This is a genomic window from Vibrio frigidus, from assembly GCF_042465995.1.
In the GTDB taxonomy this organism is placed as follows: domain Bacteria; phylum Pseudomonadota; class Gammaproteobacteria; order Enterobacterales; family Vibrionaceae; genus Vibrio.
In genome coordinates, this window is sequence record NZ_JBCDMC010000003.1 from 173,014 (window position 1) to 230,684 (window position 57,671).

Annotated in this window: 46 protein-coding genes, 6 tRNA genes and 1 other RNA gene (2 of these 53 only partly in view); 12 read left to right on the forward strand and 41 right to left on the reverse strand. The window is 42.0% G+C overall.

What is annotated here, in order from left to right; translation table 11 throughout:
* Positions 1-75, forward strand: the end of a protein-coding gene (locus tag AACW90_RS06460) for a cytochrome C assembly family protein (RefSeq protein WP_390232422.1). The gene continues 723 nt to the left of window position 1, outside the view; 75 of the gene's 798 nt are visible here — the last part of the coding sequence; the start codon falls outside the window, past its left edge; it ends in the stop codon at positions 73-75.
* 105 nt (positions 76-180) lie between these two features.
* A complete protein-coding gene (locus AACW90_RS06465; protein WP_390232425.1) occupies positions 181-1,446 on the forward strand; it encodes an HlyC/CorC family transporter in 1,266 nt (421 codons plus the stop codon).
* A gap of 94 nt (positions 1,447-1,540) precedes the next feature.
* Here the strand turns inward: AACW90_RS06465 and luxS are convergent, their stop codons facing one another.
* The 17 genes from luxS to alaS all read right to left on the reverse strand — a co-directional run bounded on the left by luxS (position 1,541) and on the right by alaS (position 17,164).
* Positions 1,541-2,056 (reverse strand): S-ribosylhomocysteine lyase, encoded by a 516-nt coding sequence (gene luxS, locus AACW90_RS06470; protein ID WP_390232428.1) that lies wholly within the window; start codon positions 2,054-2,056, stop codon positions 1,541-1,543.
* Positions 2,057-2,099: 43 nt separating this feature from the next.
* Complete coding sequence (gene gshA, locus AACW90_RS06475) at positions 2,100-3,665, reverse strand: glutamate--cysteine ligase (RefSeq protein WP_390232431.1); 1,566 nt, start codon at positions 3,663-3,665, stop codon at positions 2,100-2,102.
* A gap of 126 nt (positions 3,666-3,791) precedes the next feature.
* The gene (locus AACW90_RS06480; RefSeq protein WP_390232434.1) at positions 3,792-6,644 is read right to left on the reverse strand and encodes a M16 family metallopeptidase; all 2,853 of its coding nucleotides are present in this window, start codon (positions 6,642-6,644) and stop codon (positions 3,792-3,794) included.
* Positions 6,645-6,654: 10 nt separating this feature from the next.
* The gene (locus AACW90_RS06485; RefSeq protein ID WP_390232438.1) at positions 6,655-7,095 is read right to left on the reverse strand and encodes a YqaA family protein; all 441 of its coding nucleotides are present in this window, start codon (positions 7,093-7,095) and stop codon (positions 6,655-6,657) included.
* Positions 7,089-8,084 (reverse strand): NADP-dependent oxidoreductase, encoded by a 996-nt coding sequence (locus AACW90_RS06490; protein WP_390232440.1) that lies wholly within the window; start codon positions 8,082-8,084, stop codon positions 7,089-7,091. Before AACW90_RS06490 ends, AACW90_RS06485 begins: the two co-directional genes overlap by 7 nt.
* Before the next feature lie 64 nt (positions 8,085-8,148).
* A complete protein-coding gene (locus tag AACW90_RS06495; protein WP_195704280.1) occupies positions 8,149-9,279 on the reverse strand; it encodes a sodium ion-translocating decarboxylase subunit beta in 1,131 nt (376 codons plus the stop codon).
* Between the two features lie 9 nt (positions 9,280-9,288).
* Positions 9,289-11,061, reverse strand: coding sequence for a sodium-extruding oxaloacetate decarboxylase subunit alpha (oadA, locus tag AACW90_RS06500; protein WP_390232443.1), 1,773 nt, complete (start codon positions 11,059-11,061; stop codon positions 9,289-9,291).
* A gap of 33 nt (positions 11,062-11,094) precedes the next feature.
* Positions 11,095-11,352, reverse strand: a complete 258-nt coding sequence (locus AACW90_RS06505) for an oxaloacetate decarboxylase subunit gamma (protein ID WP_195704282.1) — start codon at positions 11,350-11,352, stop codon at positions 11,095-11,097.
* Between the two features lie 430 nt (positions 11,353-11,782).
* A tRNA-Arg gene (locus AACW90_RS06510) sits at positions 11,783-11,859 on the reverse strand.
* An 86-nt stretch (positions 11,860-11,945) separates the two neighbouring features.
* Positions 11,946-12,022: transfer RNA gene (locus tag AACW90_RS06515), tRNA-Arg, on the reverse strand.
* Between the two features lie 87 nt (positions 12,023-12,109).
* Positions 12,110-12,186 (reverse strand) — tRNA-Arg (locus AACW90_RS06520).
* A 104-nt stretch (positions 12,187-12,290) separates the two neighbouring features.
* A tRNA-Ser gene (locus tag AACW90_RS06525) sits at positions 12,291-12,383 on the reverse strand.
* Positions 12,384-12,395: 12 nt separating this feature from the next.
* Positions 12,396-12,472: transfer RNA gene (locus AACW90_RS06530), tRNA-Arg, on the reverse strand.
* A 23-nt stretch (positions 12,473-12,495) separates the two neighbouring features.
* Positions 12,496-12,588, reverse strand: a tRNA-Ser gene (locus tag AACW90_RS06535).
* Between the two features lie 202 nt (positions 12,589-12,790).
* On the reverse strand, positions 12,791-13,027 hold the full coding sequence (gene csrA / locus AACW90_RS06540) for a carbon storage regulator CsrA (protein ID WP_195704283.1): 237 nt from the start codon (positions 13,025-13,027) through the stop codon (positions 12,791-12,793).
* An 86-nt stretch (positions 13,028-13,113) separates the two neighbouring features.
* Complete coding sequence (locus AACW90_RS06545; RefSeq protein ID WP_390232446.1) at positions 13,114-14,298, reverse strand: aspartate kinase; 1,185 nt, start codon at positions 14,296-14,298, stop codon at positions 13,114-13,116.
* Positions 14,299-14,581: 283 nt separating this feature from the next.
* Entirely contained in the window at positions 14,582-17,164 is a 2,583-nt protein-coding gene (gene alaS / locus AACW90_RS06550) for an alanine--tRNA ligase (RefSeq protein WP_390232448.1), read from the reverse strand.
* A 425-nt stretch (positions 17,165-17,589) separates the two neighbouring features.
* On the opposite strand from alaS, the gene AACW90_RS06555 reads away from it, so the two are divergent.
* Positions 17,590-18,237 (forward strand): cell wall hydrolase, encoded by a 648-nt coding sequence (locus tag AACW90_RS06555; RefSeq protein ID WP_390232451.1) that lies wholly within the window; start codon positions 17,590-17,592, stop codon positions 18,235-18,237.
* A 150-nt stretch (positions 18,238-18,387) separates the two neighbouring features.
* Here the strand turns inward: AACW90_RS06555 and recA are convergent, their stop codons facing one another.
* Positions 18,388-19,422 (reverse strand): recombinase RecA, encoded by a 1,035-nt coding sequence (gene recA / locus AACW90_RS06560; RefSeq protein WP_390232454.1) that lies wholly within the window; start codon positions 19,420-19,422, stop codon positions 18,388-18,390.
* 166 nt (positions 19,423-19,588) lie between these two features.
* Here recA and AACW90_RS06565 point away from each other — a divergent pair, with 166 nt between their 5' ends.
* Positions 19,589-21,043, forward strand: coding sequence for an ATP-binding cassette domain-containing protein (locus AACW90_RS06565; RefSeq protein WP_390232457.1), 1,455 nt, complete (start codon positions 19,589-19,591; stop codon positions 21,041-21,043).
* Between the two features lie 108 nt (positions 21,044-21,151).
* Here AACW90_RS06565 and carB read toward each other — a convergent pair whose 3' ends face one another.
* The 19 genes from carB to rsmH all read right to left on the reverse strand — a co-directional run bounded on the left by carB (position 21,152) and on the right by rsmH (position 47,264).
* Positions 21,152-24,382, reverse strand: coding sequence for a carbamoyl-phosphate synthase large subunit (gene carB, locus AACW90_RS06570; RefSeq protein ID WP_390232461.1), 3,231 nt, complete (start codon positions 24,380-24,382; stop codon positions 21,152-21,154).
* A gap of 15 nt (positions 24,383-24,397) precedes the next feature.
* Positions 24,398-25,537 carry a glutamine-hydrolyzing carbamoyl-phosphate synthase small subunit gene (gene carA / locus AACW90_RS06575; protein WP_390232465.1) on the reverse strand — a complete coding sequence of 380 codons (1,140 nt, stop codon included), beginning with the start codon at positions 25,535-25,537 and terminating at the stop codon, positions 24,398-24,400.
* Between the two features lie 481 nt (positions 25,538-26,018).
* Positions 26,019-26,828, reverse strand: a complete 810-nt coding sequence (dapB, locus tag AACW90_RS06580) for a 4-hydroxy-tetrahydrodipicolinate reductase (RefSeq protein WP_390232468.1) — start codon at positions 26,826-26,828, stop codon at positions 26,019-26,021.
* A gap of 154 nt (positions 26,829-26,982) precedes the next feature.
* Positions 26,983-27,381, reverse strand: a complete 399-nt coding sequence (gene mutT / locus AACW90_RS06585; RefSeq protein ID WP_390232471.1) for an 8-oxo-dGTP diphosphatase MutT — start codon at positions 27,379-27,381, stop codon at positions 26,983-26,985.
* Between the two features lie 94 nt (positions 27,382-27,475).
* Complete coding sequence (secA, locus tag AACW90_RS06590; RefSeq protein ID WP_390232474.1) at positions 27,476-30,202, reverse strand: preprotein translocase subunit SecA; 2,727 nt, start codon at positions 30,200-30,202, stop codon at positions 27,476-27,478.
* Positions 30,203-30,672: 470 nt separating this feature from the next.
* Positions 30,673-31,590, reverse strand: a complete 918-nt coding sequence (gene lpxC, locus AACW90_RS06595; protein ID WP_275134771.1) for a UDP-3-O-acyl-N-acetylglucosamine deacetylase — start codon at positions 31,588-31,590, stop codon at positions 30,673-30,675.
* A 98-nt stretch (positions 31,591-31,688) separates the two neighbouring features.
* A complete protein-coding gene (ftsZ, locus tag AACW90_RS06600) occupies positions 31,689-32,915 on the reverse strand; it encodes a cell division protein FtsZ (protein ID WP_390232479.1) in 1,227 nt (408 codons plus the stop codon).
* A gap of 29 nt (positions 32,916-32,944) precedes the next feature.
* Positions 32,945-34,210: a cell division protein FtsA gene (gene ftsA, locus AACW90_RS06605; RefSeq protein ID WP_275134773.1), complete on the reverse strand. Its 1,266-nt coding sequence runs from the start codon at positions 34,208-34,210 to the stop codon at positions 32,945-32,947.
* Positions 34,203-35,003, reverse strand: a complete 801-nt coding sequence (locus tag AACW90_RS06610; RefSeq protein WP_390232484.1) for a cell division protein FtsQ/DivIB — start codon at positions 35,001-35,003, stop codon at positions 34,203-34,205. The genes ftsA and AACW90_RS06610 overlap by 8 nt, the downstream gene beginning before the upstream one ends.
* Before the next feature lie 164 nt (positions 35,004-35,167).
* Positions 35,168-36,637 (reverse strand): UDP-N-acetylmuramate--L-alanine ligase, encoded by a 1,470-nt coding sequence (gene murC / locus AACW90_RS06615; RefSeq protein ID WP_390232487.1) that lies wholly within the window; start codon positions 36,635-36,637, stop codon positions 35,168-35,170.
* Positions 36,638-36,650: 13 nt separating this feature from the next.
* Positions 36,651-37,715, reverse strand: coding sequence for an undecaprenyldiphospho-muramoylpentapeptide beta-N-acetylglucosaminyltransferase (gene murG / locus AACW90_RS06620; protein ID WP_390232490.1), 1,065 nt, complete (start codon positions 37,713-37,715; stop codon positions 36,651-36,653).
* Complete coding sequence (gene ftsW / locus AACW90_RS06625) at positions 37,702-38,904, reverse strand: cell division protein FtsW (RefSeq protein ID WP_390232493.1); 1,203 nt, start codon at positions 38,902-38,904, stop codon at positions 37,702-37,704. The genes murG and ftsW overlap by 14 nt, the downstream gene beginning before the upstream one ends.
* A gap of 12 nt (positions 38,905-38,916) precedes the next feature.
* Positions 38,917-40,239, reverse strand: a complete 1,323-nt coding sequence (gene murD / locus AACW90_RS06630) for a UDP-N-acetylmuramoyl-L-alanine--D-glutamate ligase (protein ID WP_390232496.1) — start codon at positions 40,237-40,239, stop codon at positions 38,917-38,919.
* A 3-nt stretch (positions 40,240-40,242) separates the two neighbouring features.
* Positions 40,243-41,325: a phospho-N-acetylmuramoyl-pentapeptide-transferase gene (mraY, locus tag AACW90_RS06635; RefSeq protein WP_195704302.1), complete on the reverse strand. Its 1,083-nt coding sequence runs from the start codon at positions 41,323-41,325 to the stop codon at positions 40,243-40,245.
* Positions 41,322-42,683 carry a UDP-N-acetylmuramoyl-tripeptide--D-alanyl-D-alanine ligase gene (locus AACW90_RS06640; RefSeq protein WP_390232501.1) on the reverse strand — a complete coding sequence of 454 codons (1,362 nt, stop codon included), beginning with the start codon at positions 42,681-42,683 and terminating at the stop codon, positions 41,322-41,324. The genes mraY and AACW90_RS06640 overlap by 4 nt, the downstream gene beginning before the upstream one ends.
* Positions 42,680-44,209: a UDP-N-acetylmuramoyl-L-alanyl-D-glutamate--2,6-diaminopimelate ligase gene (gene murE, locus AACW90_RS06645; RefSeq protein ID WP_390232504.1), complete on the reverse strand. Its 1,530-nt coding sequence runs from the start codon at positions 44,207-44,209 to the stop codon at positions 42,680-42,682. The genes AACW90_RS06640 and murE overlap by 4 nt, the downstream gene beginning before the upstream one ends.
* A 51-nt stretch (positions 44,210-44,260) precedes the next feature.
* Positions 44,261-45,952 carry a penicillin-binding transpeptidase domain-containing protein gene (locus tag AACW90_RS06650; RefSeq protein WP_390232890.1) on the reverse strand — a complete coding sequence of 564 codons (1,692 nt, stop codon included), beginning with the start codon at positions 45,950-45,952 and terminating at the stop codon, positions 44,261-44,263.
* Positions 45,953-46,002: 50 nt separating this feature from the next.
* Positions 46,003-46,317 (reverse strand): cell division protein FtsL, encoded by a 315-nt coding sequence (ftsL, locus tag AACW90_RS06655; RefSeq protein WP_229638064.1) that lies wholly within the window; start codon positions 46,315-46,317, stop codon positions 46,003-46,005.
* Positions 46,317-47,264 (reverse strand): 16S rRNA (cytosine(1402)-N(4))-methyltransferase RsmH, encoded by a 948-nt coding sequence (gene rsmH / locus AACW90_RS06660; RefSeq protein ID WP_390232508.1) that lies wholly within the window; start codon positions 47,262-47,264, stop codon positions 46,317-46,319. Before rsmH ends, ftsL begins: the two co-directional genes overlap by 1 nt.
* A 401-nt stretch (positions 47,265-47,665) precedes the next feature.
* Between rsmH and AACW90_RS06665 the strand changes: the two genes are divergently transcribed.
* The 4 genes from AACW90_RS06665 (at position 47,666) to AACW90_RS06680 (ending at position 51,705) form a co-directional block, all read left to right on the forward strand.
* Complete coding sequence (locus tag AACW90_RS06665) at positions 47,666-48,601, forward strand: hypothetical protein (RefSeq protein ID WP_390232511.1); 936 nt, start codon at positions 47,666-47,668, stop codon at positions 48,599-48,601.
* Positions 48,602-48,676: 75 nt separating this feature from the next.
* Positions 48,677-49,456 (forward strand): hypothetical protein, encoded by a 780-nt coding sequence (locus AACW90_RS06670; protein ID WP_390232514.1) that lies wholly within the window; start codon positions 48,677-48,679, stop codon positions 49,454-49,456.
* A gap of 221 nt (positions 49,457-49,677) precedes the next feature.
* The gene (locus tag AACW90_RS06675; RefSeq protein ID WP_390232517.1) at positions 49,678-50,409 is read left to right on the forward strand and encodes a glycosyltransferase; all 732 of its coding nucleotides are present in this window, start codon (positions 49,678-49,680) and stop codon (positions 50,407-50,409) included.
* A gap of 15 nt (positions 50,410-50,424) precedes the next feature.
* Positions 50,425-51,705, forward strand: coding sequence for an LssY C-terminal domain-containing protein (locus tag AACW90_RS06680; protein ID WP_390232520.1), 1,281 nt, complete (start codon positions 50,425-50,427; stop codon positions 51,703-51,705).
* 100 nt (positions 51,706-51,805) lie between these two features.
* On the opposite strand, the gene rnpB is transcribed toward AACW90_RS06680, so the two are convergent.
* An RNA gene (rnpB, locus tag AACW90_RS06685) (RNase P RNA component class A) lies at positions 51,806-52,215 on the reverse strand.
* 83 nt (positions 52,216-52,298) lie between these two features.
* Positions 52,299-53,165 (reverse strand): 16S rRNA (cytidine(1402)-2'-O)-methyltransferase, encoded by an 867-nt coding sequence (rsmI, locus tag AACW90_RS06690; protein ID WP_390232524.1) that lies wholly within the window; start codon positions 53,163-53,165, stop codon positions 52,299-52,301.
* Between the two features lie 63 nt (positions 53,166-53,228).
* Between rsmI and AACW90_RS06695 the strand changes: the two genes are divergently transcribed.
* The 4 genes from AACW90_RS06695 to AACW90_RS06710 are packed head-to-tail and all read left to right on the forward strand — an operon-like array spanning position 53,229 to position 56,702.
* Positions 53,229-55,043 (forward strand): penicillin-binding protein activator, encoded by a 1,815-nt coding sequence (locus AACW90_RS06695; protein ID WP_390232528.1) that lies wholly within the window; start codon positions 53,229-53,231, stop codon positions 55,041-55,043.
* Positions 55,030-55,398: a YraN family protein gene (locus tag AACW90_RS06700; RefSeq protein ID WP_390232531.1), complete on the forward strand. Its 369-nt coding sequence runs from the start codon at positions 55,030-55,032 to the stop codon at positions 55,396-55,398. The genes AACW90_RS06695 and AACW90_RS06700 overlap by 14 nt, the downstream gene beginning before the upstream one ends.
* 7 nt (positions 55,399-55,405) lie before the next feature.
* The gene (locus tag AACW90_RS06705) at positions 55,406-55,996 is read left to right on the forward strand and encodes a phosphoheptose isomerase (RefSeq protein ID WP_195704314.1); all 591 of its coding nucleotides are present in this window, start codon (positions 55,406-55,408) and stop codon (positions 55,994-55,996) included.
* Between the two features lie 4 nt (positions 55,997-56,000).
* Positions 56,001-56,702, forward strand: coding sequence for a BON domain-containing protein (locus AACW90_RS06710; RefSeq protein ID WP_390232535.1), 702 nt, complete (start codon positions 56,001-56,003; stop codon positions 56,700-56,702).
* A 73-nt stretch (positions 56,703-56,775) separates the two neighbouring features.
* Here the strand turns inward: AACW90_RS06710 and sspB are convergent, their stop codons facing one another.
* The gene (gene sspB, locus AACW90_RS06715) at positions 56,776-57,258 is read right to left on the reverse strand and encodes a ClpXP protease specificity-enhancing factor (protein WP_195704316.1); all 483 of its coding nucleotides are present in this window, start codon (positions 57,256-57,258) and stop codon (positions 56,776-56,778) included.
* Between the two features lie 35 nt (positions 57,259-57,293).
* On the reverse strand, positions 57,294-57,671 hold the 3' portion of the coding sequence (gene sspA / locus AACW90_RS06720; protein ID WP_195704317.1) for a stringent starvation protein SspA. Its footprint extends 258 nt past the window's final position; 378 of the gene's 636 nt are visible here — the last part of the coding sequence; its start codon lies beyond the right edge, outside the window; the stop codon is at positions 57,294-57,296.

Below are 57,671 nucleotides of genomic sequence, written 5' to 3' on the forward strand. Positions count from 1 at the left end.
GCTATTGCAGGTGCGACCTTGCTTACACTTGCCTATTTTGGCAGCCGATTTGTTCGAGAAATCATTTTGAATTAACCGATTACCCGTTACTAAAAATACTATTTTATTCATAATATAATTGACAGCTCAAATCACTTAAGTCACAAATTGAGCGATAACTGAAAGAAGGAATTCCAAACATTGAATGACATATCAACGGGTGTACTGTTTACCATACTCGCATGTCTAATCGTCATTTCTGGTTATTTTTCAGGTTCTGAGACTGGAATGATGTCCTTAAACCGATATCGACTAAAGCATCTGGCTGGAAAAGGCCACAAAGGTGCAAAACGTGTTGAAAAGCTATTAAGCCGTCCCGACCGTTTAATTGGCCTTATTCTCATTGGAAACAACTTAGTCAACATCCTCGCCTCTGCCATTGCAACCATACTTGGAATGCGTCTATTTGGTGATCTTGGTGTCGCAATAGCGACGGGATTATTGACACTTGTTGTGCTTGTCTTTGCCGAAGTTACCCCTAAAACATTAGCTTCGCTCTATCCAGAAAGAGTCGCCTATGCCAGCAGTATTATATTAAACGTACTGATGAAGGTGCTTGCCCCCGTCGTTCTAATGGTGAATTTAATTACCAATGGTGTATTACGATTATTCGGTATAAAAGCGACACACCCTACTGAAGATCCTTTAAGCTCTGATGAGCTTCGTACTGTTGTAAACGAAGCTGGAGGTCTCATTCCTCGTGGACACCAAGAAATGCTGGTATCCATTCTCGATTTAGAAAACGTCACTGTAGATGACATTATGGTACCTAGAAATGAAATTACGGGTATCGATATTAATGATGACTGGAAATCCATCGTTCGCCAATTAACTCATTCACCACATGGACGAGTTGTACTTTATCGCGACCAGATAGACGAAGTTGTCGGTATGCTGCGTTTACGTGAAGCTTATCGTTTGATGCTTGAGAAAAATGAGTTTACAAAAGAGACACTTCTACGCGCAGCAGATGAAGTTTACTTCATACCAGAAGCGACGCCACTAAACGTGCAACTGCTGAAATTCCAACGCAATAAAGAAAGAATAGGACTCATTGTCGATGAATATGGCGATATTATTGGTCTTGTCACTCTAGAAGACATTTTGGAAGAGATCGTTGGTGAATTTACGACGTCTATAGCACCAAGTCTATCTGAAGAAATCACCCCACAAGGTGATGGGAGCTTCCTCATTGAAGGAAGTGCCAATATTCGTGACATTAATAAGGGTTTGAAGTGGCAACTGCCTACGGACGGACCAAGAACACTTAATGGGCTTATATTAGAACACCTAGAAGATATCCCCGAAAGCCAAGTTAGTATCGAGGTTGAAAAACACCTAATGGAAATAATGAAGTTTACGGAAAATAAGATCAGTCTGGTTAAAGTATTTCCCGCACGGAAGTAGCTGGTTCGAACGTAACATTCAGTCATAAAAAAGGGAGTGTCACCATAAGGTGACACTCCCTTTAAAATACCATTCGCTTCAAATAAAAATACGTTTACTTATTTAGCTCTTCCAACATAGAAGCAGGCAGAGCTAATTCGTCATTTTTATTCACTAAAATCCCAGCTTCAATCACATTTTTGGCGATATTTTTCGCATCAGATAAAGAGTGCATACCATAGGTACCACATTGATATTCATTTAGCTCTGGAATGTTATTTTGGTTCTCTACCTTTAGTACATCTTCCATCGCAGCTAACCACGCATCGGCTACGCGCTCTTCCGCTGGAGTGCCAATCAAACTCATATAAAAACCAGTACGGCAACCCATTGGAGAGATATCGATAATTTCAATACCCGCACCGTTTAAATGTGCACGCATAAAGCCCGCATATAGATGCTCTAATGTGTGAATACCTTGTTCAGAAAGTATCTCTTTGTTTGGCACACAAAAACGCAAATCAAATACAGTTATCGTATCCCCTTTTGGCGTTTGCATCGTTTTTGCCACGCGAACAGCTGGCGCATTCATTCTTGTGTGATCAACAGTAAAACTATCTAATAACGGCATTTTTATATCTCCATTGGCTCGATTCAGATTTCGAGCCGATTCATTATTTTAGGTATGAGAAGTAGTCTTCAAGAAACTCATCAAAATTCACTTCGTCAGCTTGTTCTATCTCTTTTTGAGCTTGAAGAGAAGCACTTACTTCATATTGCATCTCTTGTTGACTATAAACATTATAGTTATTTGTTAGATGGTAATCTCTATATTCGCGACCGTAGGTGCAACCAACCTGACCAATACCACCTAGCTCTTTCGTTTTCTCTAATAGCTGGCCAGAAATTGTCAATTCAGGATTGTCTATCCACGTCATAAGTTCTTGGCATGTTTGCTGATATTCATCACCATCACTCGCCATATCCATCTCAACGGCAATCAGCTGTAAATCAGTGAAAATGTGTTTAGTATAATCGTGTAGCGTACGTTCTTTACCATCACAGTCTTCCGTCAACATCAAATCGGGTTTACGACCTTCTTGAATGACTCTAGTCCAGTTATCCTTCCAACAGCAAAGCTCTTTATTGTCTATCGGGCCAGTATCTTTAATCAAACACCAAGTTAAAAAGAGGTCTAAAAACCGAATCTGTTCTTTTGTTACCCCTATCGGACTGAATGGGTTTACGTCCAATGAGCGTACTTCTATGTACTCTACTCCGCCTCGTTTTAATGCTTCTGATGGTTTTTCACCAGATTGACCTACGCGCTTTGCACGAATAGGAGAATACAACTCATTTTCAATCTGTAGCACATTACTATTAAGCTGTTGATACTCGCCGTCTATCTTGACACCAATTTGCGCGAAATCGCTTGAAGGAGTTTGAATCGCTTTTTCTAAACCGTCTAGATACCCATCAAGATTATTATAATTAATTTGCAACTCACTCTGAGCGCTATTGGTATAACCCAAGTCACTTAATCGTAAGGATGTACCATAAGGAAGATAAAGCGTCTGACCGATATTTTCAAAAGGTAACTCGGTTTCTCTACCTTGTAAGAAAGAGGAGCAAATAGCAGGAGAGGCACCGAAGAAATAAGGAATTAACCAACCAAAACGGTAATAATTTCGGATAACGTTGAAGTATTCATCTGATTTTGTATTGGCTCTATCGCTTTCTGATTGCTCGCCGTAAAGAGAGTCCCATAAGCTTTCAGGAAACGAAAAATTAAAATGAACACCAGAAATAATCTGCATCAAACTACCATAACGGTTTTTAAGACCTTTACGGTATAACGTTTTCATTTTACCTACATTCGATGAGCCATACTGAGCGAAGGCAATATCATCTTCATTCTCGACATAGCAAGGCATGGAGAGAGGCCAAAGCTTCTCTTCTCCCATCTCTTTCACGGTAAAATGGTGAATATCGGATAGCTGACCAATTAATTCTTCTACATCAGTAGAAACGGGGGTAATAAACTCCAATAACGATTCTGAAAAATCAGTGGTCACCCATTTGTTTGTCAATGCAGACCCTAAACCAACAGGATGTGGTGTTAGTGCTAAATGCCCGTCCAAGGTGTATCGAAGAGTTTCGCGCTCAACACCACGACCAATGTTTTTAAAATTATCAGGGTTTTTCGCTACTTTTTTCAGTCTTGAGGAAAAATTTGTCAAAATGGTGACCACTTTTAATCTTGTTTTTGCGTAGGTTACGCTTTTTTATATAAAATACTAGTTCTGCATTTTTGTATGCAGCAAGTATAAAGAGAGACAATTTGTGCCTCTCTTTATATGTGTGCGCTACTTAGTAATTTCAAGTTCTACCACTGGTATATCCAGATCTTCCAATTGAGGTTTTAAGCTCTTAGCATCTCCAACTACTATAATTTGGTAGTCAGTAGGGTCAAACCATTTGCTTGCAACCTCATTCAATGTAGAGCGATTTACATTACTCAATACTGCGTTCCGCTGCTCTATATAGTCATCATCTAATGAATAATTAAGTATATTTGACAGTAATCTCGCCTTTTGGCTTGGTGTTTCGTATTTCAAAGCATCTTGTTGACCAACAGCCAAGCGCATAAACGCTAGCTCTTTAGAGGTCATGCCATCTTCACTGTAGCGTTTCATTTCTTTAATGAACTCTTGTATAGATGGGACGGTTGAATCTGCTCTAACTTGAGCATCGAAGACAATGATACCTATCTCTTTATTACTCGCATGATAACCACTCGCACCATAGGTATACCCTTTATCTTCGCGTAGATTCTGATTAATACGACTGTTGAAGTTACCGGCTAAATTGAAATTAGCGAGTTGGTTGAGGTACTGCTCACCAACAGTATCATATGGCAGTCCTTGTCGAACTAACCTAATCACACTCTGTGGCGCACTTGGTTTATCAACAAGATAGATATGTTGTCCTACCGGTGGTTTTACTATTTGAGGGCGTAGTATCGGCACATCAGACCCTTCCCACTTACTCAGAAACTTGAGGTTGGGGATTAATGTGTCTTTAGACATATCTCCGACAACAATGACTTGAGTCCCTAGCGGAGTATAATTACTATTATAAAACGCTTTCACATCTTCAAGCTGAATACTCTCTATAGACTTCAAGGTACCGTCATTTGAACGGCCAAATGTCGATCTGCCAAACAGTATTTGTCTGGTCGCTTGCGACGCTAACCATGCAGGTCTTTGATGTTCATAGATCAGCCCTTCTAAAGATTGTTTCTTTAAACGGTCAAAATCATCTTGTTTAAATTTTGGTTTAAAGAGCATCTCCTCAACAATGACTAACGTCTGACTGAGGTTTTTCTTCAATGAGGAAATACTGATCGTTGTCGTATAGTTTCCAGAACCAAAACTAATAGAGCTGCCCAATTTATCGAGCTCGGCTTGAATCGTTTCAATATTTCTCTCTGTCGTACCTTCTTGCATCATTTCAGATGTAAAGTTTGCCAAGCCTTCCTTACCTTTAGACACATATCTGTGCCCAGCAGGCAACAAAATCTGCAATTCAACCGTAGGGGTCTCGTTTGAATCAGTGCCAAGAACCTCAATTCCATTATCTAGGTAAACATTGTAAAGTTCAGGCATATTACCTTTAACCGCGCCACCAACAGGAGGCATTATATTTCGATCAAAGCTATCCTCGGCTTTTGAATATTCTAATTCGCTGCTTTCAATTTTATTGTATTTCGGTAGTGTTCTCTCTGGAGTAATAAAATCTACTTTTCTTACCTCTAAATCTAATTGCCCTTTTGGTACAACACTCAATGTCACTTTATTTTTGCCATCGACAAACGTCTTATAAGCATTCATTACCGCTTCAGGTGTCACACCTTTAAGCTGTTCAAGCTGTTGCTCTATCCTGTCCGGTTGACCATAAAACGTTTCGTTGGAAGCCAATTGAGTCACTTTCCCATGAACACTCTGTAATGCAAATACGGCACTGGATTCTGCTTGGCCAATAATTTGTTCAAGCTTATCTTGTTCTACTCCATTCGCTTTAAAATTGGCTAGCGCGACCATGAGATCATCATAAATTTTACTTAAGTCACCTTGATCACCAGAATCGCCCATTGCATAGACATAAAAACTACAAGAGAGCTCAGCGCACTGATGGAAAGCACCTGCGTCTATCGCTTTTTCAGTTTTCACTAACTCTTGGTATAAAACGCTATTCTTTCCACTACCCAAGATTGACGCAAGGGTATCTAATGCCGCTTGACTATCCTCTCCTCGATAGGTGGTTGGCCAACCAATCATTACCATCGGCTGTTTTATTCGATCTTCGAGCGTAATGTATTTGTCTCTATCCAATTTAACCGGTTGTTTTTCTGAGTTCTCTACTGCTGGTCCTTCAGGAATTGAACCAAAATATTTACTGACCCAATTGAGTGTTTGCTCTACATCGATGTCTCCACCAATGGTTAACGTCGCGTTATTTGGACCATACCAACGAAGAAAAAATGCTTTCAAATCGTTAACATCTACTCTATCTAAATCTTCTACGTAGCCAATTGTTTGCCAAGAATACGGGTGGCCTTCGGGATAAAGAGCTTCACCTAATCGCTCCCACATTAAACCGTATGGACGATTGTCATAATTTTGTGCACGCTCATTCTTAACCGTGTCTCGTTGTATTTCGAATTTTTTTTGTGATACAGCATCAATAAGAAAACCCATACGATCCGATTCTAACCAAAGAATTTTCTCTAATTGATTGGAGGGAATAGTTTCAAAATAATTGGTTCTATCTCGGTTGGTCGTACCATTTAATGTCCCACCAGCTTCAGTGATTATTTTAAAATGCTCTTGATCTCCCACGTGTTCTGAACCTTGAAACATCATGTGTTCAAAAAAGTGGGCAAAACCAGATTTCCCGACATCTTCTCTTGCTGAGCCGACGTGATAAGTTACATCCACATGTACCAAAGGGTCTGAATCATCCGGTGACAAGATCAATGTGAGCCCGTTATCAAGAACGAACTTGGAATAAGGTATCGAAACCTTGTTGGGTTGAGTTAATGATCGCTCAATGAAAGTAAAACCTTCAGGTACTTGAATATCACTATCTGTAGATGCTGTTTGAGAACAGCCATATAAGGCGACCAAAAAGATCGCACTGAGCCCTATTTTTTTCATTAATAAATCCTTAAATCAATCCATAAAACAGCGCGGTTAGAGCGCTGTACCTCAATGCCTTACCGAGGGCTATTAAAATAAAACTGGGAAGAAATTTCATCCTCAACCATCCTGCTGCCAAACACAGAGGATCACCGATAACTGGAAGCCAGCTAAAAAGAAGGGCAACATAACCGTACTGACTTAGCCATCCTATCGCTTTATGACCATGTTTTTCTTTTTGAGTTCGATTCGGTAACCATAAACCTATCCAATAATTTGTAAGGCCACCTAACGTATTACCTAAAGTCGCGATAAAAATAACAGACAAAACCGTATGTTGTTTAATACCCAAGGTCGCAATCAACGTCGCTTCAGAAGCGCCAGGCAGCAAAGTTGCACTTAAGAAACCAGATATTCCTAATACCCAAAGGGCTGAGTCAGTAAAATACAGAGCGATCTGATCTAACACCGCATGTCCAATACTAACTTGCCTCTAGTATGCCCAGTCTCAAGCCTATGATGGGCTTCTACAACGTTTTTATATGATATTGCTGGCTGAACATCTACTTTCAACAGACCAACACTTACCATATATAACATCGTGTCTAATTGTTCTGGATTAGGTTCTACAAGCATGCCATCAGCACTAAACCCTAAAATTTCAGATTTTTCACAGATTAGATCTTTGGTGATGGTAGGAACAGTGACTACTCTGGCTTTATCTTTCAAGCATTTAAGGGCATCAAGAGCGACATCACCACCAATAAGATCAATAAGTACATCCACATCGGAAACACGTTCAGATACAGGAGCAAACTGATAGTTGACAGCATGAGCACCAAGGTTTGCAAGGTAATCCAAATTTGATTCACTACACGTGGTGTAGACTTCTGCTTGCGCTGCTACCGCTATCTGCACAGCAATATGCCCAACGCCTCCTGCTCCAGCAAGTATCAGAACCCTATCCCCCGCTTTTACACCGGCTTTATTCAGTGCCTGCGCCGCCGTTTGTGCCGCTACTGGTAACGCAGCTGCAGCCTCTAACGTTACTGCGTTAGGGACCAAACTCAAATGATCTTCCGCTACACAAAGGTATTGACTGTATCCACCTGCATTTAATGGAAAACCAATCAGCCCCGCGACAGTATCACCCTCTACAAAGCGTTGCGTATTCTCACCCATAGAGACAATTTTTCCCGATATTTCATAGCCAGGTGTCCAAGGTAAATTATCTCTATTTTGAGCCGCAGCCCAACCCATTCCAGCTCGGGTTTTGACATCAATCGGATTCAAGCCTGAAAAATAGACCTTTATTAAAACTTCACCGCTTTGAGGTTCAGGTATCTCTCCACTCACAAAATCCAAAACGTCAGGTTTTCCAAACTCGGGTATTACTATTTTTATGTTCTCAGTCACTTGGTACCCCTCAAACAAACGAAAAAAGGGATGCGTTAGCATCCCTTTGACTATAAACCATTTTGTTCTACTTGGTTAACCCAATTGTTTGGATTACGACCAGATATTACCCGACCAACGCTAACAAAATACCAGCAGCTACCGCAGATCCAAGTACACCGGCCACGTTGGGTCCCATCGCATGCATCAATAAAAAATTGTGTGGATTGGCCTCAAGGCCGACCTTATTCACAACTCGTGCAGCCATAGGTACAGCAGAAACGCCTGCCGCGCCAATAAGTGGATTAATGTCTTCTTTTGATAACTTATTCATCAGCTTAGCCATAAGTACACCTGCCGCCGTACCGATACTAAATGCCACTGCACCAAGCGCCAAAATACCTAACGTTTCTAGGTTTAAGAATTTATCGGCCTGTAATTTAGAACCAACACCGAGACCCAAGAAAATAGTCACAATATTAATTAGTTCATTTTGTGCCGTTTTAGATAAACGCTCAACAACACCAGCTTCGCGCATCAAGTTGCCTAAACAAAACATCCCCACCAAAGGTGTTGCTGATGGTAAGAAAAGTATTGTCATTAACAGGACAGCGAGTGGGAACAATATTTTCTCGGTCTTACCAACATGACGCAACTGAGCCATCTTGATTTGACGTTCTTCTGGTGTGGTTAATGCCTTCATTATCGGTGGTTGAATAATAGGCACCAATGCCATGTAGCTATATGCTGCGACCGCGATAGGACCCAGAAGATCAGGCGATAATCGACTGGACAAGAATATCGCCGTCGGTCCATCAGCACCACCAATGATAGCTATAGACGAAGCGTCTGCTAAAGTAAATTCCATACCAGGTATGTAATTCAATAAGATAGCACCAAACAGTGTAACAAAAATCCCAAATTGAGCCGCAGCACCTAACCACAAGGTTTTTGGGTTAGCTATTAAGGCACCAAAATCGGTCATTGCTCCTACACCCATAAAGATGATTAATGGGAACACACCAGTCTCAATACCTACGTGGTACACAAAGTAAAGCATACCGCCAGGTTCAGTAAAACCAGCATTAGGGATATTTGCTAGTACTGCACCGAAACCAATTGGCAGCAATAATAAGGGCTCAAAGCCCTTACGAATGGCCAAAAATAGTAACAGGCATCCGACGGCGATCATACAGATCTGACCAAATTCAAAATTGGCTATTCCTGTATCATTCCAAAGACGCATTAAACCTTCCATGATTCTCCCTTATGCCAAGCTAAGTAGAGGAGAACCAACCATTACGGCATCACCTTCTTTAACATTGATTTCTGCAACTGTTCCAGCTTTTGTTGCTCGAATTTCTGTTTCCATTTTCATTGCTTCTAAGATAAGAAGTACTTCACCGTCCGCAACTTGTGCACCTGGGGCAATCATCACTTTAAAAATGGTACCAGCTAGCGGTGCAAGAACCACTTCAGCATCGCTCGCTGCTGCAGGAGTAGTTGTTGCTGCAACAGTAGTAGGCGTCACTGTCGTAAGCTGACCTTGTGGGCCGACTTCGACATCATATACTTGACCATCCACCTTAACACTGTACGATTCAACACCGCCAACCGCTGGTGCTGCAATTTGTGCAGGCGCTGGTTTTTCTTTACCTGGAGCAGGTTCAAATGCATCTGGGTTGCGACGGTTTTTAAGAAACTTAAGACCCACTTGAGGGAATAACGCATAAGTTAAGACATCATCTACTGTATCTTCTGCTAGAGAGATACCTTCTGCTTTTGCTTTTTCCAATAATTCCGTTGTTAATGCATCTAACTCATCTTCTATCAGATCGGCCGGACGACAAGTGATCGCCTCTGCTCCATCCAATACACGAATTTGCAGTTCTTTATTTACCTCAGCGGGTGCTTGACCATACTCACCTTTAAGTACACCTGCCGTCTCTTTAGTAATACTCTTATAGCGTTCGCCAGTTAATACATTAATTACCGCTTGGGTACCCACAATCTGAGATGTAGGGGTGACCAATGGAATAAAGCCAAGATCTTTCCGGATACGCGGGATCTCTTCCAATACTTCATCTATACGATCTGCTGCGCCTTGCTCTTTTAGCTGGCCTTCCATATTCGTTAACATGCCGCCGGGTACTTGAGCAATCAGAATACGTGAGTCCACGCCCTTCATCGCCCCTTCCCATTTCGCATATTTTTTACGAACTTCACGGAAATAGGCGGCAATCGGTTCTATCTCTGTTAGTTTAAGACCAGTATCACGCTCAGAGCCCTCTAGCATCGCCACAACGGTTTCCGTTGGCGTATGACCGTAGGTTTGGCTCATAGAGGATATTGATGTATCTAGTATGTCTAGACCCGCTTCAACGGCTTTTATAGCTGTTGCGGTAGATAAACCAGTAGTTGCATGACAGTGTAGCGCTAGAGGCACGTCACAAGACGCTTTAATACGAGTAACTAACTCTTCAGCTTCATAGGGTTTAAGCAGTCCTGCCATATCTTTGATACAAAGAGAATGACATCCAAGATCTTCAAGGCGCTTCGCTAAGTCTACCCATGTATCTGAATTGTGAACCGGACTTGTCGTATAAGAGAGTGTACCCTGAGCATGAGCTCCTACATCCACAACAGATTTCACTGCTTGTTGGAAATTACGTACATCGTTCATCGCATCAAATATACGGAAAACATCCATACCGTTTTTATGAGATCGTTCAACAAACTTTTCAACAACATCATCACCATAATGGCGGTAGCCCAAAAGGTTCTGGCCACGCAGCAACATTTGCATCGGTGTATTTGGCATCGCTTTTTTAAGCTCACGCAGACGTTCCCACGGATCTTCACCTAAGAAGCGGATGCATGAATCAAATGTTGCACCACCCCATGTTTCTAAAGACCAATAGCCTATATTGTCCAGTTCTTTTGCAATCGGCAGCATATCTTCGATACGCATACGAGTAGCAAATAACGATTGATGGGCATCGCGTAGCACAACATCAGTAAGAGCAAGTGGTTTAGACATGCTTAATAACTCCTTTTAATCTTATTAAATTTACTACTTAGTATGAGAAGTTCGGTACTGATGTACCGCAGCAGAAATCGCCGCTATAACTTTTGGACTAACAGTAGATGATGTTTGTTGAACTTTAGAATGTTGAATTGGGGCAGCTATCAGTTGCGGTACTTCTTCCGGTACCAGCGAAGACATCAGCCGAACTAGGTATACAAGAATGGTCAGAAACACAAACACGACACCCATACCAGTGAGCATGAGTGTAGCGGCCTGTTCCAATAAACTTCCAATATCTGTCATTATGCTTCCTTTCGCTGTCTTAGAGACAATTAATCCTAAGCTTGAGATCCATTCACAAACTTGTCGTTAAGGATTATCTCGATTGGGGTCTGATTGTCAATTTCGAATACGTGTTCAAATAAGCTAACAGAGTTTTCTATTGTTTAATCCATTAAAACTATACGAATTACTACAAATCAGCCTCTTTGGAAATATATTAACGGAACGCTGAAAATAAATTAAGCCAATACAGCAATAAATACTGAGAGATAGGTAATAAAATTAAAATTTCTTTCTAAAAAACAGCAAGATGTAAATACAAAGCATTTATTATGATAATGCTTTGTTAACGAAAATCACTAAAGATGTTACAAATGTTTGAGGTATTGGAATTATTAGAAATATTGGAACTAAGAATGGCATTAGACGAGCAGGTGATTTGAAGAAAATATGGTGCGCTCGGAAGGATTCGAACCTTCGACCGCCTGGTTCGTAGCCAAGTACTCTATCCAGCTGAGCTACGAGCGCACAATTTTTTTTCGTTACGCGGCTTGAGAATTCATACTTGGAAGCCAAGTATATCAACATTCAGATACCACGTTACCCTTGATGTATGGTGCGCTCGGAAGGATTCGAACCTTCGACCGCCTGGTTCGTAGCCAAGTACTCTATCCAGCTGAGCTACGAGCGCACAATTTCTTTATCGGTACATGGCCTGAGAATTCATGCTTGGAAAAGAAGCATGTCAGCGTTCAGATACCACGTTACCCTTGATGTATGGTGCGCTCGGAAGGATTCGAACCTTCGACCGCCTGGTTCGTAGCCAAGTACTCTATCCAGCTGAGCTACGAGCGCACAGGTTGTGAAATATATCACATTTATGTTTCTGAGAAACAAAAAAATGGTCAAATGAGACCATTGTGTTACTAATTACATTGCATTACTAACTAGGTTAGTAATGGCGGTGAGGGAGGGATTCGAACCCTCGATACGGTATTAAGCCGTATACTCCCTTAGCAGGGGAGCGCCTTCAGCCTCTCGGCCACCTCACCACATGTTAGAAATGGTGCGCTCGGAAGGATTCGAACCTTCGACCGCCTGGTTCGTAGCCAAGTACTCTATCCAGCTGAGCTACGAGCGCATAATTTCTACTAAACACAAGAATGGCGGTGAGGGAGGGATTCGAACCCTCGATACGGTATTAAGCCGTATACTCCCTTAGCAGGGGAGCGCCTTCAGCCTCTCGGCCACCTCACCATCTTGCGGAGGCACATATTACGATTTACCAAAAATATGTCAAATACTTTCTTAGTTAAATTAGGTAAAAAACGTTTGATAGGGCACTAATCAACCAACATCTTAGAAAAACACAGTTTTCTCTGCTTATTACTTTCACTTTTAGGTTATACCGAAACAAAAAAGGCCAGCACATTGCTAGCCTTTTTTGCGATATATACGCTTAGTAGTTTCCTGATACCGTACTGCTACCTGGTACTGGATTACTTCCTGCTACGGTACTTGTTGCCGTCCCTTTTTCAGCTTGGATACGCATGTATATTTCTTCGCGGTGGACGGATACCTCTTTTGGAGCATTCACACCAATTCGAACTTGATTCCCTTTGACACCAAGTACTGTCACTGTTACTTCATCACCTATCATTAACGTTTCGCCAACTCGGCGAGTCAAAATCAGCATTTTTCCACTCCTTGAGTAATCTCTGAACTTTCTCTGTAATAAGGCTTATTATCCAACAAAACATCTATCTTCGTAAACAATACTAGTTAAGAAATAGCTAATTTTCGTTGTTCTTCAAGCTCTACCTTGAAATTTATCTGTTTTTCGTGAATAAGATTAGCTGTTTTCTCTAATAACTCAGGCTTAAGGATAAACGTTGAGTAGTTTATCCCCGCCGCGCGGTTTAGAATTTTTATATCATGCTGTGCGAATAATTCACAAGACTGCTGCAAAATCCCTTTCGCTTTGCTACCGACAATAGTCAATGCACTCACAGCCTCACTATTACGGATTTTTTCAATAAAAACCAGACTTAACTTAGCAAAACTCTCTTGAAGGATCACTACACCACTCTGTTCTGTTTCCTCGATCACGTTCCAAAGCGCAATTCCAAGCAGCTGACACTGTTTTTTTAATGAGTCAAGATCATCTGCATCCACTTGCACGAACATCAATGACCTTTGTAACGCAATACCACAAATGCCCTTATCACAGGTCTCTCCTTTAACGAGAGTTCCTTTATCGTAAGAAAAAGAAGAGAGTACTCTTAATGGCACATTTTGAGCCCACGCGAACTGTACGCTAGGGAGATGAAGAACCTTAGCGCCTTTTCTAGACATCTCTTCCATATTTGGAAAGTCTATAAGGTCTAATTTTCGTGCGCTCTTAACTACTCTAGGGTCGCAGGTATATATTCCGTCGACATCGGTGAATATCTGGCACTCGTCAGCACCCAGTGCACCTGCGAGTGCAACCGCTGTAGTATCTGAACCACCACGCCCTAGCGTTGTAATGTCGCCATATTCAGTGGTCCCTTGAAAACCGGCAACAATCACTATCTTGTTATCCGCTAGAAGACCTTCTATATGGCTCGTATTGATTTGTCGGATAGTGGCATCGTTATGAACGTTATCTGTTAGTATCTGAGCCTGCCCGCTAGTCAACGACACGCTGCTATAACCATGCTTATTTATTGCAATCGAAAGTAAAGACATCGCAACCTGCTCTCCGGCAGACAACAATACATCTAACTCCCGTGCATTTGGCACATCGTCAATATCTTGCGCTAGACTCATCAGCCGATTGGTTTCACCCGACATTGCAGAAACAACGATGACAACATTAGCCCCTGAAGATTTCGTCTTGATTATTCTATTCGCAACGGCTTGAATTCGCTCAATCGAACCAATCGACGTCCCACCAAATTTCAGTACATATAACGGTTTTTTCACCGGCCTTCACCTTCCCTAAGAGCTCATCTCGTATAAATCGGTACTGTGAGTTCAATCATTATCTGCCCAATTTGGAACGATAATTAATGTAATTAATCATGCAATCTTTAACCAGAACGCATGTATACCTAGCTTAGTAAGCTTGTAACAATTGAGTTCGCTTGATACTGGTTCATTGCGAATAAACCAAAATTATGACTTATCGCGAGTTGAGATTACTTAACAACAAAAAAACCAACTAATTGTCATTAGTTGGTTTTTTTTCAGTTAACTTAATCAGCGGTTAAAGACGTTCTTCTAACCATCCATGAACCGATTTGATCGCTTCCGGTAATGCGGCAATATCTGTACCACCAGCTTGAGCCATATCAGGACGCCCCCCGCCTTTACCACCAACTTGCTGCGCTACCATATTCACCAGTTCACCGGCCTTAACTTTGCCGATAAGGTCTTTAGTCACGCCTGCTATTAAGCTGATTTTACCATCATTAACATTGGCTAGAAAAACAATACAACTGCCCATTTGGTTCTTAATGTCATCGACCATCACTCGTAAGTTTTTATTATCGCCGCCTTCAAGAGCGGCGACTAAAACTCGATGACCAGCGATAGTTTCAACCTTACCCATAACGTTAGCGCTTTCGACGGCAGCCAACTTATCTCTAAGCTGTTGCATTTCTTTCTCTAGAGCTTTCGATTTATTTGCAGCGTCACTTAATTTCACTTCATATTGAGTTTGCTGAGCATCAATTGCGTCCAGAGCGGCTTCACCAGTTACGGCTTCAATACGGCGAATACCAGCAGCAATACCACCTTCTGATACCACCTTGAATAAACCAATATCACCCGTATTTGTTGCGTGAATACCACCACAAAGTTCAGTAGAAAATTCGCCCATACTCAGCACGCGCACTTCTTCATCATATTTTTCGCCAAACAACGCCATCGCGCCTTTCTGTTTGGCTGATTCAATATCTGTGACATTGGTTTCTATCACATGGTTGACACGCACTTGGCTATTAACCAAACGCTCGACTTCACGCAACTCTTGAGGCTTAACCGCTTCAAGGTGTGAGAAATCAAAACGTAGGCTCTCAGCTCGAACCAATGAACCTTTCTGAGTAACGTGGTCACCTAAAACTTGACGTAATGCTGCATGCAATAAGTGTGTTGCTGAATGGTTGAGAGTGATCGCAGTACGGCGTTCAGAATCAACCTGAGCAAAAACCACATCTTCTTTCGCGAATACACCTTCAATAAGCTCACCATGATGAGCAATGGCGCCGCCCAGTTTTTGAGTATCTTCAACCTTGAATAGGCCAGAAGCAACCTTCAGATAACCAGCATCTCCACACTGGCCACCAGATTCTGCGTAAAATGGCGTTTGATCTAAAATGATGATCGCTTTATCACCAGCAGAAAGTGACTCTACTTCATCACCCTCAACGAACATTGCCACTACGTTTGATTGTCCATCTGTTCCACCATAACCAAGAAAATCAGTTGTAGCATCAATCTTTATCACTTGATTGTAATCAGTCTTAAACTGGCCCGCTTCACGAGCTCGCTTACGCTGAGCTTCCATCGCTTTTTTAAAGCCAACTTCGTCGATTGTGAACTCACGTTCACGTGCAACGTCGTTAGTCAGATCCGCTGGAAAACCATAGGTATCATATAATTTAAATACGGTTTCACCGTCCAGTTCTTTTCCTTCAAGCGTATTCAACGCGTCATTCAATATTGCCATGCCGCGTTCAAGAGTACGGCTGAAATTCTCTTCTTCGATTCGAAGTACTTTTTCTACCAGCGCTTGTTGTTTCTTAAGTTCGGTACCAGCGGTCCCCATAACCTCAGCGAGAACACCCACAAGCTTATAGAAAAACACACCTTGCGCGCCAAGTTTATTGCCATGGCGAACCGCACGGCGAATAATACGACGAAGAACATATCCACGGCCTTCATTCGATGGCATAACGCCATCAACAATCAAGAAAGCACAAGAACGAATATGATCTGCAACAACACGTAATGATTGGTTTGATAGATCTTTATATCCAATCACTTCACTAGACGCTTTGATTAGTGTCTGAAAGATATCCGTTTCATAATTGGAGTGAACACCTTGCATGATTGCCGCAATACGTTCGATACCCATGCCAGTATCAACAGAAGGCTTAGGCAAAGGCTCCATAGTCCCGTCACTCTGACGGTTAAACTGCATGAATACGTTGTTCCAGATCTCGATGAAGCGATCACCATCTTCTTCAGGGGTACCTGGTCTACCACCCCAGATATGTTCACCATGATCATAGAAAATTTCAGTACATGGTCCACAAGGGCCTGTATCGCCCATTTGCCAAAAGTTATCGGACTCGTAAGGTTTACCACCTTTCTTGTCGCCAATTCGAACAATACGGTCAGCAGGTATGCCGACATCTTTATTCCAAATCTCGAATGCTTCATCGTCAGTTTCATAAACAGTAACGAGCAGTCTTTCTTGAGGTAACTCAAGCACTACCGTTAGGAATTCCCATGCGTAACCGATGGCATCATTTTTGAAATAATCACCGAAACTAAAGTTTCCTAGCATTTCAAAAAAGGTATGGTGACGGGCAGTAAAACCGACATTCTCTAGGTCATTATGTTTACCACCAGCACGAACACATCGTTGTGCACTTGTCGCTCGCGTATAGGCTCGTTTGTCGATACCTAAGAAACAATCTTTAAACTGGTTCATTCCAGCATTGTTAAACAGCAATGTTGGATCATTTGCTGGTACCAATGATGAACTTTCTACAATCTGATGTCCTTTGCTTTCAAAGAACTCTAGAAACGCACGGCGTATCTCGTCGGTGCTCATAAACATGCGACTCTTCCTGAAACTTTCGATATGAATTTAGGACAAATATTGCCCACTAACAGATATTTGGCGAGTATTGTAAATCAAGGTTAGGATTTCGCCTAGTTTTCTTCATCAAAAGAATAACGCCAATCCAACTAAACATTTGGTCAAATTAAATGTGCTCTTCATGTAAAAGTTAATTGGTGCCAAGCTCATAATTAGGCCTATTTAAGAACCGGGCGTTTTCTACATCATCGATGTAGATTTTAATTACATGATTGATATGAACGGTATAATATCAAATTTGCCAAATTTTTGAATAATATAGGCATGATTACGCTAATCTTAATGATATTTGCCAGCGATAGTCTTTAGGTTTGATTAATGTAGAGCAGATAAGAATCTAAATCGTCGGTGTAGGAACGGGAGTTTGTAATGAGCACACGGGTATGAATTGGTTTTCCATGTTGGCACTTTGTGCCTCTGCAAACTCGCCTACAGCAGTAGATTGTGATGCAGTCCACCTTGCCTACAAAAATAAAATAGCTGGAATAGCGTTATCAGTGACCGATATCGATGCAATAACACGGACTGCCTATGCTGAGGCTTCTAATCAAGGTTCTATCGGGTTAAGCGCTGTCGTATTTGTCATTCTTAACCGTAAAATGAGTGAACAATTCTCGAACTCTATTGAGACGATTGTCAACGCAAAAAATCAGTTCGAACCAGTGTCTAAGGTAGGGACTTGGCAGCAACTCCCTGAGCCAAGTTCTGATCAGTTCGCTCGCATCGAGACCATTTTAGATCTGGCCAAAAATGGTTATTTATCCGACCCTACCAATGGTGCGCTCTACTTTCAGAATTCTAAAGTTGTATCGGAAAGAGCGCGAAAAGGTAGTGTGTCAAAAGAACTTATTCATTTTGGCAATGCACCTATTTCCGCTACTATCGATGACCACACTTTCTACGCCCTGATGTGCAATACAACGAACATGCCCGTAGAGTCAGATGAAAAGCCATCGGCATTGCGTCAATGGGAAAATCCGATCCAAAAAGGAATTAAACAGTTACGAGGAGGCATTCAAGATAAAGATTAAATGAATGTCGGCTCGATAATGAGCGACTCGTTCAGATTCGATTGCTCATAAACATAAAGCATAACTTCCGCTTTAATCTGTCACTCTCACTCATAAAAAAACCCCGCATTAGCGAGGCTTTATTCATGATACTTAGAGCGTTTAGTTGCTTTACAACTCTTCTTGAGGAACTGGTTTTTCTACGACTTCCTCAACAACTGGTGCTAAAAGAAGCTCTCGTAGTCTAGTATCAATTTCTAGTGCAGTCGCAGGGTTCTCACGCATGTATTTACCTGCGTTAGCCTTACCTTGACCGATTTTATCGCCTTTATAGCTATACCAAGCTCCTGCTTTTTCAACAATTTTGCTCTTAACACCTAAATCAATCAATTCACCTTCTCGGTTGAAACCTTTACCGTAAAGAATCTGTGTTTCAGCTTGTTTGAATGGTGCCGCTATTTTGTTTTTAACAACCTTGATACGTGTTTCATTACCAATAACTTCATCACCATCTTTAATGGCGCCAGTACGGCGGATATCGAGGCGAACAGAGGCATAAAATTTAAGGGCATTACCACCCGTTGTCGTCTCTGGAGAGCCAAACATAACACCGATTTTCATACGGATTTGGTTGATGAATATACACATGCAATTTGACTGTTTAAGGTTACCCGTTAACTTACGCATTGCTTGAGAAAGCATACGAGCTTGAAGGCCCATGTGGCTGTCACCCATCTCACCTTCAATTTCAGCTTTAGGCGTCAACGCCGCAACGGAATCGACAACAACAACATCAACCGCACCAGAACGAGCCAGTGCATCAACGATTTCTAAGGCTTGCTCACCAGTATCTGGTTGTGACACAAGTAACTCATCAATATTTACACCTAACGCCTTAGCGTAGATTGGGTCTAGGGCATGTTCAGCATCAATAAATGCACAAGTTTTACCTTGTTTTTGCGCCGCAGAAATTGCTTCAAGTGTTAAGGTTGTTTTACCTGATGATTCAGGACCATAGACTTCTACGATACGTCCCATAGGAAGCCCACCAGCGCCTAGCGCTATATCCAGAGCTAGAGAACCTGTTGAGATGGTTTCTACGTCCATAGTGCGGTTATCGCCAAGACGCATAATTGAACCTTTACCAAATTGTTTTTCAATCTGACCTAGAGCCGCTGCAAGCGCCTTCTTTTTGTTCTCATCCATTACTTTCTCCGCACTATTTGATTATTCGCGTGTTACTTCTTAATTAAAACTAATTATACTGTAGATTCATACAGTGTCTATAGCTATGTGAAAGTTTTTTCCTAATTCTACCGTAACTCATGCTCTAATAAAGATGTGCAATAGAACATTAAGGAAACCGATAGATATGGATATTACTTTTCACCAAGTTTCGCTTCAAACTACAGGTACCTATTTAGAAATAGAAGATTGGCATATATTTTCTAACCAGTCATGGGGCATATTTAGTACTGAAGGTGATATAGGTTCAAACCTTGGTGATTTACTCTGCCAAGAACGGGATGCAAGTGCGGGGACTATAGAGGGGTTATCACAAAATATTGCTCAGATATCACTTGTCGAACAACAACGTTTGTTAGAATCTGAACTCGCCGATGACGATACGGATTTTATAGACAAGATAGACACCGGCACGTCTGTTTATTCTCTTATTTATCAACAATGCCATGATGATGAACAAACCCTTGAACTTATGTTTGAACTCGACCTGACCCATTTAAGAGACACTGGCTTTCGAGTTTTATCTACCGGAGAAACCCGCCGATTAATGCTGGCGCGCGTTCTCGCGTCTAAACCGACACTACTTCTACTCGATGAACCTTATGCTGGTCTAGATGTTGAGCACAGAAAGTACCTCACTAGCTATCTTGAGCGCCTAAGCGCATCAATACAATTGATTATTGTCGTATCACGAGAAGATGAGATGCCCACTTGGATTGATAAAGTGGCTTTGTTTTCTTCGGGTAAGCTCTGTGAAATCATGAGTAAGTCAGAATGGAACGAGCACCCCATTATAAGTCAGATAACCGCTCAATCACAAAAACAGAGTGAACTAGTCATCGCACTGATACACAAACACCAACATACCAGTTATTTTGACAATCCACTCTTTGAGCTAGAAGACGGAAAAGTCGCTTACAGTGATTCTGTCATTTTTACTGGTGTAAATTGGCGCATTAATAACGGCGAACATTGGCAGATCAGAGGCCCAAATGGATGCGGAAAGAGCACCTTACTAGGCCTAATTTTTGGTGACCACCCTCAATGTTATAGCAACGTAATTCATATTTTTGGTAAAAAACGAGGATCGGGAGAAACTATCTGGGAGATAAAACAAAACATCGGCATGGTTTCATCTGCACTCCACCTTCAATATCGAGTAGGTTGCACCGCTTTAGAAGTTGTTTTATCTGGATTTTATGACTCAATTGGCTTGTATAGCCAACCTTCAAGAAAGCAGATAGAGATTGCAAAAGAATGGCTTGAAATACTGCACATGACCACGTTCATTAAGACGCCGTTTAAGCAGTTGGAATATGGACAACAGCGACTACTTTTGATCGCTAGAGCATTGGTAAAACAACCTGCCCTTCTTATTCTCGATGAACCATACCAAGGTTTAGATAATCTTGGGCGGAGACTGGTCATGAATACCTTAGATATGATAGCAAAAGAGAACCTAAGCCAACTTTTGTACGTATCCCATTATCAACAAGACACATTAGAAAACATCCATAACTTCGTAGATTTTGTTCCTGACGAACAGAGTGTTGGATACAAGGTTATAATTACTCAACATTAAAAAGAGTCGCCGCAACAAACGTTACGGCGACTCTTTTTTCAGCTTTAACCGCGATCTATCACATCTTTGTAACCGAATACACCTTTGTGAATTCGGTTACAAAAGCGTTTAAGCTAGGCTTTCTTTTATCTTTGCATGTAACTCTTGTACAGAAGTGACCGTCTGACGGTCATCTGCCGTATGCGCCATACAAGTCGCAAACGCAGCATTAAGCGTGGTTGTATAGTTCACTTTCTCTTGCAAAGCGCCACGACGTAAGACCTTTGAGTCTTCAATCGCTTGGCGACCCGCAGCCGTATTGATAATATAGGTATATTCATTGTTCTTGATTCGGTCAAGAATATGAGGACGCCCTTCATGCACCTTGTTTACTAAGCGAGGATTAATACCCGCCTCACCAAGGATAACGGCTGTTCCGTGGGTCGCGTCTAATTGATAACCAAGCTTGGTCAACTTAGAAGCAAGGTCTACAACACGCTGTTTATCATCATTACGTACAGAGAGTAGAGCTCGCCCACCTTCCGGGTACTCCTTGCCACAACCAAGCTCTGCTTTAGCAAACGCTTCGGCAAAGGAGGCACCAACGCCCATTACTTCACCGGTAGAGCGCATCTCTGGTCCAAGTAGAGGATCAACACCGGGGAATTTATCAAACGGCAACACCACTTCTTTGACCGAATAATACGGTGGAATAATCTCTTTAGTAAAACCCTGTGATTCAAGAGATTGCCCGGCCATAACACGAGCGGCAATTTTAGCCAGTGGAGCTCCCGTTGCTTTAGACACAAATGGAACCGTTCGAGCCGCGCGAGGGTTTACCTCAATAAGGTAAACCTCGTTATCTTTTACCGCAAATTGGGTATTCATCAAACCACGAACGCCGAGTTCGAAGGCCAGTTTTTCTACCTGTTCACGCATCACATCTTGTATTTCTTGGCTTAACGTATAAGCAGGTAATGAACATGCAGAATCACCAGAGTGAACACCTGCTTGCTCTATATGTTCCATAATACCGCCGATAACAACACGCTCACCATCACAAATGGCGTCAACATCAACTTCAACAGCATCATCTAAGAAACGGTCTAAAAGAACTGGAGATTCATTTGAGACACTTACCGCTTCATTAAAATAACGTCGTAAGTCAATTTCATCGTAGACGATTTCCATTGCACGACCACCCAACACATAAGACGGACGTACAACGAGTGGGAAACCGATATCTTTCGACTTCTCGATGGCATGTTCCATTGCCGTTACTGTGGCGTTTTCAGGTTGCTTAAGCCCTAGGCGGTCAACCGCCGTTTGGAAACGTTCACGGTCTTCCGCTCGGTCTATAGCATCAGGACTGGTACCAATAATTGGCACACCTGCTGCTTCTAGAGCACGAGCAAGTTTCAGTGGCGTTTGACCACCATACTGAACAATGACACCTTTCGGCTTTTCAACACGAACGATTGCAAGCACATCTTCGAGGGTTATAGGTTCAAAATAAAGTCGGTCTGACGTATCGTAATCGGTTGATACGGTTTCAGGGTTACAGTTAACCATAATGGTCTCATAACCATCTTCTCTAAGCGCAAGAGAAGCGTGCACACAGCAGTAGTCAAACTCGATACCCTGACCAATACGGTTAGGACCACCGCCAATAATCATGATCTTTTCTTTATCCGTCGGTCTTGCTTCGCACTCTTCATCATACGTAGAGTACATATATGCAGTATCCGAAGAAAACTCGGCAGCACAAGTATCGACGCGTTTATACACTGGGTGTATATCATGTTGGTAACGTAATCGGCGAATTTCGCTTTCAGCAACGCCAAGTAAAGCCGACAGGCGAGCATCAGCGAAACCTTTGCGTTTTACTTTACGAAGTAAATCTTTATTCAGGCCAGCAAATCCACCTGCTTTAATTTGCTCTTCGATTTTAACCAACTCTTCAATCTGGGCTAAGAACCAGCGGTCAATCGACGTAAGATTAAATACACCATCTACCGATAAACCGGCACGGAATGCATCGGCGATATACCAAATACGGTCGCAACCCGCTTCTTTCAATTCATGACGAATAGTCGTGAGTGCATCAGGTGCATCAAGATCAACCATTTCATCTAAACCGTTCACACCAACTTCCAATCCACGAAGCGCTTTTTGCAAAGACTCTTGTTGGTTACGACCTATTGCCATTACCTCACCAACCGACTTCATTTGGGTAGTCAAGCGGTCGTTCGCACCAGCAAATTTTTCAAAATTGAAACGAGGAATCTTCGTCACGACATAATCGATGGTTGGTTCGAAAGAAGCCGGAGTTGCTCCTCCCGTGATGTCATTCATTAACTCATCTAAGGTATAACCGATTGCAAGCTTAGCGGCTACTTTCGCGATTGGGAAACCTGTCGCTTTTGAAGCAAGAGCAGAAGAGCGAGATACACGAGGGTTCATTTCGATGATAACCATGCGGCCATCTTTAGGGTCAATACCAAACTGTACGTTTGAACCACCCGTTTCAACACCAATTTCGCGAAGTACGGCTAAAGAAGCATTTCTCATTAACTGATACTCTTTATCCGTTAATGTTTGAGCTGGGGCAACGGTTATTGAATCACCAGTGTGAATACCCATTGGATCAATGTTCTCAATGGTACAAACAATGATACAGTTGTCATTCTTATCTCGAACCACTTCCATTTCGTACTCTTTCCAACCGATAAGAGATTCATCGATTAAGAGTTCGTTGGTTGGAGAGAGATCTAAACCACGACGGCAAATCTCTTCAAATTCTTCTTTGTTATAAGCAATACCGCCACCCGAACCACCCATGGTAAAAGAAGGGCGAATAATACACGGAAAACCGACCATTTCTTGGACTTTATGTGCTTCGTCCATTGTTTTAGCGGTATCAGCTCTTGGGCATTCTAACCCAATAGATTTCATCGCTTTATCAAAGCGAGAGCGGTCTTCTGCCTTATCAATCGCGTCAGCTGTCGCGCCTATCATCTCGACACCGAACTCAGCCAGAACTCCGTGTTTTTCTAAATCTAACGCACAGTTAAGTGCCGTCTGACCACCCATAGTTGGCAATACTGCATCTGGACGCTCTTTTTCAATAATGTTGCGAACAACTTCCCAATGAATCGGCTCAATATATGTTGCGTCCGCCATGTCGGGGTCAGTCATTATTGTTGCAGGATTAGAGTTTACAAGAATAACTCGATAGCCCTCTTCTCTCAGCGCTTTACAAGCTTGTGCACCAGAATAATCAAATTCGCACGCCTGACCGATAACAATCGGCCCAGCACCTAGGATTAGAACACTTTTGATGTCATTACGTTTTGGCATTCTTCTCGACTCCGTTTATGCGCTGTGCTGTTCAATAAGTTCAATAAAGTGGTCAAACAATGGTGCAGCATCTGCTGGACCAGGGCTTGCTTCTGGATGACCTTGAAAGCTAAATGCGGGTTTATCGGTACGATGTATACCCTGTAAAGAGCCGTCAAAAAGCGAAACGTGTGTTGCTCTGAGGTTTTCAGGCAGTGTTGCTTCGTCAGCAGAAAAACCATGGTTTTGAGAGGTAATCATAACCACGTCTCTATCCAAATCTTTAACTGGATGGTTTGCACCATGATGCCCAAATTTCATTTTTTTAGTCTTTGCACCAGACGCCAAAGCAAGGATTTGATGTCCTAAACAAATACCAAATATTGGTAAACCCTTTTCAAGAAAAACCTTCGTCGCTTCTATCGCGTAGGTACATGGCTCAGGATCACCAGGACCGTTAGATAAGAAAATGCCATCAGGATTCATGGCTAACACTTCTTCAGCAGATGTTTGTGCAGGAACGACCGTTAAACGACAGCCTCTATCGACCAGCATTCTCAGTATGTTTCGTTTTGCCCCGAAATCGTATGCAACTACGTGGTAAGGGAGTTCACTATCATCTTTCGCTTCAGGTAGCCCACCAATCAATTGCCAAGAGCCCTGCTTCCAAGAGAATGGTTCTTTCGTTGTTACTTCTTTGGCTAAATCCATTCCTTTGAGTCCGGGAAACGCTTTTGCTTTCGCTAAAGCGAGTGACTCATCAAGATTGTCACCGGCAACGATACAGCCATGTTGTGCGCCTTTTTCTCGCAAAATACGCGTTAATTTACGCGTATCTATATCCGCGATACCAACGATATTTTGTGACTTCAGATAATCAGACAGAGTCTGCTCACTACGAAAGTTAGAAACGATAAGAGGCAGGTCACGAATCACAAGTCCTTGTGCATGAATCAAAGAAGATTCTTCGTCTTCTGAGTTAGTGCCTGTATTGCCAATATGAGGATAAGTTAAGGTGACGATTTGTTGGGAATAGGAAGGATCAGTGAGGATTTCTTGATACCCCGTCATCGAGGTATTAAAAACGACTTCTCCGACTGCAGAACCTTGTGCCCCAATGGAAACTCCGTTAAAAATTGTCCCATCTTCTAGGACGAGCATTGCTGACTTACTCAAGACAACCTCCAGAATAAAAATGCATAAATTATGTATTAATTTGCAATTCTACCTTCCTTGCCGCCGATTACAACAGCATTATGGAATTTAGACAAATTGGCGGTATTCTAGAGATCAGTGTGATATGTGTCAACAACATACCGATAACCACTCTGTCTTTTTTCAACCACATAAGGCATAAGTTCGTCAGAAGGCTTAAAAAAACAAGTTAAGTCCATGTTTAAACACAGTTACATTCGCAAACACTCAAGAGAATATGAGATAAACGTCAATTTCATCAATTCAACATTAAATTAAAATAGCAAACGTTAACGCCGTCGACTTAAGTGCAACTTTTGGGGGTGATTGTCTATATATGAGCTAAAAGCCCAAAAAGTCATGGTCAAATCAGTAATAGGGGTGAATTTATCACCAGCATAAAATTCAACCACAAGGAGGGGATTTAAATTGCGCCAACCAATATTGGCGCATAATTATGTAATTAAAGCTCGTTTAACCCGAGCACATCCGACATAGTATAAAAACCAGTTTGCTTTTGATTCAACCAGATTGCGGCTTTTACAGCACCATTAGCAAAAGTCATTCGATCCGTTGCTTTATGGGTAATCTCGACTCGTTCACCAATATCTGCAAACATAGCCGTATGCTCACCGATAATATCGCCAGCTCGAATGGTTGCGAAGCCGATTTCGTTTTTGGTTCGTTCGCCAGTGATCCCTTCACGTGCATAGACCGCAACATCACTCAGTTTGTTATCCATAGCGCCCGCTATTGCTTCACCCATTCCAATAGCAGTACCGGAAGGTGCATCTATCTTAAATCGATGGTGAGCTTCCACTATTTCTATATCGCAGTAGTCTCCCATTACTTTTGCTGCTTTTTCTAGCAACTTAAAGACAAGATTTACGCCAACACTATAGTTAGGAGCCATAATAATCGAGATATGCTTAGCCGCTTCATCGATGATTTCTTTTTCTTCTTCAGTAAAACCCGTCGTACCAATAACCATTTTTTTATTGTGTCGCTTACAAAGTTCAATATTCGCTAGCGTACTTTTTGGCATGGTAAAGTCGACAATTACATCAAAATCAGTTATCGATTTTTCAAGATTATCTACAAGAGAAATATCTAAATGCCCTTCGCCACATAATTCGCCAACATCAACGCCAACAAGTGAGGATTCTGGCCTCTCAGAGGCTGCCCCAACTGATGAGTTTGAGTTATGGTGGGTAGCTTTCACTAAATTGCGGCCCATTCGACCCGCTGCTCCTGCAATCGCAATTCGAACCATTGCGTAAATCTCCGTACATTTAAGTGAAATCCAATTTAACTGAAATGAGTAATCGCTTCAAGGTATCTTAAAAATTGATTTTTTATCTTGTTTTTAAGACGACAGCGAAACCATTCACCTTATGGGTTATCTGAATCTTATTAATCGAATCTATTTATCCGTATTGTTTTATTACTTTTTTTAGAATAGGAATATTGGCTTCAGGAAAGGAAAAATCTTCTAATAATCCTATTTCCACCCATTCTCCTTGCTGACCTTCTTTGCCGTAAGGTTCATTTTCAAATCCCGTCACCGTAAAAAAATCAAACTTCAGAGATTTATCAGGATAATCATATTCCAAATGCTCAAAGAGTGATTGCTGGGTCACTTCAATGCCAATCTCTTCAAACAATTCTCTGAACATTGCATTCTCTGGGGTCTCATCTAACTCGACTTTACCGCCAGGAAACTCCCAAAACCCTCCTTTATGCGCATCTTTATGGCGCTTAGTAATAAAAATTTTATCTTTCTCACCGTTAAGAATGATGGCTGCAACTATGTGTAAGCGTTTCATATCTGACTCTTGTTTTCATTTTAAATATTTTGTGTATAAAAAAGGCCGCTTCACGCGACCTTTTTTCATTTTACAAATTTTTCACTTTATAACATCAACCAATTTTACCGTGGCATTGCTTATATTTTTTACCTGAACCACATGGGCAAGGTTCATTTCTACCTACTTTACGTTCTTCACGTACCATTGGTTGTTGCGTTCCGTCACCATCTTCGGAATCATCGCCTAATTGATTTTCCGCGGACTGATGTTCAAACTGTTGTCTACGGGCAGATTCTTCTGCTTGAGCTTGACGTTGCGCTTCCATACGCTCAACTTCTTCTTGTTGTTGAACTCGTACTTTACTCAAGATCATGATCACATCAACTTTAAGCATATCTAACAAGTTTTCAAACAGTTCGAACGACTCGCGTTTGTATTCTTGTTTAGGGTTCTTCTGTGCATAGCCACGCAAGTGAATACCTTGACGAAGGTGATCCATTGCCGCAAGGTGTTCTTTCCATAGGTTATCAAGTGTCTGTAACATGACAGATTTTTCAAAGTTACGAATAACTTGTTCACCCACGGTATCTTCTTTCGATCTATAAACTTCTACTGCTGTATTGTGGATACGCTCACGAAGCGCTTCTTCGTAGAGCTTGTCGTCGTCATCTAACCAAGTTTGAATAGGTAGATCAAGATCAAAGTCGTTTTTAAGACGATCTTGCAAGCCTTCTATATTCCACATATCTTCAAGTGATTGATGTGGAATATATTCATCCATGACCGAATCAAATACATCTTGGCGATTGTGGTCTATCATTTCACTGATATCGTCCACTTCCATAAGCTCGTCACGTAGTTCATAGACGACTTTACGTTGGTCATTGGCAACATCATCATAATCGAGAAGCTGTTTACGAATGTCGAAGTTACGGCCTTCTACTTTACGCTGGGCTTTTTCAATAGAACGAGAAAGCATACGACTTTCTATCGCTTCACCTTCATCCATACCACTTTGTATCAAACCAGCCATACGATCAGAAGTGAAGATACGAAGGAGTGAATCTTCCATTGATAGATAAAAACGAGAAGAACCTGCATCACCTTGACGACCTGAACGGCCGCGCAACTGATTATCGATACGACGAGATTCGTGACGTTCTGTACCAATGATGTGTAAACCTCCAGACGCAAGTACTTTGTCATGCTCAATCTGCCAGTTTTCTTTTATTTTTTGAATCTGCTCTTCGCTTGGGTCTTCTATCTTATTCAATTCCGCTTGCCAGCTACCACCCAATACGATATCTGTACCACGACCCGCCATATTGGTAGCAATTGTCACTGCTTCAGGAGCCCCTGCAAAGGCAACGATATCCGCTTCTTGTTCATGGAATTTAGCGTTCAAAACGTTGTGTTTGATTTTAGACTTTTTGAGAGCATTAGAAAGTAGTTCAGATTTCTCGATTGAAACAGTACCAACAAGTATCGGTTGGCCTTTTATCACTCGCTCTTTAATGTCTTCAATGATCGCTGCAAATTTTTCTTCTTCTGTGCGATACACCACATCCGGCATGTCATCACGAACCATAGGTTGATTCGTTGGAAGAACAACAGTCTCTAGATTATAAATAGATTGAAACTCAAACGCTTCTGTATCCGCAGTACCAGTCATACCTGACAGTTTTTCATACAAACGGAAATAGTTCTGGAAAGTAATAGAAGCTAATGTTTGGTTTTCATTCTGAATCTTAACGCCTTCTTTTGCTTCAACCGCCTGATGCAAACCTTCAGACCAGCGGCGTCCCGGCATGGAACGACCCGTATGTTCATCGACTATAATGACTTCATCATCTTTTACGATGTAATCGACATCTCTTTCAAACAATACATGGGCACGAAGTGCTGCATTGACATGATGAAGTAGGCTAATATTGGTTGGAGAATAGAGGGTATCTCCCTCTTCCATCATCGCATTATTAACGAGAAGTTCTTCTACAAACTCTTGCCCCGTTTCGGTCAAGTGAACCTGCTTAGATTTTTCATCAAGCGTGTAGTGACCATCCCCTCGATACTCTTCTGTATCTTCTTGATCTTGCAGTTTAAGAGAAGGTATTAGGGTGTTAATTTTTGAATAGAGCTCTGAGCTATCTTCAGCCGGACCAGAAATAATGAGTGGTGTACGTGCTTCATCAATAAGGATGGAGTCAACTTCATCGACAACCGCAAAGAAACGATCTCTTTGTACGCGGTCTTCCTTGCGGAATGCCATGTTATCGCGAAGATAATCAAAGCCAAACTCATTGTTTGTTCCGTAAAGAATATCGCACTGATAAGCTTGTTGTTTCTCTGGTGGTGCCATATTAGGAATGTTGACACCAACGGTCATACCTAAAAATTCAAAAAGTGCTCTGTTTGTCTCTGCGTCACGGCTTGCAAGGTAATCGTTCACCGTTACGATATGGACGCCTCTCCCAGGTAACGCATTCAAGTAAGCGGACAGGGTCGCAGTAAGTGTCTTACCTTCACCCGTACGCATCTCGGCAATCTGCCCTGAGTTGAGGACCATACCACCAATAAGCTGAACATCGAAATGACGCATACCAAAAACACGTTTAGACGCTTCACGAACCGTTGCAAAAGCTTCAGGAAGGAGCTGGTCTAGTGATTCACCTTTTTCTAGGCGCTCACGGAATTCAACGGTTTTAGCTTGTAGCTCTTCATCTGAAAAAGCTTCAAAATCTGGTTCAAAATTATTAATTTGTTTTACAATCTTTCGTAATCGACGCAGAGTTCGATCATTACGACTGCCAACAACCTTAGTCAGTATCTTACTTATCATTTTTTGCTTATCTCATGTTGTTTGGCTTTAAGCCTTTCCAATGCTTTTAGTCTCTTATAGACCGATGAGTCTTATTTAAAACAAGAAAACTGAAACAATATTATATTGTCAGATATTGTGGCTTACCTAATGAAATTCAAGTTATGTTTTAAAAGTTCTCAACATTTTAAGCGATAATTTTTTTTATTCCATTAGCATTTATATTAATTTGACCAAGATTGACTTTTTTATCCCTTGATGGTCATTAAGCGAACAAGTGTACTGGTTCTTTCATATCAACGCGAATGTGATAGATCATCAAATATGGAAATTAAGATAACAAAAAATTGCCATGCGGCAATTTTTGTCACCTTCGAACCCGCTATAAGCACGCAAAAAATAAGATAGGATCACGAAATACACAACTAAATTAAGACAAAAAAAAACCAGACTTCATGTCTGGTTTTTTCGAAACGAATAATTGTATTTTACTATGCTAGAACCATATTGGGTTCAGCAAATGCAACCGGTGAACCAGCTTCTTCTTCAAATGTCGCCCATTCCCACGCTTCTTGATCAGCAAGAACAGCACGCAGCAATTGGTTATTTAAAGCATGACCTGACTTATAAGCACGAAGCTCACCGACAATGCTATGACCACACATATAAAGATCGCCAATGGCATCAAGAACTTTATGGGTGACAAATTCATTATCAAATCGAAGCCCTTCTTCATTAAGAATACGGTATTCATCTAATACGATTGCACAATCGAAACTGCCACCTAGGCATAAGTTCTGCGATTGCAAATATTCAATATCATGCATAAACCCGAATGTACGAGCCCGTGAAATATCTTTAATAAATGCGTTTGAAGAAAAATCAAACAGAAGACGTTGTTCGTCCGCATCGATCGCAGGGTGTTCAAACTCTATTTCGAAATCCATACGGAAACCGTTATAAGGAACAAGTTCTGCCCATTTATCACCATCCTCAAAGCGCACTGGTTTCTTAATGCGTATGAATCTTTTTGGTGCATTCAATGTTTCAATACCCGCAGATTGTAACAAGTACACAAAGGGACTCGCACTACCATCCATAATCGGTATTTCTGGGGCATCAACTTCTACGATGACATTATCGATTCCCATACCCGCTAGAGCAGCATTTAAGTGCTCAACAGTGGAAATCCGCACACCTTCGTCGTTTACAAGCGCAGTACAGAGCATTGTGTCACGAACAGAGGCTGGATCTGCTGGAAAATCAACCGCAGGGTCTAAATCGGTACGACGATAGATAACACCAGTGTTTGCTGCTGCTGGACGCAAGGTAAGCGTAACTTTACGCCCAGAGTGTAAACCAACTCCGGTCGTTTTTACGATCTCTTTCAGAGTACGTTGTCTGATCATCTACCTTGCCTCTAATTAGTGTTATTCATCACGGTCAGCGTTGAAACTGACCGCGGATACTATCATAAATAAGACTTCTGTCAAATTATGACTATTTCTTAATCGGCTTGACGACGAAGAAATGCTGGTATATCCAAATAGCCACTTTCTTTTTCCGTCTTAGGAGCCGTGCTTTGGTTTGAACTGCCTTGCGCCTGACCACTATTTGACGGTGCTGTCGGTTGCGGCTTCACCCCTTCTTTTTTATGCAAAGGTTGTGCCGTTTTTTCATCTACTTTTGCTGCAACGGGTTGTGAAACCAGTGTTGCCGCCATTGCTGGTTTCGGTTTTGCCGCAGAACCTGCAACTAACGTTATTTCAGGTTTCTTCTCTGCGCCAATACCTGTTGCTACAACCGTTACGCGGAACTCTTCTGTCATATCAGGGTCAAGAGAGGTGCCAATAACAACCGTTGCATTATCCGATGCAAATGCTTTAACTGTATTACCTACCGTTTCGAATTCATCCAGACGCATGTCTAAACCAGCAGTAATGTTAACCAGTACTCCACGAGCACCCGCTAAATCAATATCCTCTAAAAGTGGGGACGATATTGCCGCTTCTGCCGCTTCTTCTGCACGTTCTTCACCACTTGCAACGCCACTACCCATCATTGCATGACCCATTTCAGACATAACTGTTCTTACATCTGCAAAGTCAACGTTGATCATACCAGGTCGCGTAATAAGCTCTGCGATACCTTGAACGGCATTCTTTAGAACATCGTTAGCATAACCAAACGCCTCTAATAGCGTTACGCTTCTACCATATACTTTAAGCAATTTTTCATTTGGTATTGTTATCAAAGAGTCAACATGTTTAGAAAGCTCTTCAATACCTTGCTCAGCAAAAGCAAGACGTTTTTTGCCTTCAAAACCAAATGGCTTCGTTACTACGGCAACAGTTAGGATATTTAGTTCCTTTGCAACTTCAGCAATGACTGGTGCTGCACCTGTACCCGTTCCACCACCCATACCAGCAGCGATAAATACCATATCGGCGCCACTAAGGATTTCTTTAAGTTTTTCTTTGTCTTCAATAGCTGAATCACGGCCAACTTGAGGGTTAGCACCTGCGCCTAGTCCTTTAGTAATGTCACCGCCAATTTGGATAACAGTACTCACACTAGCTTTGCGTAAGGCTTGAGCATCAGTATTAATACTAATAAACTCCACACCTTCGATGGATTCGCGAACCATGTGTTCTAATGCGTTACCGCCACCACCACCAACACCAACGACTTTAATTACAGCATCGTCAGACATTTCCATCATCGGTTCAAACATGTGTTGTCTCCGTTTTTCCTGCTATCAGGTTAAAACTCTTTTTGTATCCAATTACGCATTCTACTAAAGAATGAAGTAAATGAGGAACGTTTTGGTTCACTATATTCACCATCGTCATTCATTTGACTATCTTTTGCGTAATGAAGTAATCCCACTGCCGTAGAATGATACGGCTCTTTAACATAGTCTGTAAGTCCGCTAACCTCTATAGGCTTACCGACTCTAACTCGATTTGCGCCAAAAATTCGTTCTGCGCATTCAACCAGACCTTCCATTTGCGAAGCACCACCAGTTAATACAATACCGGCCGCTAGGTGATGCTTGATACCATCTTCTCTTAATTGAGCTTGAACGGTATTAACAGACTGATTGATGAAGCCCATTAATTCAGCATAACGTGCTTCAATAACGCCAGAAAGTTCCTGACGCTTTAAAATTCTTGATGGTCTTCCACCAACACTTGGTACGTTAACCGTGTCATCTTTGCTCACTAACTCGCTCAATGCACAGCCATATTTTACTTTAATCTCTTCAGCGTCACCAACCGGCGTACCAAAAGCAAAAGCTATATCACTCGTTACTGAGTTACCCGCATAAGAAAACACTTCAGTGTGTCTCAATGCGCCGCCAGTCCATATGGATACATCCATAGTACCAGCTCCGATATCAACAACACAGACGCCTAACTCTCTTTCGTCTTCAGTAATCACTGCATTACTTGACGCTAAACCAGAAAAAACCAGTTGATCAACCTTCAAGTCGCATCGTTCAACGGCTTTTATAATATTTCTTGCCATATCATTATGGCAAGAAATCAAGTGAACGCTAACTTCCATGCGTACACCAGACAAACCTAGCGGGTTTTTAATCCCTTCTTGGTAGTCAATCGTAAACTCTTGAGGTATGACATGTAAAATTCGCTGTTCTTCGCCAATTTTAATCGACTTAGCCGTATGAATGGCTCTGTCCATATCATCTTGGGAAACCTCTTCATCAGCGATTGTCCCCATTCCTTTTTCTATCCGGCTGGCAATATGTCTGCCCGACAATGAGATGAATACGCTGCTAATTTTACACTCAGCCATAAGCTCGGCTTGATCTACCGCTCTTTGTACTGACTTCACAACGGATTCTAGATCATTTACTCCGCCCTTATCCATTCCACGAGAAGGACTACTACCCGCACCTATAATATTAACTTGACCGTCGGGTAATAATTCACCAACTAATGCAGATACGCTTGCAGTGCCAATATCTAGACCAACAATAATATTATCGTCTGCATTTTTAGTCATTTAATTTCTCTTGCTCTTCTTCTGATTCATTATCCGGAAACCAGCCAACTGCCGCCCCGGTATCATATCTAAGATCGACATAGCTAACGCGTTGCGACTCATTACCTAACCGATAATAAAGTGACGTAAAACGCGCCACCCGTTCAATCAATGATTCTTTACCTAGTTCAAGGCGAATACCATTATCTAATATAATTTGCCAAGCATGACGGTCGTTAAGCACCAAAGAGGTAATCTTGAGGCCTAAAGGTGCAAACATCGGGCTAACTTGTCGCCATGTATCCAATACACCGCGGCTACTCCCTTGTGGACCATAGAGCTTGACTCTATCTTCTTTCAACTCTGCAACGTCAGCATTAAATACATCACCAGACGTATTCAGCAGCGCATTGCCATTCCAAATAGCAGAAGCCTTGTGTTCTACTAAATATATTTTAACTAAATCCGGCCATTGTTTTCTAATTGATGCCTGAGCAACCCATGGAATTTCAACTATGACTTGTTGTAATACATCGACATCTTGCGACATAAATGTGCCCACATAATCCATACTTCGTAACGCAAGCTGTACATCTTTACCTGAAACGTATTCAAGTTCACCCTGCAACACTAATTTTGATAAGGGGAGACGTTGCTCATCAAGCATCCAACTTATGGTTGATTGCAACAATAAGCCTATGGATAGCAATACTAACAGCAAGAACATGCCACCAACAGCATGCTTTTTTGTTTTACTTATTTGACTGGTGGTATTTAGACCTCCATAGTCAAATTCACTTACCGCTTTATTCATCAAATTTAATTCATTAGCTTTAATAAGTGATATCCATGTCAATAGACTTAACTAATAATGCGTATAATTTAACTAACAAATTATACTTAGACTGCCCAAAGTATCTACCCTTAGCAGAAGAATATTCGATCTTACTGCCTTAAAAAATAGCATTTGGAACAAATCTAAGACGACTTATTGCTTTGCATGTCGTTTATATCAAGTTTTAGCGCTGCCAAATTCTTGGCTACTTTGCCTACATCACCAGCACCTTGAGTTAAAATCAAATCTCCGTCTTGCATTAAATTCGCTAATACCGACGGTAATGCGTTCTGGTTTGCAACAAAAACAGGGTCTATTTTCCCTCTTGAACGAATCGTCCTACACAAGGCTCGGCTATCTGCGCCGTTAATTGGTTTCTCACCGGCCGAATAAACATCAAGCATGATTAGAAGATCCACATTTTCTAAAACATTTGCAAAGTCGTCATATAGATCTCGGGTACGGCTATAGCGATGTGGTTGGAAAATCATAACCAATCGTTTATCTGTCCAGCCGGCTCGTGCCGCTTGAATCGTAACGTCGACTTCACTCGGATGATGACCATAATCATCAACAAGCATTACATTACCGTTGCCTGTGTTGAATTCACCTAAGTGTTCGAATCGACGACCCGTTCCTTCCGTATCAACCATCGCATTCATGATAGCTTCATCAGAAATATCATCTTCTGTTGCGACGGCAATCGCAGCTGACGCATTTAACGCGTTGTGTCTACCCGGCATATTCAGCGTTATATGCAAAGGCGCTTTTCCCTCGCGTTTTACCGTAAACTTGCCTTGTTGACCTTCTTGGGAATAATTCTCTATACGGACATCAGCATCTTCAGAGAAACCATAGGTAATCACTTGACGGCTGATCTGTGGAATAAGTTCGCGTACAACGGGATCATCAATACAAACAATCGCTTGTCCATAAAAGGGAAGATTGTGTAAAAAATCGATAAAGGTCTGTTTGAGGACCTCAAAGTCGCCGCCATATGTGTCCATATGGTCAGCTTCTATATTGGTCACAATACTGACCATTGGTTGCAGATAAAGAAAGGAAGCATCGCTTTCATCCGCTTCTGCAATCAATATTCGGCTTGAACCAAGACGAGCGTTAGTACCGGCACTTTTCACCAAACCACCGTTAACAAAAGTAGGGTCCATTCCTGCTTCAAAATAAATCTGAGTAACCAACGCGGTTGTGGTTGTTTTTCCATGTGTACCCGCAACGGCAATACCATGTCGAAAGCGCATAAGTTCGGCAAGCATTTCCGCTCGCTGAACCACTGGTATACGCTTTTGTTTCGCCGCTACCAGTTCTGGATTGTTTTTTGTAATTGCCGTAGAAACAACGACAACACTCGCTTTCGCAATATTCGATTCGGAATGACCAAAGAAAATTTCTGCACCTTTGTTACTTAATCGTTCAGTCACTTGATTGGCAGCTAAGTCAGAACCAGTAATTTGATAGCCTTCGTTAAGAAGAACTTCAGCAATACCACTCATTCCAGCGCCCCCGATGCCAACAAAGTGAATACATTTCACTCTGCGCATTTCAGGGACAACGGCTCTAATTTTTGATAGGTCTTGAGTATGGTCTAAGGTCATTAAATCTTTCTCATTATTCAGTTAAGGCGACTATTGCCTTTGCAACGGTTTTATCTGCATTGAGCTTGGCAGCTCGTCTTGCATTTGTTGCCATTGTTAACAAATCATTTCTGTCCAGCATTGATATAACCTCTGTTAAGTTACCAACGCTTAAGTCAGGTTGTTCTATCATTTTTGCCGCACCACACTCGACTAGGTGGTCGGCATTCAAAGCTTGTTGTCGATCTTTATGCATAAAAGGGATGAAAATAGCACCAACGCCTGCAGCAGATACCTCTGAGACCGTCAACGCCCCTGATCGACAAACGACAATGTCAGCCCATGCGTAAACAGCAGCAACATCATCGATAAACTCGGTCACCTCCGCTTGCGTGACGCCCATGTCTCGATAAGCTAACTGGACCTTCTCTTTATTGTTTTTACCTACTTGGTGGCAAATTGTATAGTCATTACCAAGCTTTTTCATTACTTCGGGTAATGTCGTGTTGAGAATTTGAGCACCTTGACTGCCACCCATAACTAAGATTCTTAATGGTCCTGAACGTGCAGAAAACCGCTCTTCAGGGCTTTCTAATTCAGTGACGTCTTCTCTTACTGGATTTCCCACTACTTCAGCGTGGCTAAATGCGCCCGGAAAGGCTTGAAATACTTTTTTGGCAATCTTGGATAGCCATTGATTTGTTAATCCGGCAACGGCATTCTGTTCATGCAGGACGACTGGGATGCCAGAAAGCCATGCAGCGATACCACCTGGCCCACTAACGTAACCACCCATACCTAACACGACATCAGGTTGCCATTTCTTAATATGACGTCTGGCTTGCATGATAGCGTTCACGATCTGAAACGGCGCTTTGAGTAGCTTACTAACCCCTTGTCCGCGCAGACCTTTTACTTTAATAAAATCAATTTCAATACCATGTTGAGGCACCAAATCGGCCTCCATGCGATCAGCTGTACCTAACCAACGGATTTCCCAACCTTGTTGCTGCAACTGTTTTGCAACCGCTAGCCCAGGAAAAACATGGCCGCCAGTACCACCTGCCATAACAAGTAGTCGTTTACTATTCTTCTTCATTATTAATCTGTTCTTTATTTTGAGTGTCTAGCGCCGAGAGGCGACATTCGTGATCGATACGCAATAATATAGATACCGCGATAGACATAATAATTAGACTCGAACCACCGTAGCTAATCAGTGGCAACGTTAATCCTTTAGTTGGAACAATTCCCGCTGACGCACCCACATTAACCATCGATTGAAACGCAAACCACACACCAATTCCAAAAGCAAGGTAGCCGCCAAATTGTTCATTCGCTTCTAGAGCTTTTTTACCGATCAAAATGGCCTTAACCACTAAAGCGAAGATCAATATAAGAATGATAGTAACACCAACAAACCCTAACTCTTCGGCTATAACTGCAAAAACAAAGTCGGTATGAGCTTCAGGAAGGTACTCCAACTTTTGAACAGAATTACCTAGACCTTGTCCAAACCAATTACCACGTCCAAAGGCCATTAATGATTGAGTTAGTTGATAACCACTGCCAAATGGGTCATCCCACGGGTCCCAAAAAGAGGTGACTCGGCGCATTCGATAGGGCTCTATAAAAATAAGCAGTGCGACACCACCAATTCCGACCATCATTAATGCAATAAATTGCCATAACTTCGCTCCTGCTATAAATAACATTGCGAACAAAGTAACTAGCATAACAACGACAGTACCGAGATCCGGCTGTCCTAAAAGCAATACGGCTAGCACACCAAAAATGATGAGCGGTTTCATGAATCCGCTAAAAAAGGTGCGTCTTATCTCATCACCTTTTCGAACAAAATACCCAGCCATAAATATAAATAAAGAGAGTTTTGCTACCTCAGCTGGCTGTAAATTAAATATGCCAAGAGAAATCCATCTCGACGCGCCATTCACCGACTTTCCAGCTATTAATACGATAACCAATAGTACAATTGAGGCGGAAAGCAACAGCGTGCTATACCTAAGCCATTTTTCTAAAGGGATCTGCAATACCACAGCGGAAACCGACAGCGCTAAGCAGAGAAAAACACCATGGCGGAACATAAAATGAAAAGGCTGCTCGGTCAAACGCGTGCTAATTGGAAATGACGCAGAGGTCACCATCACCAGTCCCACAAGCATTAAGCAAAGAGAAATCCAGACCAATTGACGATCAAATAAAACCTCAGGAGCGTTAGAGCGTCCTAAGTTTCTTATTTTCTCTTTAATAAACCTTAATCTCGACACCAATCACTCTTCCTAAGCGTATTGTTTAGCTAATTGGGTAAACGCATCCCCTCTAGCCATAAAGTTTTTATACTGATCCTGACTTGCGCAAGCTGGAGAGAGCATCACCATATCACCACTCTCTAATTTCGGCACAATCGCCTCAATAATCTCATCGATACTATTCCAACGAGTAGCCGATGAATGTAACACCATCAGTTGATCGCCATCTTGACCAAAACAGTAGAGTTTCACGTTCAACTTGGCTAATTCTGGAGCAAGCTCTGAAAAGTCAGCTCCCTTTCCAATGCCACCGACTAAAAGGTGAAGCGTCCCTTGAATATCTAACCCTGAAAGCGCCGCTAATGTGCTGGCAACGTTTGTTGCTTTAGAATCATTAACCCACTGAATATTTCGATTATCCATCACTACTTGGCATCTATGTGTCAAACCATTGTAAGACTTAAGTGCTGGTAACACTTTTTTATATTCAATACCGGCACATTCTAACAGAGCAAGTACGGTCAATACGTTCACCACGTTGTGTTTACCAACCAAAGACAGTTCATTCACAGGCATAATGGCAACTGAGCCGTTAGACAACCAATCAACGTCATCAATAGACAGGATAGAAAATCCCCCAGATTCTAATCCAAAACTAATCAGATTTTGCTCTGGAGCAAGATGGTCAGGATACGTTTGGCTATCACCTTCATTCACCACCAAATTCTTGGCATGACCGAATATTCTTAATTTTGCATCTCTGTACGAGGTCATTCCGTCATAGCGATCCATATGATCCTCAGACAGATTAAGAAATGCAGCAGCAACAAGATCTAAATTAGAAGTGGTTTCTAACTGAAAGCTCGATAATTCAAGAATATATACATCACATGGTTCATTAAGTAACTCTAAAGCTGGAACACCAATATTACCACCAACGCCGACCTTCATACCCGAAGCTTGTACAAGCACACCCGCCAGATCCGTTACTGTACTTTTTCCATTTGAACCTGTAATAGCAATAACTGGGGCTTCAACAGACCAAGCAAACAGTTCAATATCTCCAACGACTGGTATGCCTTTATTAATCACTTGCTGTATTTCAGCTGTCGCCAACGCGATCCCAGGATTAACAACCACTAGGTCCGCAGCAAGCAACCAATCAATATTCCAACTTGCCGTATGCAGTTCAATATTGTTGATCAATTTATCTTTGCCTGGAGGGTTTATTCTTGTATCTATTACTTTAATATTTAGAGCTTTATTCAGTTTCAAAAGGTGCTTAACGACAGAGAGCCCGGTAATACCGAGCCCTACAACAACGACGTTTTTAATTCCGTTCCAACGATCCATTTCTTATCGAACCTTCAGTGTGGCCAAACCGACTAAAACTAAAACAATGGATATAATCCAAAAACGAACAATAACACGAGGCTCAGGCCAGCCTTTAAGTTCATAATGATGGTGTATTGGTGCCATTCTAAAGACCCTTTGACCACGTAATTTGTAGGAGCCAACTTGCAAAATAACAGACAAAGTTTCCATTACAAAAACGCCACCCATGATGACAAGAATGAATTCTTGGCGAACCAGCACAGCAATAGTACCTAACGCACCACCTAATGCTAATGAACCAACATCCCCCATAAATACTTGTGCTGGATAGGTATTAAACCAGAGGAAACCTAAACCAGCACCAACCATCGCTGTGCAGACTATGACTAACTCACTGGCTAATGGAATATGAGGTATATGTAAGTATTGAGAAAAATTAACATTACCTGTAGCCCAAGCGATGGCGGCAAATCCACCAGACACCAACACCGTAGGCATAATTGCCAAGCCATCTAGACCATCAGTAAGGTTCACCGCATTACTGGTGCCAACGATCACAAAATAGGTCAAAACAATATAAAGCAGGCCCAATTGAGGCATAACATCTTTAAAAAATGGAACCACAAGCTGGGTTGCAGACGTATCTTTGCCGTGCGCGTAAAGTGCAAAAGCGACAACCAAAGCAATGGCAGATTGCCAAAAATACTTCCATCTCGCGATTAAACCTGCCGGGTCTTTCCTTACTACCTTGCGGTAATCGTCGACAAACCCTACCGCGCCATAACCTAAAAGTACTGATATCACAGCCCAAACATAGATATTGGAGAGATCGGCCCATAAAAGAACGGTGATGATAATGGAGGCCAAAATCATTATGCCGCCCATCGTTGGTGTACCACGTTTGCTGAAATGAGATTCAGGCCCATCATTTCTAACTATTTGCCCTATCTGTAACAGCTGTAACCGCGCTATCAACCTAGGTCCCATCCACAAAGAGAGACTAAGGGCGGTGATTACACTTAAGATTGATCTAAACGATAGATATTCAAATAGTCGAAAGAACGAGAAATATGGCTGTAGTAATTCCGCAAGCCAGATGATCATTTATGCTTCTCCTTTAAAGCTTCAGCCACAACACTCATATGCGCGCCGTTTGCTCCTTTTATCAACACAGTATGAACGTGCTTCGGTGGTTTTTGCAAATGCTGCCACATATAATCAAACAACTCACTGTGTGTAGAAAAATGTAGGCCTTGGCAAATATCGCTAATCACTTTTGCTTCATCACCAAAGGTCAGCACATTCTCAAAATTAAATTGAGCTGCATATTCTCCGAGTTGACGATGAAATTCAAGACTTTCTTGACCTAATTCAGCCATATAACCGAGAACAAGCCAACGAGTGCCCGTATATGAAGAAAGCAGCTTAACGGCGGCGCTCATCGCAGGAACACTCGCATTATAGCTATCATCAATTAACCTAACTTCATCACTTAGTTGGATGATTTCTACGCGGCCTTTCACGTTCACTACCGTCGCCAAACCCTTGGCTGCATCTGTAAGTGAAGAACCCAACCCCATCGCTAACGCAGTTGCGGCTAAAGCGTTGGGTACATTATGTTCACCAACAACCGAAAGCTGAACGTCAATCTCCCCCGCTGGAGTATGCATTGTAAAACTCGCATACCCTTGGCTGTTTAGTTGACAATTTTTTGCATAATAATTTGCCGAGATATTTGACATAGAAAAAGAGATAATGCGCTTATTTGAGAGCACCTGTTCCCATAGCTCCTCACCCTGGCTATCTAAATTAACGATGGCGATATCACCAGAAGAAAGACCGTGATATATCTCGCCCTTCGCCTCCTTAACACCATCTATAGAACCAAAGCCTTCTAAATGCGCTGCAGCTACATTATTGACTAGTGCAACACTTGGCCTAACCAGATCGGTGGTATAAGCAATTTCACCAAGATGATTAGCGCCTAATTCAATAACTGCATAGTCAAAATCTGGCTGAGAGCGTAATAATGTCAATGGGACACCGATGTCGTTATTAAAGTTCCCAGCGGTAGCTAGAACCTTACCTTTTAAACTTAAGATGGAAGAAACCATTTCCTTAACGGTCGTTTTTCCGCAGCTTCCTGTAATCGCAACGGTTTTTATGTCGCATTTTTTATGAACCCAAGAAGCCAATCTACCTAACGCCAAGCGGGTATCTCGAACCACTATTTGAGGCAGTTCTACAGGTAGTTTCCTTTCCACTAAAAGCGCGCTGGCTCCGCTCTCCTTTGCTTTCTGACAAAAATCATGTGCATCAAAGTTTTCACCCACTAACGCAATAAATAACGATCCTGGATGAATGGTTCTAGTATCCGTAGATACCGAATTTATGAGCGTATCTCCCCCTATTATTTCTGTATTTAGGGCTTCAGCAATGGCACTTAATGAGGTAGCAATCATTGGTTTATTCCTAATATTTTCAAAGCAGATTCACGATCAGAATAGTGTATGGTTTCATTCTCGAGCACTTGATAATCTTCATGCCCTTTACCAGCTAAAAGAATGATGTCGTTACTATTGGCGTTGTCACTTGCCAAAAGTAACGCCTGATATCGATCATGCTCTGTCTGAACAAGGCGAGGAGTATTTAGCCCAGCAAGCATGTCTTTGAATATACTTTTAGGATCTTCACTACGTGGGTTATCGTCAGTTAAAATCACATGATCTGCCAAACGTTCCGCTATTTCAGCCATCATAGGTCGCTTGCCAGTATCTCTTTCTCCACCACAACCAAAAATAACCCAAAGTTTGCCTAAACAGTGCACTCGAAGTGCCATCAATGCCTTCTCTAAGGCATCTGGAGTATGTGCATAGTCAACGACTATTTTGGCTCTATTTTCAGCTTGAAAAAGCTCCATCCTTCCAATGACGGGTTGTAGGCTTTTAGCGCAATCTAATAACGCTTGCTTGTCAAAACCTAACGACAGTAATGTGGCTAAACTGAGTAATACATTAGAAGCGTTGAATTCACCTATCAATGGTACGGTAAACTCACCGCAACCCCAGCTACCGTCAATAGATAACCGGATCCCAGAGTCAGAATACTCAACACTTCTCGCCCATAAAGAAAGCGTATGAGGTGGCTGGTTTTCTATAGAAACAGCAACGGATTGCGGAAGTTGAGTCAGCCAATGAGCGCCAACTTCGTCGTCAGCATTAATGATTGCTTTGTTACAATGGTGCTGTGTGAAAAGCGCCAGTTTAGCCTCTGCGTATGCTTCCATCGTCCCATGGTAATCAAGGTGGTCCCTGCTTAGATTGGTAAATACACCAGCTGAAAAAGGCAAGGCCTTTACTCGACCTTGAACCAATCCATGGGAGGAAACTTCAAGTGCTGCATAATCGGCACCTAAATCGGAAAGCTGCGCTAATGTTCTATTGATATCAATCGCACTGCCTGTCGTGTTTGCGGATACTTGCAGGTTTTCAAGAAAACCATTACCTGTCGTACCCATCACTACCGCACGTTTTTCTACCAATTCGATCCACTGGGCAATAAGCTGAGTAATGGTTGTTTTTCCATTCGTCCCAGTCACAGCAATCAGTTTTGAATGACACGAATAAATCCGACTAGACAATTCAGATAAATGAAGATTAAGTTGTTCAATGTAGATAACTGGGCAACCGTTATGATACTCCACCGTACCATGAACATGCTCTTGGCAGGCCTGAGCGATCACAGCATTAGCGCCTTTTCTGACCGCTTTATCAATAAACGCTCGACCGTCGATTGCATGCCCTTGGATCGCAACAAAGGTATCACCTTCGCGGACTTTACGGCTATCTAACTCCAAATTGACGACTTCTATTTCTTGTAGAATGTCATCCCTATCATCTAACACTTTACTCGCTGACTCTTTATTCTCTTTCTCGTGACTATCGAACCAAGGAGATAAAAGCGACAGTAAACTTTGCTTGTTAAGCATAAAGTTTATCCTTCAATATTTAGTCTAAATTTTACAACGAAACCCTACCGCTTATTTGGCATCCGGAGCCACGTTTAGAATTTGCAGCGTTGACCTCATTACATCCGAGAACACTGGTCCTGCAACAGTACCGCCATAGTATTGGTCACCCTGAGGTTCATTAACGACAACAACCATGGCAACTCTGGGATTACTGACAGGGGCGACACCCGCAACGATTGCCACATACTCATCACTGTAACCACCAGCAATTGCTTTTCTAGAGGTACCTGTTTTTGCCGCAATCCGGTAACCTGACACGGCCGCTCGAGTAGCGGTGCCACCTTGTTGTGTCACGCCTTCGAGCATGTCTAATACCCGCTTCGAATGCTCTTCACTTATCACACGCTGAGAGTGTTCAAATTTATTGTCGTTAACGATATGAAGCGCTCGGTACAGGCCATGGCTACCAAGCGTAGCATAGGCATGAGCTAGTTGAATGGGCGTAACGGCAATGCCGTAGCCGAATGCTAATGTGGCGATTTCAAATTTCGACCAACGGCGGCGATCAGGAAAAAGCCCCTCGGTTTCACCGATAAGATCGACACCACTAACCGATCCAAAACCGACAGAGCTGTACATTCCTAATAGGGCATCTAATGGCATATCTAACGCCAGTTTTGCGACACCTATATTACTTGATTTTTTCAGTATAGTCGCAAGGTTTGCTTTACCAACTTTAGAGCTATCCCTAACACGACTGCCACCAATCTGCATAAGGCCGTTACCGGTATCAACAACCGTTTCATAGTTTGCGGTGCCGTTTTCTAGCGCAGCCAAAACGACAAATGGCTTCATGGTGGAACCCGGTTCCATAGAATCCGTAATGGTTCGATTTCGCATCTTAAAGCTTTGCAACTGCTCTTTATTGTTGGGATTATAGGATGGTGCGTTCACCATCGCCAAGACCCCACCAGTATCAACATCTAAAATAATAATTGAACCTGATGTAGCACGGTAATCTGCAACCGCTTGTTTGATCGCTTGATAAGATATAGCTTGAAGGCGTTGGTCTATGGTTAACTGTATTGGTTTTCCTTGTTTTCGCTCATTGAGAGCAATATTTTCAACCACCCTACCGTGTCTGTCTTTTCGTATCGTTTTCTTACCCGCCTCACCCGTCAAGTATGAGTCGTAACTACGTTCAACACCTTCTAAGCCATGGTCATCAATACCAGTAACACCAATAACGTGAGCACTCACTTCACCAGTGGGATAATAACGACGAGATTCTTTGTTTAAGCCAACTCCTGTCAACTTAAGTTCACTTATATAATTTGCCATCGCTGAGCTTACTTGCCGTTGCAAATAAATAAAGCGTCTTTTCTTATTACTCTCTATTTTTTTCAGTAACACGTCGCGTTTTATCCCAAGCACATCAGCTAAGGCATACCATCGATTTAGTTCATCAAAGCCACCCGCTTTAAAAATGGCGACAGGATCGGCCCAAACAGCTTGTACCGGCACACTTACCGCTAGCTGTTCACCATTTTTATCGGATATGATGCCTCGGGCTGAGGGAATGGATTTAACACGGACTGAACGTAAGTCACCTTGTCTAATCAGATCATCTGGCTTAATCACTTGAATATAGGCAACTCGCGCGACAAGAGCAGAAAACACGATAAACACAAAAGCGATAACGATATAAAAACGCCAAGGTATCAGAAGTACTTCTTCTTTTTTTTCTATGCGTTTATTTATGGGCTTTTTATTAGCAGAACTTTTCGCTCGCTTTACCACCTTTTTTGTATTCATTTGGAAGAAATCACCACTTCTTTATCCGCATCAGGACGTTTCATTTCTAGATCTTCAACCGCCATTTTTTGAACCCGACTATGTTCCGCAAGTGCATTTTCTTCCAATATTAAATTTCGCCATTCATTATCGAGGCGTTCCCGCTCTTCGTAAGCCTGATCTTTCTCAGTTATAGAGCGTCGAGTTTCATGAGTATTGAATACCACCCCCATGGCAGTGATAAATATCGCCACTAGCAAAATAAAGGGTACGACTCCAATCCTGAATATATCGAATACAATAAGCTTGGCAAGATTAGGCTTGTTCTCCATTATAATTTCTCTGCAATCCTTAGCATTGAACTACGAGAACGGTTATTTATTTCTACTTCTTGAGTCGATGGTTTAATCGCCTTGCTGACCGTTTTAAGTGCGGCACTGCCCAATTTTTTTATTTGGTCTTCAGTCAGTGGTATCCCGTGAGGAACTTCAGGTCCTCGACTCTCTTTTCTCATAAAGCGTTTAACCATTCGATCTTCTAGAGAATGAAAACTGATAACAGAAAGTCTTCCCTCTGGAGCCAAAATGCTCAGTGCGCCTTTAAGTGCGGTATCAATTTCTTCAAGCTCACTATTGATATAGATTCTAATTGCTTGAAAGCTTCGTGTTGCAGGATGTTTCTTTTTCTCTCTCGACGGAGAGGCATCTGAAATAAGTTTAGCCAAATGGCTAGTACGACTTAACGGTTCTTTTTCATCATCTTCACGATGCGCAATAATGGCGCGGGCAATGCGCTTTGCAAATCTCTCTTCACCAAACTCTTTTAAAACCCAAGATATATCATCGACATCAGCTTGCATTAACCACTGAGACGCAGGAATACCTGTCGTCGGATCCATTCTCATATCTAGTGGACCATCTTTCATAAAGCTGAAGCCACGCTCAGCGTCATCTAACTGTGGTGAAGAGACACCAAGATCAAGCAAAACACCATCGACCTTACCAGCAAGGCCGAAATCTTCAGCATAATCGGCCATTTTAGAAAAAGGCCCATGAATGATAGTAAAGCGCGGATCATCTATTTTATTCGCTTCCGCTATAGCCGTTGGATCTCGGTCAATACTAAAAAGACGGCCGTTTTCACCGAGTTTCGACAAAATAGTACGGCTATGCCCTCCACGACCAAATGTACCATCGATATATACGCCGTCTGGTTTAATCGCTAAACCATCGATAGATTCATTAAGCAATACAGAAATATGTTGGAATGGTTCGGTCATGGCAGGTGCTCGTTTCCTTGGGGCTTCAGTTTGAAGTGTTAACGTTATAGTGTACCGAATTGCTCTGTTCTAGCCAGTAACAATACGTTTATTAAGGTAAATTTTCTGCAATAAATCACTATATATGGGTAACTCACTATTGAGTTGTGAGTCTAACGGTGCAAAACAGACTTTTCAGAACGGTTTTTACCTTTATATCTAATGTCTGCTAGTAGTATAGCTAACGAAAGAAAGGCCAGAGTATAACAACGATCTCCTTTGTCCCGCAAACAGATACGGTCACGAGCCTAATTCCTCTAATACATATTAATACCTGAGTATTAGAAGTTGTGAGGAGCGATGTAAGTTTGTTTATATTGAGCTCAGAGGTTAGAATTAGAGCTCTGCCGAGGAGATATTTTTTGAGTTCAAAATACACGTTTTATGCATGGGACAAATCCCTTGAATCTGCCGATGAAAAATTGGTGTTATTGAAATTGGCGGATATGGCTAATAATGAAGGTATGGTCTCGTTTGAACTAAATGACATTGCCCAAGAATGTCTTTCCAACGAATTTAAGTTAGCCAACACCCTTACTTCAATCGCCAATCAAGGTTTCCTAGAAAAGACCCAAGTAGAGAGAAGAATGGGCCGTGAGGTTCATTGGTTTAAATTACTGCTTTCAGATAATTCAACGACCGTTCAATTACCTGTTTATACTCCGACGGATATGGTTCAAAACGCCCCCGCAACAATTAAACCGATGGAGCAATCTAGCGCGCCTAGTTGGACTGGTCGATTTTTTGGCCTTTACAATATTCCAATAGCAAGTCGTGACCTTATTTGGCAGAAATTTGCTCGAGAAAACAACACTCAAACCACAAACTTAATTAGACTGGAACGTGACTTTGAAGGCTGGCTTGATCAGGCTAAACAAGCCGGCGATTTAAAAACGTTTGTTGGAGATGTTAAACCTATCCAAAAACGAAGCAAAGTAGCGAAACCGAAACATAGCGGTAGTAATTACCTATCTACACATGATCTAGATGAATATGATATTCCAGAATGGGCACAACAAACGCTGATGCATGCAGGTCTTCAGATTGATCCTAAGCTTTTTTGGGAAAAATTTGTGGTTTACTATAAGTCTAGAGCCAATGAATATATCTCCATTACCCAATTATTAAATAAGCTACGATACTGGATAGTGAACGAAAAACAGTCGGTTGAAAATCGCAAGCAATCAGAAGAACGACGCCAACTTACCTATCAAAATAATAATCAGCGGAAAAACTTAAGTCCCTCAGAAGAATTTAGAGAGTACCTAAGAGCACAAGGTAAGAAACCAAATTTTTAGCCATCAATTATTGGTACCACGACACCAAGTTAGCTGCTAAGGCTAGTTAACCCGAGCCAGTTTACGGACGAGAATATGAACAAATCAAAAAAACCTGAAAATATGGATTTTTCCTCGATGGAAAAAAAGCTGCGTGAACTCGGTATTGATAATGGTATCAGTCATCTTAGCAAAGCTAAAAATACCGCCATTTCGTCTGATTCAGGCAAGCAACATCAGGTCACCACATCTAAAAAAGCACCGGGTAAAGCTCGTCAAGTACCAAGTCAACTCGCGATTCAAGACGAAAGCGACAGAGTACCCAGCGATTGGTGCAACTACATATTTGGTACACTCCTTAGTATTTATGAGTCGACATGGATAAAATCGTATGGAGGACGCCCCACTGGCCGCTTTCTTGATTTCGCTGATAGTCTCAGTGAAGAAGAGTTAATGCGCATTATTCAGCACTGTCGCGAACGCCTTCAAGGAGGTGAAACTTGGCCACCTATTATGGGTGAATTAACCATATTAAAAGGCCAATTAACCGTTTCAGAGCTCATGGACGCTCAGATGAGAGTCATCAATAAAGAACCTCAAAGTCAGATAGAAAAATGGATAATTCAGAACAAAGGCTTCGAATTGCGTCGACTATCACAAACCCAGCTAGCGAAACGATTTAAAGAATTCTACCTAGAGGCAATGAAGCTTCAGGAAAAAGGTAAGCTTAGAACCGAGATGCCTAAAGCTCTTGCCGCTAATTCGGTTAGAAACCTTAACGATGAGAAACAAGAAGAATATCGACAAGAGCATGGCAACCAAATCAATCCCCGAATCCAGGCAATATTGGATAGTAAAAAGTCACAGGAAAAGTAATACCATTCGTAAAAAAAGACCTCGCAAAATACCGCGAGGTAATGACTATTCGTCTATTTCCGAGCTCTCCCACGAGCTCAACCAACCTACTGGCTCCTATCACAACCTCTTTACGCTATTTTCTAGATGAACCTAACCTGAATAAACTGTTCAACAATCGTTAACGAATAGGGGTGTACCTTTGTTTCCATAGTCATTAATTAATACCTATGGAGTTAACAATGAGCTCAATCAGCATCGTCGTCATTACACTTAATGAAGAAAAACGAATTGGTCATTTATTAGAAGACCTTGGCAAGCAATGTCATCAAGATTTCGAAGTTATTTTGGTCGACTCAAACAGTGATGATACAACCAGAGAAATCGCCAGTTCATACGAAGAAAGCCTACCCGACCTTACCATCCACAAGATGGAAACCAGAGGTGTGAGCCTTGGTAGGAATACTGGTGCATCAATAGCGAAGCACAATCGATTGCTTTTTTTGGACGCAGACGTAAGGCTACCACCCGATTTTTTAAGCCGCACATTGTATCAGCTAGAAACCAAAAAATTGGAGGTAGCAGGATTCTATATGGGTGCCAAGAACCTACCAATGATATATAAACTAGGCTACTACTGCTTTAATTTTGGTTTATTCATCACGCAGTTTTTTTTCCCGACAGCGGTAGGGGCATGCCTTTTCGCGACAAAACGCGTACATCAAGAGATCGGAGGGTTTGATGAGCAAATTACACTCTGTGAGGATTGTGAGTACGTAAAAAAAGCTAGCCAAACATGGCGTTATCGCCTTCTACCTTTAACCTTTCATTTTGACCCCCGTAGACTGGATCAAGATGGTGCTTTCAAAACGGGCTTAACCTATTTGAAAGCCAACCTACGTCGCTTTTTCTTTGGCGAAATGCGTAATAATGAAATGGAATACAAATTCGGCCATTACAAAGAAAGTGTATAACGTCAGGACAGTACAATGCTTGAAGGAACAACCCTGTTTATTGGCGCATTACTCGATGCGGTAATTGGACCCAATTTACTTGTGCCCGGTGAGCCTTTCATGTTGGCAGCGGGCTATCAACTTCATCAAGGAATTTGGTCAGGCGTGATCGCTGTTTTACTCGGAGGCTTTATTGGCGACCAGATTAGTTTTTTTATTGGTCATCAAGTAGGTGCGCCCGTTCAAAAAAAACTAATACGATGCGTTCCTAAGACTCGTCGTGCTTTTGCCCGCTGTCGACGCTTGATGTATAAAAAAGGGAATGTCATATTGGCATTTGCTCGCTTGCTTGGACCTATCGCTTGGGTCGTACCATTTATGGCTGGGAGCAACAGAATAACTTGGCCACGTTTTACATTATTTTCAATGATTGGTTTATTGTTGGGTGTTGGACAATTTGTCCTTTGGGGTTACCTTGCAGCGTATGGGTTAGAGAAGTTATCTATACTACAAGACGTACAAATATTTATTGCTGAACATAAATACAGCATACTCGCATTAATGTTGTTCATTGGTACTCTATACTTCGGTTATAAAAGAAAATGGCGATATTTGGCTATCAAGTCATTTTCCATTTTTTCCGCAGCATTACTGTTTACAAATTACAGTCACTTTTTTTGGTTATCGGATGATTTAAATCAATCAAAAAAAGTCATTGGCCCATCAGAAAAAATTGAATTAATCAAGTTTGACTACAAAGCTTATCCAGGGAAATCTTCATACTTTAATGCTCAAGCCATCAATATGGTCTACATAGGGTCCTCCCCAAAACCAATGATGCTATCGTTGGGTTGGATAGAAAACAAAACTTTCTCACGAAATGAAATCGAATGGACGGATTACCTCGAACTGCTTAAAGCCCAAACGCCACCTGTATCAGACCTGTTTTGGCAAGGTTCACCACAACTCATGGCTTTTCAGTTACCTGGTGATTTAATGAAGCGCAACCATATTCGATGGTGGTTTGCTGGCATCGAAAGTAAAACGAATCGAACCATATGGGTTGGAGCGGCTAGCTATGACAACGGATTAAAAATCACGCCTTACTCTGGAATCATCACGGTGTTACATAAAATAGAACCGAATGTTGATCAGGAGCGCGACGCCATTGCAATGCGAATACGTCAAGTCTCGGAGCGATGGGGTGCGGATTATATCAAGCCAATAGCGGCAACGGTTCTTGACGAACAACATGATTACTATTCGGATGGCCGAGTCGTGATTATTACAGACAAGTTTTCAAATACTAATTCGTGATTTTTTGAATGATTAAATTAGACAACATGAGAAAGTAGGTATCAATTGGGATTGTTTCACAAAGACCTCGCATTAACTGCGAGGCCTCGTGAATACAAATGGTTGGAGTCGACCTGTAAGCCGGGTTCTGTATCCGCTTGCGCGGTGATAGCCATTCGTCTAGGCCAGCAATCACTCACTGGCTCAAGCAACCTACCCGCTCCCTAACACGAGCCGCGCTATGTGGAAGCCTATTTGGTCTTGCTCCGGGTGGAGTTTACCTTGCTACGAACTGTTGCCAGACGCACGGTGCGCTCTTACCGCACCCTTTCACCCTTACCTGTGCTCGTCTCTTCTTTCGAAAAGAAAAGCCATCGGCGGTTTTCTCTCTGCTGCACTTGTCGTGGGCTTGCGCCCCCCAGGCGTTACCTGGCACCCTGCTCTATGGAGCCCGGACTTTCCTCCCCTTCGTCAGTCTCCACAGGATAAACCGTAGGACATCAACGAAGCGGCGACTACCCAGTCAACTCCGGCGCGGATTGTAGCGGAAGCCACTAGAGATGTCGAGCTTATAGCACAGCAAATTCTTAATCGAGTGAATTTTAGAATCCAAATTATGAACTGAAATTCTCTAAACCCCATTTGTACAGTATATTTTTCTTCAATCCATGGGTCTCAGCCACGATAGCTGCGGCCTTCTTCAAAGGCAGTTCAGCCACGAGTAATGTCAACAATCGCAATGCTTCCGCAGGAATTTCATCTTTAACATCTTCTCGATAACCATGGATAAGCAGAACCATCTCACCTCTCTTACGATTATCATCTTCTTCGATCCACGGTATAAGATCCCCTAAAGGCATTCCCTGAATTGTTTCAAAGGTTTTCGTCAGTTCACGGGCCAATACCACTATGCGTTTTGGTCCTAATACCGTAAGCATATCTTGGAGGGAATCCATTATACGGTGAGGTGATTCATAAAAAATGCAGGTTCGCTCAGCCCGCTCTATTTCCCTGAACTTGTCTTGACGACCTTTACTTTTTGCGGGAAGAAATCCTTCAAAACTGAATCTATCAGAAGGCAAACCTGATGCACTTAACGCCGTCACAAAAGCACAAGCCCCTGGTAGAGGAACAACTTTTACACCAGCTTGACGACATTTATTGACTAAATGATACCCTGGGTCACTTATTAGAGGTGTACCCGCGTCAGAAACAAGCGCAATTGACTGTCCTTGCAATAATCTATCAACTAATACTTGCGCTTTTTGTTGTTCGTTATGATCATGTAGGGCATAGGTCTTCGTTGGGATGTTAAAATGGGAAAGTAACCTGCCTGTATGTCGAGTATCTTCCACGGCAATAACATCCACACGGGACAAGACCTCAATAGCACGCTGAGTTATATCTCCCAAATTTCCAATTGGGGTGGGTACAATGTAGAGAGTTGGGATCTCTGACGGGAAAGTTTTGTTATCTGTCATTTGTTTACCATCACTTCAGCGATTAATATAGAGATAATTTTACACATAGTTGAATAATAACTTATGGCTAGAAAGAACCAGCAACGAATCAGTGTACCACGCCTTGTAACTCCAATTGCACTAGCAATTGTCCTTGCAGCGTGTTCTTCTCAACCAAACGCACCGGAAAAGATTGATATTACCTTAGATCCTACGCTGTCGGCTCAAGCTTATATCGTCAAGGCGGACTCTATCCAAGGCAGCATTCAAAACGACTGGCTAATTATGGCATTGAAAGCAGCGTTAGCAGAAGGGAACACAGAACAAGCCGGCTTCTTAATAACTAGACTTGAAAAACAGCAGTTATCCGAAGTACAACAGGCTGAGTGGCAACTTGCTAGAGCCAACCACTTTATATTAATGAACCAACCAGACGAAGCGTTACAGCAGCTTAACTTCACTCAATGGTGGTCACTCCCTCAAGAGCAGTGGAAAGATTACCACGCTACACGCGCTCAATTGTTTTCCCAACTTCAAGACTATATTAATGCCAGTCGCGAAACTATCCTACTTGGCAAGTATGTAGAACCAGCAGAACAAGCTGCGATTTCCGAGCAAGTATGGCGAAATCTTTCTCAATACTCTCAGTTTGAAATCAGTAGGCTGTCTGCACAGGAAGACGAACAAGACTTAGCAGCATGGTTACAGCTCACCGTTTATATGAAAACACTCGACACAGATGTTGGTCAGCTTAAAAATGCGCTAGAGACTTGGATGCTTGAAAATCCAGATCATTCAGCCGCTCTTTATATACCAACGGATGTTCAAATCATACTTGATCTTGAAATCATTCAACCTAAAAGCACGGCTTTATTGTTACCTTTATCTGGCAAATATGAAAAACAAGCTAAGTTAGTACGCGACGGCTTTTTGATGGCACTAATGAATGATTCAAATAGAGCAGACGATGCTATTCTTACGGTCATTGATACAAATAAAGTAACAAACGAAGCGTTAGCTCAAACTTTGGACAATAAGAATATTGATTTCATCGTTGGCCCTCTGATGAAGAAAAAAATAGAAGAAGTGACAGAAACCCAAGCTCTTCGTGAACAAAAAACCCCTATGCTGGCCCTGAATATTCCTGATGAGTTAGATACGACGTTAAACACTTGCTACTTAACATTGTCTCCCGAACAAGAAGTAGAGCAAGCAGCAAAGCATCTCTTTGCTCAAGGCTTTCAATACCCGTTGATCTTGGCACCTAAAGGCACTTTAGGGACTCGCGTAGCAACCGCGTTTCAAAATGAATGGAAGAAATACAGCAACAACCTAGCCGTAGTAAGCTACTTTGGCACTAAAGCTCAATTGCAAAAAAACATAAATTCCGTTTTTGGTATTAATGCAAGTCAAAGCCGAATCGTGCAAATGGAAAACTTAACAGGCATGGAGTTGGAACATCAAGCGAGAAGTCGAAGAGACATCGATTCTGTGTATATTGTCGCAAATAGTTCGGAACTTACCCTCATCAAACCATTTATTGAGGTTGCGATTAACCCAGAAGCCAAGCCTCCTAAGCTATTTGCAAATTCTAGAAGCAATAACCATGGAAAGCGACAGTTCGAAGACCTATCCGGTGTTATCTTCAGTGATATTCCTATGCTGATAGAGAATAATACGACACTAATATCACAAATTGATGAACTGTGGCCAAATCAAAGCAACGGTCAAAAGCGTTTACAGGCACTAGGAATGGACGCTTATAAACTGATCAATGAATTGCCTCAAATGAAGGTAGTACAAGATCACAAAGTACAAGGTAAAACAGGTACACTAAGCATAGATGAACAATGCGTCGTACAACGAGAGATCAGTTGGGCGGAGCATGACGCTCTTTAATAAAAGAGAGATCGGGAACAAGTATGAGGCCTTGGCGAATCAATACTTGAGTCGCCAAGGCTTAAATTTAATAGAACATAATTTCACCACCAAATTTGGCGAAATTGACCTAATAATGCGAGACAAAGACACAATCGTCTTTGTTGAGGTGAAATACCGGAAACATAACAAATTTGGCGACGCTGCTGAGTTCGTCAACCACTCTAAGCGCCTTAAACTCATTAAGACTGCTTACGTGTGGTTAAGTCGCCAAAATCGCTCATCTCATTCAACTAGTTTTAGATTTGATGTTGTTGCTATTCATCAAGATGGAACAGACATTAATTGGATAAAGAACGCTATAACGCAGGATTAACATAACCATGCAAGAAAGTATCAAAGCAAGTTTTACCGAGAGTATTCAGATCCAAATCGCCGCTGCTGAGGCGTTACCAGATGCGATCACTCATGCCGCGCAGGCCATGGTTACTAGCCTACTCAACGGCAATAAAATACTTTGTTGCGGTAATGGCGGTTCTGCAGCCAATGCCCAGCAATTCGTTTCCTGCATGGTCAATCGCTTTGAAACAGAAAGACCAAGCTTACCTGCAATGGCTCTTACCGCAGATAATACGACCTTAACGGCTGTCGCAAATGATTATGACTACCAACAAATTTTTTCCAATCAAGTTAGAGCCTTTGGACAAGCTGGTGACTTATTGTTGGCTATATCCACCAGCGGTAACAGTCAAAATATAGTTAAAGCGATGGAAGCAGCAGTCACACGCGATATGACGATCATTGCGCTGACAGGAAAGGATGGTGGCGAAATGGCAGGTTTACTTGGTGAGCATGATGTGGAAATTCGCATTCCCTCACATAGAACTGCACGTATTCATGAAGTACATATGGTGACACTCCACTGCCTGTGTGATTTGATTGACCAAGTACTTTTCCCTGCTCACGAGGAATAACAACATGAAGAAAATGCGTTTTTTGCTGGTTCCACTCATCACTATTCTACTTTCTGGTTGCGCAGGTTTATTTATTGCAGGGGCAGCAACAGCGGTATATGTCGTCACTGATCCGAGAGACAGCCGTGAATTGGCAACGGATCAAAATATCTCTTTGCAAGTCGGCGCTCTTGGCAACAAAGCACCATATCAATTTAACATCCGTATCACCGCAAATACATTTAAAGGCAAAGTGCTTCTGATGGGACAAGCGGTATCTCAAGAGTTAATGAACTCTATTGAAGCAGACGTTCGTAAAATCAAAGGCGTTAAAGTTGTCTACAACCAGATGAAAGTTAAACCTTTACTTTCCATCGGTGCGATAAGTAACGATACGTGGATAACCACTAAGGTCAAGTCAGCTATTATCGCTGACAGCGAACTAAGAGAAATAAAAATCACCGTTTACACAGAGGATACTGAAGTCTTCTTAACAGGCTCTATATCCCCGTATCATGCTGATAAAGCAGTTGATATTGCTAGAAATATTTCAGGGGTAAGTAAGGTTGTACGAGCATTCTATTATGGCGAAGAGCCTGATGCTAAAGACGTTCAGAAAGAACAGCAACAGGAGATCAAAGCAGAGGTGGTTGATGTTAGCGAATCTCAGGTTGATACTGCAGTATTTGAAGAGGACGTACCTTTTATCGAACCAACCGAAGAGTAATCGATACTGACTTGCTTAGGATAATAGATACACCAGAGTCAAAAAAGCCGTTTCATATGAAACGGCTTTTTAATTATTTAACAACTCTCAAGCTTGGTCGCTTTTTAGGTGTAGGCGGATCATTATCAGGGTCATTATCAGGTTCGTTATCTCCATCAAAAGATTCAGCTAGGCCGATTATTGGTCCACTTTCTTCAATCTCAAAAGGTTCGTCAACAATGCCCTCTTCGATAGCTCCTGTATATGCATCTTCAGGTTCAAACATAGTACCCGCGCCATTTTCTCTGGCGTAGATAGCTTGAACCGCATATAAAGGGACGATAACAGAATGAGGTTTACCACCAAATCTAGCACTGAAGGTAACCGCTTCGTTACTCATTTCTAAATTACCAACGGCTCGCGGCGCCACATTCAATATAATCTGACCATCTTGAACAAACTGGTCTGGTACACGTACACCTGGGAGATCGGCCTCTACAACTAAATGAGGGGTCAAATCATTATCAACTAACCACTCATAAAACGCCCTTAACATATAAGGGCGCCGAGGAGTCATATTGCTGCTATCCATATATTTCGAATCAGCCTTTACTATTGAACCAAACGCATCTCGCGTTCAGCTTCCGTTAAAGAAGCCAAAAATGAATCACGTTCAAATACACGACTCATGTATATTTTAAGCTCTTTAGAACCAGGACCAGTTAACTCGATACCGTAGGTTGGTAGACGCCACAATAAAGGAGCCAAATAGCAATCAATAAGGCTAAATTCTTCACTCATGAAGTATTCATATTCAGCAAAAACAGGTCCAAGAGTCAGTAGATCATTACGTAACTTCTGACGAGCAGATTCCGCTTGCTCAGGGCTACCAGCAACGATTTTCTTCGCTAATGAATACCAATTACGCTCAATACGGTAAATCATTAGACGGCTATTACCACGCGCCACTGGATACACAGGCATCAGCGG

Bases quoted from the DNA above. Each gene is read 5' to 3' on its own strand.
- rsmH (WP_390232508.1), bottom strand. From the start codon at position 47,264: ATGACCGAACCATTCCAACATATTTCTGTATTGCTTAATGAATCTATC.
- ftsL (WP_229638064.1), bottom strand. From the start codon at position 46,317: ATGGAGAACAAGCCTAATCTTGCCAAGCTTATTGTATTCGATATATTC.
- oadA (WP_390232443.1), bottom strand. From the start codon at position 11,061: ATGTCTAAACCACTTGCTCTTACTGATGTTGTGCTACGCGATGCCCAT.
- sspB (WP_195704316.1), bottom strand. From the start codon at position 57,258: ATGACTCCTCGGCGCCCTTATATGTTAAGGGCGTTTTATGAGTGGTTA.
- AACW90_RS06670 (WP_390232514.1), top strand. From the start codon at position 48,677: ATGAACAAATCAAAAAAACCTGAAAATATGGATTTTTCCTCGATGGAA.
- AACW90_RS06505 (WP_195704282.1), bottom strand. From the start codon at position 11,352: ATGACAGATATTGGAAGTTTATTGGAACAGGCCGCTACACTCATGCTC.
- AACW90_RS06695 (WP_390232528.1), top strand. From the start codon at position 53,229: ATGGCTAGAAAGAACCAGCAACGAATCAGTGTACCACGCCTTGTAACT.
- ftsZ (WP_390232479.1), bottom strand. From the start codon at position 32,915: ATGTTTGAACCGATGATGGAAATGTCTGACGATGCTGTAATTAAAGTC.
- mutT (WP_390232471.1), bottom strand. From the start codon at position 27,381: ATGAAACGCTTACACATAGTTGCAGCCATCATTCTTAACGGTGAGAAA.
- AACW90_RS06700 (WP_390232531.1), top strand. From the start codon at position 55,030: ATGACGCTCTTTAATAAAAGAGAGATCGGGAACAAGTATGAGGCCTTG.
- carB (WP_390232461.1), bottom strand. From the start codon at position 24,382: ATGCCAAAACGTAATGACATCAAAAGTGTTCTAATCCTAGGTGCTGGG.
- AACW90_RS06480 (WP_390232434.1), bottom strand. From the start codon at position 6,644: ATGAAAAAAATAGGGCTCAGTGCGATCTTTTTGGTCGCCTTATATGGC.
- AACW90_RS06640 (WP_390232501.1), bottom strand. From the start codon at position 42,683: ATGATTGCTACCTCATTAAGTGCCATTGCTGAAGCCCTAAATACAGAA.
- lpxC (WP_275134771.1), bottom strand. From the start codon at position 31,590: ATGATCAGACAACGTACTCTGAAAGAGATCGTAAAAACGACCGGAGTT.
- alaS (WP_390232448.1), bottom strand. From the start codon at position 17,164: ATGTTTATGAGCACCGACGAGATACGCCGTGCGTTTCTAGAGTTCTTT.
- murC (WP_390232487.1), bottom strand. From the start codon at position 36,637: ATGACCTTAGACCATACTCAAGACCTATCAAAAATTAGAGCCGTTGTC.
- murE (WP_390232504.1), bottom strand. From the start codon at position 44,209: ATGCTTAACAAGCAAAGTTTACTGTCGCTTTTATCTCCTTGGTTCGAT.
- murD (WP_390232496.1), bottom strand. From the start codon at position 40,239: ATGGATCGTTGGAACGGAATTAAAAACGTCGTTGTTGTAGGGCTCGGT.
- AACW90_RS06555 (WP_390232451.1), top strand. From the start codon at position 17,590: ATGAATTGGTTTTCCATGTTGGCACTTTGTGCCTCTGCAAACTCGCCT.
- csrA (WP_195704283.1), bottom strand. From the start codon at position 13,027: ATGCTGATTTTGACTCGCCGAGTTGGCGAAACGTTAATGATAGGTGAT.
- luxS (WP_390232428.1), bottom strand. From the start codon at position 2,056: ATGCCGTTATTAGATAGTTTTACTGTTGATCACACAAGAATGAATGCG.
- murG (WP_390232490.1), bottom strand. From the start codon at position 37,715: ATGAAGAAGAATAGTAAACGACTACTTGTTATGGCAGGTGGTACTGGC.
- dapB (WP_390232468.1), bottom strand. From the start codon at position 26,828: ATGGTTCGAATTGCGATTGCAGGAGCAGCGGGTCGAATGGGCCGCAAT.
- AACW90_RS06495 (WP_195704280.1), bottom strand. From the start codon at position 9,279: ATGGAAGGTTTAATGCGTCTTTGGAATGATACAGGAATAGCCAATTTT.
- AACW90_RS06610 (WP_390232484.1), bottom strand. From the start codon at position 35,003: ATGAATAAAGCGGTAAGTGAATTTGACTATGGAGGTCTAAATACCACC.
- AACW90_RS06680 (WP_390232520.1), top strand. From the start codon at position 50,425: ATGCTTGAAGGAACAACCCTGTTTATTGGCGCATTACTCGATGCGGTA.
- rsmI (WP_390232524.1), bottom strand. From the start codon at position 53,165: ATGACAGATAACAAAACTTTCCCGTCAGAGATCCCAACTCTCTACATT.
- AACW90_RS06710 (WP_390232535.1), top strand. From the start codon at position 56,001: ATGAAGAAAATGCGTTTTTTGCTGGTTCCACTCATCACTATTCTACTT.
- ftsA (WP_275134773.1), bottom strand. From the start codon at position 34,210: ATGACTAAAAATGCAGACGATAATATTATTGTTGGTCTAGATATTGGC.
- mraY (WP_195704302.1), bottom strand. From the start codon at position 41,325: ATGATCATCTGGCTTGCGGAATTACTACAGCCATATTTCTCGTTCTTT.
- AACW90_RS06490 (WP_390232440.1), bottom strand. From the start codon at position 8,084: ATGCTAACGCATCCCTTTTTTCGTTTGTTTGAGGGGTACCAAGTGACT.
- AACW90_RS06705 (WP_195704314.1), top strand. From the start codon at position 55,406: ATGCAAGAAAGTATCAAAGCAAGTTTTACCGAGAGTATTCAGATCCAA.
- recA (WP_390232454.1), bottom strand. From the start codon at position 19,422: ATGGATGAGAACAAAAAGAAGGCGCTTGCAGCGGCTCTAGGTCAGATT.
- AACW90_RS06675 (WP_390232517.1), top strand. From the start codon at position 49,678: ATGAGCTCAATCAGCATCGTCGTCATTACACTTAATGAAGAAAAACGA.
- secA (WP_390232474.1), bottom strand. From the start codon at position 30,202: ATGATAAGTAAGATACTGACTAAGGTTGTTGGCAGTCGTAATGATCGA.
- AACW90_RS06565 (WP_390232457.1), top strand. From the start codon at position 19,589: ATGGATATTACTTTTCACCAAGTTTCGCTTCAAACTACAGGTACCTAT.